The sequence below is a fragment of the Pantoea rwandensis genome, from assembly GCF_000759475.1.
Taxonomy (GTDB): Bacteria; Pseudomonadota; Gammaproteobacteria; order Enterobacterales; family Enterobacteriaceae; genus Pantoea; species Pantoea rwandensis_B.
Genome location: NZ_CP009454.1, coordinates 3,676,123 through 3,733,793 on the forward strand (window position 1 = coordinate 3,676,123; position 57,671 = coordinate 3,733,793).

General features: G+C 53.7%; 55 protein-coding genes, 1 other RNA gene and 1 pseudogene (2 of these 57 only partly in view). 27 read left to right on the forward strand and 30 right to left on the reverse strand.

Translation table 11 applies throughout. The features are described from left to right. The 3 genes from LH22_RS16920 to ykgO all read left to right on the forward strand — a co-directional run. Positions 1-2,812: the 3' portion of a multidrug efflux RND transporter permease subunit AcrB gene (locus tag LH22_RS16920; RefSeq protein ID WP_038648518.1), read on the forward strand. The gene continues 338 nt to the left of window position 1, outside the view; 2,812 of the gene's 3,150 nt are visible here — the last part of the coding sequence; its start codon lies beyond the left edge, outside the window; it ends in the stop codon at positions 2,810-2,812. A 159-nt stretch (positions 2,813-2,971) separates the two neighbouring features. Beyond that, on the forward strand, positions 2,972-3,229 hold the full coding sequence (locus LH22_RS16925) for a type B 50S ribosomal protein L31 (RefSeq protein ID WP_038648520.1): 258 nt from the start codon (positions 2,972-2,974) through the stop codon (positions 3,227-3,229). Between the two features lie 14 nt (positions 3,230-3,243). Continuing rightward, complete coding sequence (ykgO, locus tag LH22_RS20355) at positions 3,244-3,384, forward strand: type B 50S ribosomal protein L36 (protein WP_008103894.1); 141 nt, start codon at positions 3,244-3,246, stop codon at positions 3,382-3,384. 44 nt (positions 3,385-3,428) lie between these two features. On the opposite strand, the gene LH22_RS16930 is transcribed toward ykgO, so the two are convergent. The 3 genes from LH22_RS16930 to LH22_RS16940 are packed head-to-tail and all read right to left on the reverse strand — an operon-like array spanning position 3,429 to position 5,821. Continuing rightward, entirely contained in the window at positions 3,429-4,307 is an 879-nt protein-coding gene (locus LH22_RS16930) for a metal ABC transporter substrate-binding protein (RefSeq protein ID WP_038648522.1), read from the reverse strand. Positions 4,308-4,328: 21 nt separating this feature from the next. Next, positions 4,329-5,168 (reverse strand): metal ABC transporter permease, encoded by an 840-nt coding sequence (locus tag LH22_RS16935; RefSeq protein ID WP_038648524.1) that lies wholly within the window; start codon positions 5,166-5,168, stop codon positions 4,329-4,331. Continuing rightward, entirely contained in the window at positions 5,165-5,821 is a 657-nt protein-coding gene (locus tag LH22_RS16940) for a metal ABC transporter ATP-binding protein (RefSeq protein ID WP_034828143.1), read from the reverse strand. The genes LH22_RS16935 and LH22_RS16940 overlap by 4 nt, the downstream gene beginning before the upstream one ends. A gap of 342 nt (positions 5,822-6,163) precedes the next feature. On the opposite strand from LH22_RS16940, the gene LH22_RS16945 reads away from it, so the two are divergent. The 3 genes from LH22_RS16945 to LH22_RS16955 all read left to right on the forward strand — a co-directional run bounded on the left by LH22_RS16945 (position 6,164) and on the right by LH22_RS16955 (position 7,284). Then, positions 6,164-6,517, forward strand: coding sequence for a hypothetical protein (locus LH22_RS16945; RefSeq protein ID WP_034828141.1), 354 nt, complete (start codon positions 6,164-6,166; stop codon positions 6,515-6,517). 146 nt (positions 6,518-6,663) lie between these two features. Further along, a complete protein-coding gene (gene tomB / locus LH22_RS16950) occupies positions 6,664-7,041 on the forward strand; it encodes an Hha toxicity modulator TomB (protein ID WP_034828139.1) in 378 nt (125 codons plus the stop codon). A gap of 24 nt (positions 7,042-7,065) precedes the next feature. Continuing rightward, positions 7,066-7,284, forward strand: a complete 219-nt coding sequence (locus LH22_RS16955; protein ID WP_034828137.1) for an HHA domain-containing protein — start codon at positions 7,066-7,068, stop codon at positions 7,282-7,284. 127 nt (positions 7,285-7,411) lie between these two features. On the opposite strand, the gene ffs is transcribed toward LH22_RS16955, so the two are convergent. Next, positions 7,412-7,508: signal recognition particle sRNA small type (gene ffs, locus LH22_RS20360), an RNA gene on the reverse strand. A 176-nt stretch (positions 7,509-7,684) separates the two neighbouring features. On the opposite strand from ffs, the gene LH22_RS16965 reads away from it, so the two are divergent. Continuing rightward, complete coding sequence (locus LH22_RS16965) at positions 7,685-7,996, forward strand: MGMT family protein (RefSeq protein WP_038648530.1); 312 nt, start codon at positions 7,685-7,687, stop codon at positions 7,994-7,996. A 386-nt stretch (positions 7,997-8,382) separates the two neighbouring features. On the opposite strand, the gene LH22_RS16970 is transcribed toward LH22_RS16965, so the two are convergent. Next, the gene (locus tag LH22_RS16970; RefSeq protein WP_038648532.1) at positions 8,383-8,940 is read right to left on the reverse strand and encodes a YbaY family lipoprotein; all 558 of its coding nucleotides are present in this window, start codon (positions 8,938-8,940) and stop codon (positions 8,383-8,385) included. 204 nt (positions 8,941-9,144) lie between these two features. Here LH22_RS16970 and tesB point away from each other — a divergent pair, with 204 nt between their 5' ends. After that, a complete protein-coding gene (tesB, locus tag LH22_RS16975; RefSeq protein WP_038648534.1) occupies positions 9,145-10,008 on the forward strand; it encodes an acyl-CoA thioesterase II in 864 nt (287 codons plus the stop codon). Positions 10,009-10,079: 71 nt separating this feature from the next. Here tesB and amtB read toward each other — a convergent pair whose 3' ends face one another. The 5 genes from amtB to LH22_RS17000 all read right to left on the reverse strand — a co-directional run bounded on the left by amtB (position 10,080) and on the right by LH22_RS17000 (position 16,024). After that, positions 10,080-11,369: an ammonium transporter AmtB gene (gene amtB, locus LH22_RS16980; RefSeq protein WP_038648536.1), complete on the reverse strand. Its 1,290-nt coding sequence runs from the start codon at positions 11,367-11,369 to the stop codon at positions 10,080-10,082. A 33-nt stretch (positions 11,370-11,402) separates the two neighbouring features. After that, positions 11,403-11,741, reverse strand: a complete 339-nt coding sequence (gene glnK / locus LH22_RS16985) for a P-II family nitrogen regulator (protein ID WP_007886947.1) — start codon at positions 11,739-11,741, stop codon at positions 11,403-11,405. Positions 11,742-12,000: 259 nt separating this feature from the next. After that, positions 12,001-13,776, reverse strand: a complete 1,776-nt coding sequence (locus LH22_RS16990) for a SmdB family multidrug efflux ABC transporter permease/ATP-binding protein (protein ID WP_038648539.1) — start codon at positions 13,774-13,776, stop codon at positions 12,001-12,003. Next, positions 13,769-15,538 carry a SmdA family multidrug ABC transporter permease/ATP-binding protein gene (locus LH22_RS16995; RefSeq protein WP_038648541.1) on the reverse strand — a complete coding sequence of 590 codons (1,770 nt, stop codon included), beginning with the start codon at positions 15,536-15,538 and terminating at the stop codon, positions 13,769-13,771. The genes LH22_RS16990 and LH22_RS16995 overlap by 8 nt, the downstream gene beginning before the upstream one ends. 24 nt (positions 15,539-15,562) lie before the next feature. Next, a complete protein-coding gene (locus tag LH22_RS17000; RefSeq protein WP_034828126.1) occupies positions 15,563-16,024 on the reverse strand; it encodes an Lrp/AsnC family transcriptional regulator in 462 nt (153 codons plus the stop codon). Positions 16,025-16,139: 115 nt separating this feature from the next. Here LH22_RS17000 and LH22_RS17005 point away from each other — a divergent pair, with 115 nt between their 5' ends. Beyond that, the gene (locus LH22_RS17005; RefSeq protein WP_038648543.1) at positions 16,140-17,174 is read left to right on the forward strand and encodes a PLP-dependent cysteine synthase family protein; all 1,035 of its coding nucleotides are present in this window, start codon (positions 16,140-16,142) and stop codon (positions 17,172-17,174) included. 34 nt (positions 17,175-17,208) lie between these two features. On the opposite strand, the gene cof is transcribed toward LH22_RS17005, so the two are convergent. Continuing rightward, entirely contained in the window at positions 17,209-18,030 is an 822-nt protein-coding gene (gene cof, locus LH22_RS17010) for an HMP-PP phosphatase (protein WP_038648545.1), read from the reverse strand. 93 nt (positions 18,031-18,123) lie between these two features. Between cof and LH22_RS17015 the strand changes: the two genes are divergently transcribed. Then, on the forward strand, positions 18,124-19,839 hold the full coding sequence (locus tag LH22_RS17015; protein ID WP_038648547.1) for an SgrR family transcriptional regulator: 1,716 nt from the start codon (positions 18,124-18,126) through the stop codon (positions 19,837-19,839). 26 nt (positions 19,840-19,865) lie between these two features. Then, the gene (queC, locus tag LH22_RS17020; RefSeq protein ID WP_038648549.1) at positions 19,866-20,561 is read left to right on the forward strand and encodes a 7-cyano-7-deazaguanine synthase QueC; all 696 of its coding nucleotides are present in this window, start codon (positions 19,866-19,868) and stop codon (positions 20,559-20,561) included. Between the two features lie 287 nt (positions 20,562-20,848). On the opposite strand, the gene LH22_RS17025 is transcribed toward queC, so the two are convergent. The 9 genes from LH22_RS17025 to bolA form a co-directional block, all read right to left on the reverse strand. Continuing rightward, positions 20,849-21,256 (reverse strand): acyl-CoA thioesterase, encoded by a 408-nt coding sequence (locus tag LH22_RS17025; RefSeq protein WP_038648551.1) that lies wholly within the window; start codon positions 21,254-21,256, stop codon positions 20,849-20,851. Positions 21,257-21,357: 101 nt separating this feature from the next. Continuing rightward, complete coding sequence (locus LH22_RS17030) at positions 21,358-21,681, reverse strand: ComEA family DNA-binding protein (protein WP_038648552.1); 324 nt, start codon at positions 21,679-21,681, stop codon at positions 21,358-21,360. Between the two features lie 140 nt (positions 21,682-21,821). Beyond that, positions 21,822-23,690: a peptidylprolyl isomerase gene (ppiD, locus tag LH22_RS17035; RefSeq protein WP_038650252.1), complete on the reverse strand. Its 1,869-nt coding sequence runs from the start codon at positions 23,688-23,690 to the stop codon at positions 21,822-21,824. A 237-nt stretch (positions 23,691-23,927) separates the two neighbouring features. Then, the gene (hupB, locus tag LH22_RS17040; protein WP_034828113.1) at positions 23,928-24,200 is read right to left on the reverse strand and encodes a nucleoid-associated protein HU-beta; all 273 of its coding nucleotides are present in this window, start codon (positions 24,198-24,200) and stop codon (positions 23,928-23,930) included. 213 nt (positions 24,201-24,413) lie between these two features. Further along, entirely contained in the window at positions 24,414-26,768 is a 2,355-nt protein-coding gene (gene lon, locus LH22_RS17045) for an endopeptidase La (protein ID WP_034828111.1), read from the reverse strand. 186 nt (positions 26,769-26,954) lie between these two features. Next, positions 26,955-28,226, reverse strand: coding sequence for an ATP-dependent protease ATP-binding subunit ClpX (clpX, locus tag LH22_RS17050; RefSeq protein ID WP_034828109.1), 1,272 nt, complete (start codon positions 28,224-28,226; stop codon positions 26,955-26,957). A 127-nt stretch (positions 28,227-28,353) separates the two neighbouring features. Beyond that, positions 28,354-28,977, reverse strand: coding sequence for an ATP-dependent Clp endopeptidase proteolytic subunit ClpP (clpP, locus tag LH22_RS17055; RefSeq protein ID WP_008103933.1), 624 nt, complete (start codon positions 28,975-28,977; stop codon positions 28,354-28,356). Between the two features lie 336 nt (positions 28,978-29,313). Next, positions 29,314-30,618 carry a trigger factor gene (gene tig / locus LH22_RS17060; protein WP_038648556.1) on the reverse strand — a complete coding sequence of 435 codons (1,305 nt, stop codon included), beginning with the start codon at positions 30,616-30,618 and terminating at the stop codon, positions 29,314-29,316. A gap of 301 nt (positions 30,619-30,919) precedes the next feature. Then, positions 30,920-31,234: a transcriptional regulator BolA gene (gene bolA, locus LH22_RS17065; RefSeq protein WP_034828103.1), complete on the reverse strand. Its 315-nt coding sequence runs from the start codon at positions 31,232-31,234 to the stop codon at positions 30,920-30,922. A 267-nt stretch (positions 31,235-31,501) separates the two neighbouring features. Between bolA and LH22_RS17070 the strand changes: the two genes are divergently transcribed. The 8 genes from LH22_RS17070 (at position 31,502) to LH22_RS17105 (ending at position 40,316) form a co-directional block, all read left to right on the forward strand. Next, positions 31,502-32,080, forward strand: a complete 579-nt coding sequence (locus LH22_RS17070) for a lipoprotein (RefSeq protein WP_038648559.1) — start codon at positions 31,502-31,504, stop codon at positions 32,078-32,080. Positions 32,081-32,134: 54 nt separating this feature from the next. Then, the gene (gene ampG, locus LH22_RS17075) at positions 32,135-33,622 is read left to right on the forward strand and encodes a muropeptide MFS transporter AmpG (protein WP_038648561.1); all 1,488 of its coding nucleotides are present in this window, start codon (positions 32,135-32,137) and stop codon (positions 33,620-33,622) included. A gap of 440 nt (positions 33,623-34,062) precedes the next feature. Then, positions 34,063-34,989, forward strand: a complete 927-nt coding sequence (gene cyoA / locus LH22_RS17080) for a cytochrome o ubiquinol oxidase subunit II (RefSeq protein ID WP_034828097.1) — start codon at positions 34,063-34,065, stop codon at positions 34,987-34,989. A 4-nt stretch (positions 34,990-34,993) separates the two neighbouring features. Beyond that, positions 34,994-36,976: a cytochrome o ubiquinol oxidase subunit I gene (gene cyoB, locus LH22_RS17085; protein ID WP_034828096.1), complete on the forward strand. Its 1,983-nt coding sequence runs from the start codon at positions 34,994-34,996 to the stop codon at positions 36,974-36,976. After that, positions 36,976-37,590, forward strand: coding sequence for a cytochrome o ubiquinol oxidase subunit III (locus LH22_RS17090; RefSeq protein WP_038648564.1), 615 nt, complete (start codon positions 36,976-36,978; stop codon positions 37,588-37,590). Before cyoB ends, LH22_RS17090 begins: the two co-directional genes overlap by 1 nt. Then, a complete protein-coding gene (locus tag LH22_RS17095; protein WP_034828092.1) occupies positions 37,590-37,919 on the forward strand; it encodes a cytochrome o ubiquinol oxidase subunit IV in 330 nt (109 codons plus the stop codon). The genes LH22_RS17090 and LH22_RS17095 overlap by 1 nt, the downstream gene beginning before the upstream one ends. A 13-nt stretch (positions 37,920-37,932) precedes the next feature. Further along, on the forward strand, positions 37,933-38,820 hold the full coding sequence (cyoE, locus tag LH22_RS17100; RefSeq protein WP_034828090.1) for a heme o synthase: 888 nt from the start codon (positions 37,933-37,935) through the stop codon (positions 38,818-38,820). Between the two features lie 131 nt (positions 38,821-38,951). Next, positions 38,952-40,316 carry an MFS transporter gene (locus LH22_RS17105; RefSeq protein ID WP_038648566.1) on the forward strand — a complete coding sequence of 455 codons (1,365 nt, stop codon included), beginning with the start codon at positions 38,952-38,954 and terminating at the stop codon, positions 40,314-40,316. Positions 40,317-40,377: 61 nt separating this feature from the next. On the opposite strand, the gene adhP is transcribed toward LH22_RS17105, so the two are convergent. Then, positions 40,378-41,418, reverse strand: coding sequence for an alcohol dehydrogenase AdhP (adhP, locus tag LH22_RS17110; protein WP_034831060.1), 1,041 nt, complete (start codon positions 41,416-41,418; stop codon positions 40,378-40,380). Between the two features lie 30 nt (positions 41,419-41,448). Beyond that, positions 41,449-42,969 (reverse strand): acetaldehyde dehydrogenase ExaC, encoded by a 1,521-nt coding sequence (exaC, locus tag LH22_RS17115; RefSeq protein WP_038648573.1) that lies wholly within the window; start codon positions 42,967-42,969, stop codon positions 41,449-41,451. Between the two features lie 290 nt (positions 42,970-43,259). Here exaC and LH22_RS17120 point away from each other — a divergent pair. Next, positions 43,260-45,033: pseudogene (locus LH22_RS17120) on the forward strand (sigma-54-dependent Fis family transcriptional regulator). On the opposite strand, the gene LH22_RS17125 reads toward LH22_RS17120, so the two are convergent. Continuing rightward, positions 45,030-45,521, reverse strand: a complete 492-nt coding sequence (locus LH22_RS17125) for a YajQ family cyclic di-GMP-binding protein (protein ID WP_034831052.1) — start codon at positions 45,519-45,521, stop codon at positions 45,030-45,032. The pseudogene LH22_RS17120 and the gene LH22_RS17125 overlap by 4 nt on opposite strands. 125 nt (positions 45,522-45,646) lie before the next feature. Between LH22_RS17125 and panE the strand changes: the two genes are divergently transcribed. Continuing rightward, positions 45,647-46,567: a 2-dehydropantoate 2-reductase gene (gene panE, locus LH22_RS17130; RefSeq protein ID WP_038648581.1), complete on the forward strand. Its 921-nt coding sequence runs from the start codon at positions 45,647-45,649 to the stop codon at positions 46,565-46,567. Continuing rightward, positions 46,521-47,132: a protein deglycase YajL gene (gene yajL / locus LH22_RS17135; protein ID WP_038648584.1), complete on the forward strand. Its 612-nt coding sequence runs from the start codon at positions 46,521-46,523 to the stop codon at positions 47,130-47,132. The genes panE and yajL overlap by 47 nt, the downstream gene beginning before the upstream one ends. A gap of 234 nt (positions 47,133-47,366) precedes the next feature. Here yajL and thiI read toward each other — a convergent pair whose 3' ends face one another. Continuing rightward, complete coding sequence (gene thiI / locus LH22_RS17140; protein WP_038648586.1) at positions 47,367-48,815, reverse strand: tRNA uracil 4-sulfurtransferase ThiI; 1,449 nt, start codon at positions 48,813-48,815, stop codon at positions 47,367-47,369. Between the two features lie 233 nt (positions 48,816-49,048). On the opposite strand from thiI, the gene xseB reads away from it, so the two are divergent. From xseB to LH22_RS17160, 4 genes are all read left to right on the forward strand, one after another. Further along, positions 49,049-49,291, forward strand: a complete 243-nt coding sequence (xseB, locus tag LH22_RS17145; protein WP_034831045.1) for an exodeoxyribonuclease VII small subunit — start codon at positions 49,049-49,051, stop codon at positions 49,289-49,291. Beyond that, positions 49,291-50,190: a (2E,6E)-farnesyl diphosphate synthase gene (gene ispA, locus LH22_RS17150; protein ID WP_038648588.1), complete on the forward strand. Its 900-nt coding sequence runs from the start codon at positions 49,291-49,293 to the stop codon at positions 50,188-50,190. The genes xseB and ispA overlap by 1 nt, the downstream gene beginning before the upstream one ends. Before the next feature lie 19 nt (positions 50,191-50,209). Further along, positions 50,210-52,075: a 1-deoxy-D-xylulose-5-phosphate synthase gene (gene dxs / locus LH22_RS17155; RefSeq protein ID WP_038648591.1), complete on the forward strand. Its 1,866-nt coding sequence runs from the start codon at positions 50,210-50,212 to the stop codon at positions 52,073-52,075. Positions 52,076-52,137: 62 nt separating this feature from the next. Further along, positions 52,138-53,112: an aldo/keto reductase gene (locus LH22_RS17160; protein WP_038648593.1), complete on the forward strand. Its 975-nt coding sequence runs from the start codon at positions 52,138-52,140 to the stop codon at positions 53,110-53,112. A gap of 94 nt (positions 53,113-53,206) precedes the next feature. Here LH22_RS17160 and pgpA read toward each other — a convergent pair whose 3' ends face one another. The 6 genes from pgpA to nrdR form a co-directional block, all read right to left on the reverse strand. Continuing rightward, a complete protein-coding gene (pgpA, locus tag LH22_RS17165; RefSeq protein ID WP_038648594.1) occupies positions 53,207-53,695 on the reverse strand; it encodes a phosphatidylglycerophosphatase A in 489 nt (162 codons plus the stop codon). After that, the gene (gene thiL / locus LH22_RS17170; protein ID WP_034831036.1) at positions 53,685-54,662 is read right to left on the reverse strand and encodes a thiamine-phosphate kinase; all 978 of its coding nucleotides are present in this window, start codon (positions 54,660-54,662) and stop codon (positions 53,685-53,687) included. The genes pgpA and thiL overlap by 11 nt, the downstream gene beginning before the upstream one ends. 47 nt (positions 54,663-54,709) lie before the next feature. Beyond that, positions 54,710-55,129, reverse strand: a complete 420-nt coding sequence (gene nusB, locus LH22_RS17175) for a transcription antitermination factor NusB (RefSeq protein ID WP_038648596.1) — start codon at positions 55,127-55,129, stop codon at positions 54,710-54,712. A 19-nt stretch (positions 55,130-55,148) separates the two neighbouring features. Then, the gene (gene ribH / locus LH22_RS17180; protein ID WP_038648599.1) at positions 55,149-55,619 is read right to left on the reverse strand and encodes a 6,7-dimethyl-8-ribityllumazine synthase; all 471 of its coding nucleotides are present in this window, start codon (positions 55,617-55,619) and stop codon (positions 55,149-55,151) included. A gap of 93 nt (positions 55,620-55,712) precedes the next feature. After that, complete coding sequence (ribD, locus tag LH22_RS17185; protein ID WP_038648601.1) at positions 55,713-56,816, reverse strand: bifunctional diaminohydroxyphosphoribosylaminopyrimidine deaminase/5-amino-6-(5-phosphoribosylamino)uracil reductase RibD; 1,104 nt, start codon at positions 56,814-56,816, stop codon at positions 55,713-55,715. Positions 56,817-56,819: 3 nt separating this feature from the next. Continuing rightward, complete coding sequence (nrdR, locus tag LH22_RS17190) at positions 56,820-57,269, reverse strand: transcriptional regulator NrdR (protein WP_034831027.1); 450 nt, start codon at positions 57,267-57,269, stop codon at positions 56,820-56,822. A gap of 172 nt (positions 57,270-57,441) precedes the next feature. On the opposite strand from nrdR, the gene lysM reads away from it, so the two are divergent. Next, on the forward strand, positions 57,442-57,671 hold the 5' portion of the coding sequence (lysM, locus tag LH22_RS17195; protein WP_038648604.1) for a peptidoglycan-binding protein LysM. Its footprint extends 208 nt past the window's final position; 230 of the gene's 438 nt are visible here — the first part of the coding sequence; its start codon is at positions 57,442-57,444; the stop codon falls past the right edge of the window.

Consider the following 57,671-nt stretch of genomic DNA (forward strand, 5'->3'; position numbering starts at 1 on the left):
GGCGATGCCACTGCTGCCGCAGGAAGTTCAGCAACAAGGTATTCAGGTTAAAAAATCCTCCAGCAGCTTCCTGATGGTAGCGGGCTTTGTCAGTGATGACGGCAGCATGACGCAGAATGACATCTCTGACTATGTTGCTTCCAACATCAAAGACCCGATCAGCCGTACGCCTGGCGTCGGTGATACTCAGGTGTTTGGTGCGCAGTACGCGATGCGCATCTGGCTGGACCCACACAAACTGAACAACTACCAGCTGACGCCGGTGGATGTGATCAGTGCGTTGGGCACCCAGAACACCCAGGTCGCCGCCGGTCAGTTGGGTGGCACACCGCCCGTACCTGGGCAGCAGCTGAACGCCTCGATCATTGCGCAGACCCGTCTGACCAATACCGAAGAGTTCGGCAATATCATGCTGAAAGTGAACCAGGACGGCTCACAGGTGCGCTTGCGCGACGTGGCGAAGATTGAACTCGGTGGTGAAAACTACGAGATCATCGCCCGCTACAACGGCAAACCGGCTTCGGGTATCGGTGTGAAACTGGCAACCGGTGCGAATGCGCTGGATACCGCCAAAGCGGTGAAAGATGAGCTGGCCAAACTGCAGCCGTTCTTCCCGTCAGGCATGAAAACCGTTTACCCGTACGACACCACGCCGTTCGTTAAGATCTCGATCTTCGAAGTGGTGAAAACGCTGTTTGAAGCGATCGTGCTGGTGTTCCTGGTGATGTATCTGTTCCTGCAGAACTTCCGCGCGACCTTGATTCCAACCATCGCTGTTCCGGTAGTGCTGTTGGGTACCTTTGCCATCATCAGTGCATTCGGTTACTCGATAAACACGTTAACGATGTTCGGGATGGTGCTCGCCATCGGCCTGCTAGTGGATGACGCCATCGTGGTGGTGGAGAACGTTGAGCGTGTTATGGCGGAAGAAGGTTTACCGCCAAAAGAAGCGACGAAACGTTCGATGGAGCAGATTCAGGGCGCGCTGGTCGGTATTGCCTTGGTGCTGTCTGCGGTATTTATTCCAATGGCCTTCTTCGGCGGCTCTACCGGGGTTATCTATCGTCAGTTCTCGATCACCATCGTTTCCGCGATGGCGCTGTCAGTGTTAGTTGCGTTGATTCTGACCCCAGCACTCTGTGCCACCATGCTGAAACCGATCAAGAAAGGCGAGCACGGTAAAACCACCGGCTTCTTTGGCTGGTTCAACCGTCTGTTCGACAAGAGCACCAACCACTACGTCGATAGCGTTGGTCACATCGTGCGTAGCACCGGTCGTTATCTGGTGATCTACCTGGTGATCGTGGTCGGTATGGCGTATCTGTTCCTGAAACTGCCCACCTCCTTCCTGCCGGAAGAGGATCAGGGTCTGTTACTGGCGCAGGCGCAGTTGCCAGCCGGTGCAACCCAGGAACGTACGCAGAAAGTGCTGGACCAGGTGACGGATTACTTCCTGAACAAAGAAAAAGACAGCGTTAACTCCGTATTTACTGTTAACGGCTTTGGCTTTGCGGGACGTGGTCAGAACACCGGTATTGCCTTCGTCAGCCTGAAACCGTGGGATGAGCGTGGCGATGCCAGCCTGAAAGTGCCGGCGATTGCCGGACGCGCCATGCAGGCGTTGGGTCAGATCAAAGATGCAATGGTCTTCCCGTTCAACCTGCCAGCGATTATTGAACTGGGTAACGCCACCGGCTTCGACTTCATGCTGACTGACCAGGGTAACCTGGGGCACGAGAAGTTGACCGCTGCGCGTAACCAGCTGTTTGGCATGATTGCTCAACATCCCGATACCTTGGTGGGTGTGCGTCCGAACGGTATGGAAGATACACCGCAGTACAAACTGATCATCGATCAGGAGAAAGCGCAGGCACTGGGTGTGTCGTTGTCTGACATCAACACCACGCTGGGCGCTGGCTGGGGTGGCTCTTACGTCAATGACTTCATCGACCGTGGTCGTGTGAAGAAGGTATACGTGATGGGCCAGGCTGACTCACGTATGTTGCCAGATGACATCAGTAAATGGTTCGTGCGTAACAGCTCAGGCACCATGGTTCCGTTCTCGGCCTTCTCTTCGGCGAAATGGCAGTATGGTTCACCGCGTCTGGAACGTTACAACGGCTTACCTTCAATGGAGATTCTGGGGCAGGCTGCTCCAGGTAAGAGCTCCGGTGATGCCATGAACCTGATGGAAGAGCTGGCGGGCAAACTGCCTGCGGGTATTGGCTACGACTGGACGGGTATGTCCTATCAGGAACGTCTGTCCGGTAACCAGGCCCCTGCCCTGTACGCCATCTCGCTGATTGTGGTGTTCCTGTGTCTGGCCGCGTTGTACGAGAGCTGGTCGATTCCGTTCTCCGTTATGCTGGTCGTTCCGTTGGGTGTGGTGGGTGCATTGATCTTTACCACCCTGCGCGGGCTCAGTAATGACGTCTACTTCGTGGTGGGGCTGCTGACAACCATTGGCTTGTCGGCGAAGAACGCCATCCTGATCGTTGAATTCGCCAAGGATTTGATGGAGAAGGAAGGGAAAGGTTTGGTGGAATCAACACTGGAAGCGGCACGTATGCGTCTGCGTCCAATTCTGATGACCTCACTGGCCTTTATCCTGGGTGTTCTACCGCTGGCCATCAGTACCGGTGCCGGTTCCGGCGCACAGAACGCCGTAGGTACCGGCGTAATGGGCGGCATGGTCACTGCAACCGCGTTGGCGATCTTCTTCGTGCCTGTGTTCTTTGTGGTGGTACGTCGCCGCTTTGGTAAGAACAAAGCGGAGATTGAGCAAGGCCATCCGGTCGAGCACAAACACTAAGTTGTCACCTGTTGAAAAGGCCGCGCAAGCGGCCTTTTTTATTGCCTGAACGCCGCCCTTCACCCGACCGTTCAATACCCTTACTGCGATCGCGGTTGCAATCAATTCGCTGCAGGTTCATACTATTGTTATATTATAACATTACATGAGAGTGCAGTTATGAAAGCCAATATCCATCCTCAATACCGTCCCGTGGTGTTCCATGACACTTCTGTCGATGAGTATTTCAAAATCGGTTCCACCATTAAAACCGAACGCACCATTGAGTTTGAAGGTGAAGTGCTGCCTTACGTGACGCTGGATGTCTCGTCTAAATCCCACGTCCACTACACCGGCAAGCAAAAAGATCTCACCAAAGAAGGCAGCGCCGCACGCTTCAACAAGCGTTTCGGCAGCTTCCTGACGCGCGGCAATTAATCAGGAGTTCACGCATGCAGGTTTTAAGTTCATTACGGTCTGCCAAGACCCGTCACAAGGATTGCAAAGTCGTGCGTCGTAAAGGTCGCATTTACGTGATCTGCAAAACGAATCCGCGCTTTAAGGCGGTTCAGGGAAGAAAAAAGAAAAGGTAGGAAAGTGTCGTGATAATTGGCCGGGATGCTCCCCGGCCTTTTTTTTACTTCATGCTCTGCAACATAATATCGACATTGTGCTTGAAGGCAGCAACATAAGTCGCAGCAGGACCGTTCGCCTCGGACAACGCTTCTGGATAGAGTTCACCACCTGGCTGTGCGCCGGTTTCGCTGGCAATCTGTTTCACCAGACGCGGATCGGTCTGATTCTCCATGAAGTAAGTCTTGATGTGCTCGGCTTTCAACTGCTTGATAATCGATGCCACATCGCTGGCACTGGCTTCGGCTTCAGTAGAGAAACCGACTGGCGCCAGGAAACTCACACCATAACGCTGGCCAAAGTAACCAAAGGCATCATGGCTGGTCAGCACTTTACGCTTGCTCTTTGGCACTGCAGCAAACTCCGTTTTCGCCCAGCTATCCAGTTTTTCCAGCTGCTGAATATAGCTTTCACCGCTCTTGCGGATATCCGCCGCATCTTCTGGATCGGCTTTAATCAGCGCATTCATCACGTTGGTGGCATAAATCACGCCGTTGTGCATGCTGTTCCACGCGTGTGGGTCCGTCACGGTTTTACCGTCTTCTTCCATTTTGCGCGTGTTGACGCCGTTGGAGGCGACCACAATCGTGCCTTTATAACCGGAGGCGCTGATCAGGCGATCCATCCACCCTTCCATCCCCAAACCACTCACAAATACCACATTGGCTTTAGCCAACGCCTGGCTATCCTGTGGCGTGGGTTCGAAGGTGTGGGGATCACCGTTAGGCTGCACCAGCGATTTCACGTTAACGTGATCGCCTCCGACTTGCTTAACGATATCGGCCAGCACGGTGAAACTCGCCACGACATCCACCTTTTTTGCCATAGTCAGTGGGCTAATAAACATGGCGCCAATCGCCAGGCTCAGCGGTAACTTCTTCATTCGTATCCCCTAATTGTATAGTTATCGACGGCGCAGCAGGCCGCCACACGGTCCTGTTAAAACAGAAAGCAAAAACAGTACGGCAGCACTCAGCACCACCGCCGGACCAGCGGGCAGTGAGAAGTGCCAGGAAAGAATTAACCCCACCAGCGCGGCGATCATCGCCAGCAGCATGGCGATGCCGAGCATGCAGGCAAGATGGCGACTCCAGAAACGCGCGCTGGTCGCCGGTAACATCATCAATCCCACCGACATCAACGTGCCGAGCACCTGAAAACCCGCCACCAGATTCAGCACGACCAACATCAGGAAGATGCCGTGGACGATCGGCGCGCTCCACTTGCCTTGAGCACGCAGGAAATCCGGATCGAACGCATCGATCACCAGCGGGCGGAAAATCACTGCCAGCATCAGCAAATTGAAAGCCGCGATGCCGCCCACTAGCAGGATGGCCGCGTTATCGACGGCCAGAAGTGAACCGAACAGAACGTGCAGCAGATCGACGCTCGATCCGCGCAATGACACCAGCGTCACGCCCAGCGCCAGCGAGCCGAGATAAAAGCCTGAGAAACTGGCGTCCTCTTTTAAGGGGGTGTAGCGACTGACGGCACCAGAAAGCAGCGCAACGGCTAATCCCGCAATCAGCCCGCCGATGCCCATCGCCACCAGCGATAAACCGGAAACCAGATAGCCAATCGCCGCGCCAGGCAGCACCGCGTGGGAGAGCGCATCACCCACCAGACTCATACGACGCAGTGAAAGGAAAACACCCAGCGGCGTGGCGCTCAGCGCTAATGCCACACAAGCCACTAACGCGCGGCGCATAAAACCAAATTCGATAAACGGTTGAATCAATGTCACGAGGCCACCCTGCGCAGCAGTGGGGTTTGAGCGGAGTCAGCATCGTCGAGCGACAACACATCTTTGAAGTAACGCGCAACCAGTGGGCGATCGTGCAACACCACTAATAAGGTGGTGCCCGCCTGCTGCTGCTGCTCGAGGATTGACATCAACAGCGTGACGGTTTGCGTATCGATGCCATTAAAGGGTTCATCCAGCAGCCAGACTTTACTTTGCTGCAGCATCAGGCGCGCAAACAGCACACGTTGCAACTGGCCGCCGGAAAGCATAGAAGGCTGCGCATCGGCGAAATCACGCATCTGCACGGCATCCAGTGCGGCATCGATCTCCTGTCGCATCGCACGATTGATGCCACCAAACCAGCCGCAGCGCGGCCAGCATCCCATAGCAACCAGTTCATAAACGGTAAGCGGGAAACGAGTTTCTAACTCACTACGCTGCGGTAACCAGCCAAGCGCCTTAGGCGAAATCTTTAATTCGCAAGTCCCTGCAATAGGTGGCAACAGACCGGCGATGGTTTTCAGTAGCGTGGATTTTCCGGTGCCGTTCGCGCCGATTAATGCCGTCATGCTGCCTGCCGCCAGCTCTCCGGTCACTATCGGCGTCACCGCTTGTCCCTGATAGCCGCCCTGCAAGCGATTGAAATGCATCATTTCTACATTCCCCAATAGATAGCCAGCGCCAGGAACGCGATAAGCAACAGCGCGACCATTAAGCGACCGCTGAGTGAGAGGAGTAAACCACTGTGATTCATGGCGGGAGACCAAATACGTTATAACATAACAATTATACTACCCGATCTCCCTGACGCGACGCCCGGGAGAAAGTGTTTCAAAAGTTAACCATTCGGCGCTTCCTCTGTGGCTATCACTGGATCTGAATCGATTGAGTGATAAATCCCATCGCAACGATTACGTATTCTGCACAGAGTTAACTTGCAATATTTGGCGAGAACCCTAATGATAGATTCATCCTCCTTTTTTACCGGAAGCGAAATGCAGTCTATTATTCATTGTGATATTGCTGTGGATGAGGACGATTGCGAGAAGTTGCAGGCTATTATCCAGGGGAATATTCTCAAAATAGCCGAAGCCCTGGCAGGTGATTTACAGTGGTATTCTCAAAACGCGCAATTAGTTCCCGACAGTTTTAAGATTATTTCCATTCAACCGCACGACAACAATCGATTTAAAATGCTTTACGATTTTAAGTGGGATTTATTTAATCCTTGCCTGGATTTAAATGAAACATCTACCCAGCATGAAGAAGTTTTGTTCCAGATAGTACCGGGCGCACTGGTGTTTTCAGTGATAGACAATACCCGCCCCTCGCCAGCCGACGAATTGTAATATTTGGTAATCGAGTTGAGCAAAGCTAATGAATGTGGATTATATTTAAGGAGTCGCTGAATTCTTAATATTCGTGATCGCTTCCTGATAGCTTTTCCAAATCTCGCCGCGCTGCGGTCACTGTGCAAGCTCTGGAGGGGAAAAAGATGGACGAATACTCACCAAAACGGCATGATATTGCCCAGCTTAAATTCCTGTGTGAGAACCTGTTTGACGAAAGTATGGCGACACTGACTGACAGCCATCACGGCTGGGTGAATGACCCTACTGCGGAAAGCAATTTACAGCTCAACGATTTGATTGAGCATATCGCGTCTTTCACGATGAATTACAAAATTAAGCACGTTGAAGATGAAGCGCTGATTACGCAAATCGATGAATATCTTGACGATACCTTTATGCTGTTTAGCAGTTATGGAATCAATACTCAGGATCTTCAACGGTGGCAACGTTCAGCAAGACGCTTATTTAATCTGTTTGCCGAAGAGTGCGCTTTTCTCCAACAACCCAGCCATTCCTTTTAGCATCAGAGTGAGACCAGTTTATTTATGAGCAACCAAGCCTTAACCAAAACAGACTATTTGATGCGACTGCGTCGTTGTCGCTCAATTGACACCCTTGAACGGGTGATTGAAAAGAACAAGTACGAATTATCTGACAACGAGCTCGCGGTATTTTATTCTGCTGCCGATCATCGCCTTGCAGAACTGACGATGAATAAGCTTTACGATAAAGTACCGGTTTCTGTCTGGAAGTTCGTCCGCTAACTATTTTTATCCGCTGATCGTTACGCCCTCTTTTCACTTCAGGGAATTATTCACAGGCAAAGGAGTGCCAGCGTTTCGCTGTGTACTGATTTCTTGAGGATTTTTTCGGGAGTAGAAATGGTGGAGGCCCTGCCAGCTACATCCCGGCACACGCGTCGCCTGCTGCGGCTGCTTCCTTCCGGACCTGACCGAGTTCACAAGTTAGCGTTGCGGGAGAACCAACAGGGCCCCCATTGACGAGCTCTCTTTCGAGAGCGCAGGCATTATCAAGTAACCCCCTGGCAATTGCAAGCGCAGGCAGGGTGACCGTTGTTTTCTTGAACAGCTCTCCAGTAAAACCCTGATTCTCGCCCTCCCGGCATGCTAAAGTCGGCATTTACTCGCTGAATCAGGTGCGTGCATGAACGACACAAGCAACTTTTCCGAGCGCGTCTGGCAAATCATTGCCGCGATCCCCAGAGGCAAAGTCACCACCTACGGCGATATCGCCCTGCTTGCCGGCTCACCGCGTGCCGCAAGACAAGTCGGCGGCGTATTACGTCGCTTACCCGAGGGCAGCAAACTGCCATGGTTTCGCGTCATCAATCGCCATGGCCGTATTTCTCTGCAAGGCGATGATCTCTTCCGCCAGCGTGATGCGCTGGAAGCCGAAGGCATCGAAGTCAGTGATGCCGGTGAAATTGAATTAGAGAAGTATCGCTGGAAGTACTAAGCGCACCCATGCTGAGGTGCGTGCAGGCAAACTGTGAAGTCAGGCGTCAAGCCAAAGATAAAAGTGACGAGCACTCTGGGACAATCCGCCGATGTCACTCACAAACTCGCACCCATGCTGAGGTGCGGGCAGGCAACGCTGTGGAGTAAAGCGTCAAGCCAAAGATAAAAGTGACGAGCAATCTGTGACAATCAGCCGATGTCACTCCACAAATTCGCACCCATGCTGAGGTGCGGGCAGGCAACACTGTGGAGTAAAGCGTCACACGCCAGGGATGGCGTGTGCCGAGCGATCAGGGACGAGACAGCGGCTTTACGCAACAGTGTTGCCTGCCCGCACACTCCCCCGCCCTGTTTTTAGGCGTAAAATCCACGCCCCTGCTTATACTACATACTCGTCGGCGCAGGCACCGAAGCGGAAGGCACCACCTGCGTTGGCGACGTTGACGGCACCGTGGTCGCTGCGCCTGGCGTGGTTTGCATTACCATATTGGTCACTGGCACCAGCAACAGCTCCGCTTTCGTACCGCCCTGATTGATTACCGGCTTCACGGTATCGGTAATAAACGCCAGTTTGCCATCAATAGCGATAGCGGCACTTAACAGAATCCGCGCATTCGGCTGAATATCGGCCGGGTTAAACGGCAGCACAAACTGGAACGGCGCCTGTTTCCCTTCAGTACGCACCACATGCTGCGCCAGAACTTTCGATGGTGCATCGGCCAGTGAAGCGTCGGACAGCGTCACGGTTAACACTGCATCCGGCGGCAACGCAATACGCTGACGAATGTACACCGAACCACTAACATTAGGCTGCGTAATCGCGGCCTGCTGCCCCGCAACGGCCGAGCCCAGCGTTGGGGTGGCTACCGGCTTACTGTGATCGGCACAGCCAGCCAATGCTGCCGCCAGCGTCACACCGCTAATAACATGCCAGAGTTTCATCGATGTCGTCTCCTTATGAACACTATGATTGTCGGCGGACAATTTATTGGGTAGCTTTTCAACCGCCGAATGCCATTAATTCTGGCACAAAAAACCGGATTGCGCCCAAAAGCACTGCCAGCTCGCTGAAATCACGGCAAAATCATTGACGGAAACTGGTCGGATCTTTCACACTGACGCGATTGCCCCCCTGAGGAATCTGCTATGAGCCAGGCACTGCAAAACCTGCTTAATTTACTCGATCTCGAAAAACTCGAAGAAGGCCTGTTTCGCGGCCAAAGTGAAGATCTCGGCCTGCGCCAGGTATTTGGCGGCCAGGTCGTCGGTCAGGCGTTATACGCAGCAAAACAAACCGTGCCGGAAGAGCGCATCATCCACTCTTTTCACAGCTACTTCCTGCGCCCTGGTGATAGCGAAAAAGCCATCATCTATGATGTCGAAACTCTGCGCGACGGCAAAAGTTTTAGCGCGCGTCGCGTCAGCGCGGTGCAAAACGGACAGCCGATCTTCTATATGACCGCCTCGTTCCAGGCGCCGGAAAGCGGATTTGAGCACCAGAACAGCATGCCGCCGGTGCCAGGCCCGGACAATCTCCCCTCAGAGCAGGATCTGGCGCAAAAACTGGCGGCCCATTTACCGCTCAAACTCAAAGAAAAGTTTCTCGCTGAACGTCCGCTGGATATCCGGCCGGTGCAAATCCATAACCCGCTCAAGGGCCGTGTCGATGAGCCGATGCGCCAGGTGTGGATTCGTGCCAACGGCAAACTGCCGGACGATCGCCGTATCCACCAATACCTGCTGGGTTACGCCTCGGATCTCAACTTCCTGCCTGTGGCGCTACAGCCGCACGGGAAAGGCTTTTTGGAGCCTGACATGCAGGTGGCGACGATTGACCACTCCATGTGGTTCCACCGCCCGTTCGACCTCTCAGAGTGGTTGCTGTACAGCGTGGTGAGCACCTCAGCTTCAGGCGCACGTGGGTTTGTACGTGGGGAGTTCTACACGCAGGATGGGACACTGGTCGCGACCACGGTTCAGGAAGGCGTCATGCGCCAGCGCGACGCATAAAAAAAGGGGCGATATTATCGCCCCCTCGTCTTTTTATAATTTTAGCGCACTGCTCTTCTACCGCTCATTTCTTACTGGTTGTAAGCGTTCTCGCCGTGGCTGTTCACATCCAGACCTTCACGTTCCTGATCTTCTGGAACACGCAGGCCAACGATCATATCCGCCAGTTTGAAGCCGATGAAGGCGACAACACCTGACCAGACGATGGTCACGCCGCAGCTGAACAGCTGAACCCAAACCTGATGGCCCATGGTCACGCCTTCTGCGTAGCCCACGCCGCCCAGTGAAGAGGAGGCGAACACACCTGTCAGAATACAACCCAGGATACCGCACACGCCGTGCACACCGAACACATCACATGGGTCATCCACGCGCAGCCATTTCTTCAGGGTGGTCACACCCCAGATGCCTGCCAGGCCACCGGCCAGACCGATAATCAGCGCGCCGCCGACACCGACATAACCACAAGCCGGGGTGATAGCAACCAGACCGGCGATAAAGCCAGAACACGCACCCAGCAGAGAAGGTTTGCCACGCATCGCCCACTCACCGAACACCCATGACAGCACCGCACCTGCAGTCGCCACAACAGTATTCAGGAAGGCCAGGGCTGCGATTTCATTTGCAGAAGAAGCAGAACCGGCGTTGAAGCCAAACCAGCCCACATACAGAATCGCAGTACCGGTGAAGACCATTGGCAGGTTGTGCGGTTTGAACGCTTCTTTACCGAAGCCAGCACGTTTGCCCACCAGATAAGCACCCACCAGACCCGCAACTGCGGCGTTGATGTGAACAACAGTACCACCCGCGAAGTCCAGCGCGCCGTCTTGCGCCAGCAGACCGCCAGCCCACACCATATGTGCGATTGGCAGATAAGAGAGCGTCAGCCAGACCACCACAAAAATCAGTACTGCTGAGAAGCGAATACGTTCAGCAATCGCGCCCACAATCAGGCCCACGGTGATACAGGCGAAGGAAGCCTGGAACGCGACGTGGATATACTGATAGAAGCTGCCCATCACCGCTTTCAGCTCGATATTTTTCAGCATCGCCCACTGGAAGTTACCGAAGAAGGCGTTGCCCTCGCTGAAGGCCAGCGAATAACCGTAAATCACCCACAGCACGCAGACTAATGCGAAGGTCACGGCAACCTGGGTCAGCATCGACAGGACGTTTTTACCGCGAATCAAACCGCCGTAAAACAGTGCGATGCCCGGAATCGTCATAAACAGTACCAGAGCAGTACAGATCATCATAAAGGCGTTATCCGCTTTGTCCGCAACGGCAGGTGCTGCCGCCATGGCCAGAGACGGTAACAGTGCCAGGCTGGTGAGGCCCAACTTAGTCATCATTTTATTCATTTCTTTCCATCCCATCACAATTCAGAGCCCCAGTTACAGTGCTGCTTCGTCGGTCTCGCCGGTACGAATACGAATAACGCGCTGCAGTTCTGCGACGAAGATTTTGCCGTCGCCAATTTTGCCGGTGTAAGCGGCTTTGCTGATGACATCCACCACTTCATCGAGTTGATCGTCCGCAATCGCGATATCAATTTTAACTTTTGGCAGGAAGTTCACGCTGTACTCGGCACCGCGGTAAAGCTCTGCGTGACCTTTCTGGCGACCAAACCCCTTCACTTCGGTAACAGTCAGTCCCTGAATGCCAATGGAGGATAAAGCTTCACGCACGTCCTCCAGCTTAAATGGTTTGATTACCACGGTAACCAGCTTCATACGTTCCCCTCCAGATAATAAATTGAGTGAGTCTCGCGGACACGAGGAGATATAAGCAAACGCTGTGCCATAAATGAAAAAAGGGGAGCAGTCAGTGGTCTGGACGCGCTATATCGCGCTTCGTTATGTGATGAGTGGCTCAGTTTGGGAATAGGGCAAAAGAAAGGTGTTGCAATATTGCACTCCTTTGGTGCTTTCAGCCTCAAAGGAGTGCATCAATACAGAACAATCCGATAAATCTGCGCAAAAAAGGTGCAATTCACCCTTCTGATTGAGCGGGTATGCTCGCCGCGAGTTCATCACCCGCCTGCTGTAGCTGATACATCTGCCAGTAACGCCCCTGTTGAGCCAGCAACTGTGCATGCGTGCCCCGCTCGGCAACCTGACCACGGTGCAATACCAAAATCTGATCCGCTTCAGTGATAGTAGAAAGACGGTGCGCAATCACCACCAGCGTGCTGTGCTGGCGTAGTGCACGCAGCGCATGCTGAATCGCCTGTTCGGTACCGGAATCGATATTGGCAGTCGCTTCATCAAGGATCAAAATTTGTGGCAGCGAAACCAGCACTCGCGCCAGCGCCAGCAACTGTTTTTGCCCGACCGACAAATTGTTGCCTTGTTCACCCAGCCGCGTGTGAATGCCCTCTGACATCGATCGTGCCAGCGAGGCAAGCTGCACTTTTTCCAGTGCCTGCCACACTTGCTCTTCCGGGATATCGCGTCCCAGCCGCACGTTGGCTAACAAGGTATCAGCCAGCACCACCGGATCCTGCTGCACCATAGCGACGCTTTGGCGTAGCGCCTCATGCGTCAGCTGCGATAAGGGGCGACCATCCAGCTCGATGCTGCCGCGTGTCACCGGATAATATCCCATCAGTAAATTCGCCAGCGTACTTTTGCCACTGCCTGTATGCCCCACCAGCGCCACAAAACCGCGCGCCGGCACCTCGAGGCTGATATGGCTCAGTACATCCCGATTATCGCGGTAGGCAAAACTGACATCGTGCAAGGTAATACGCCCTGAGGCCAACGGCAGGTTATCCGTGCCGTATCCCTGTTGAGTGGCATCCATCAGTTCGAAGATACGCTCGCCGGAAACCACCGCCTGTTGCAGCATCGATTGTTGCGTGGTGAGCTCAATCAAGGGTTCGTTCAGCCGTCCCAGATAGGTAATAAAGGCGTAAAGCACGCCGACCTCAAACACCCCGGGCGTGGCAAAGCTGAACAGCATCAGCAGCCCACAGAGTATCATCGCCGAAAACAGACTCAGCAGTGGACGCAACAAGAAACCGTCCAGTCGCAGGGTTTCCATGCGCGCCAGATAGTGTGAGCGGCTGGCCTCGCCCATGCGTTCACCAAAGCGCGCCTGCTGGCGAAACTGCTGGATCACGCTCATGCCGTTGATCACTTCATTGAAACCATTATTGATATCCGCCAGATAGCTACGTACACGACGCGCAATCGGCGTGCTGTAACGCTGATAAATCAGCATCACCGTGAGTACCAGCGGGAAGATGACAATCGCCACCAGCGCCATGCGCCAGTCGAGCGAGAACATCGCCACCAGCATTGCGCCAATCAGTGCGGCACTGCGCAGCACGGTAGCCACCACCGTGACGTAGAGATCTTTGATCACTTCGGTATCGTTGGTAACGCGCGAGATAATCTGCCCCACCGGCTGGGTATCAAAGGCGCTAAGCGGCTGACGCAGTGCCGCGTTCATCACGTCCATGCGTAACTGCTGCACCACACCAATCGCCGCGCGATTAAACAGCAGCGCCTGGAAATAGTGCAAACCAGCAGCCAGCAGTTGCAGCAAAATAAAGCACACCAGCAGCCCAATGGCGATGTCCCAGGGCATTTGGTGTTTTGCCACCAGATTATCAATGAAGTAGCTCACCAGCACCGGGCCGGTGACTTCTGCCGCCGCCGCAATCCACAGCATGCCGACCGCCAGCCACAGCGATTTTCGCCAGGGTTTGCCGTATGACAGCAGGCGTTTCAGGGTTGGCCACAAACGTTGCGATTTAGCCATGATTCGCCTCCTCTGCGGTTTCATCTTCATCCAGCGCCGCTTCGAGTTGCTGATAGCGGTACATATCGCGATACCATCCCTCTTTCGCTAGCAGGCTGTCGTGATCGCCGCGCTGAGTCACCGCACCTTGTTGCAGCACCAGAATTTCACTGGCTTCAGTCAACGCCGATAAACGATGCGCGCTGATGATCAACGTGCGGCCTTTGCCCCACTGCCGCAGGTTGTGCAGGATTTCATGCTCTGTGCGACCGTCCACCGCGGATAGTGCATCGTCGAGGATCAGGATTTCCGCATTCAGCAACAGCGCGCGGGCAATGGCAATACGCTGTTTTTGACCGCCGGAAAGCATCACACCGCGCTCACCCACTTCGGTGTCATAGCCCTGCGGCAGACGCAGAATGTCATCGTGTACACAGGCCATGCGCGCCACGCGCTCAATTTCTTCCTGAGACGCATTCGGACGGCCCAGCGCCAGGTTATTAGCCACGGTATCGGAGAACAAAAACGGCGTCTGGCTCACCACCGCCAGCCGACTGCGCCAGCTATCGAGTCGCAGCTGCGTTAGCGGCAGGTTATGGTAGCGAATGTCACCCTGGTCGATGTCGAAATGACGTTGAATCAGACTCAGCAGCGTGCTTTTACCACAGCCGGTTGGACCGCACAGCCCCAACATCTGCCCCGGTTTCAGTTGAAAATTAACATGGCTCAGCGCCGCGCCTGCGTTAGCGGGATAATGGAATTCACGAATGGCGACCTGTAAATCGCCAGCGTCGTCGGGCAGGACTTTCTGCCCATCCTCCACCGCCGGAGCTTCCGCCAATAGCGCGCGAATGCGGCTCCATGCCGCGCTCCCACGTTCAACGATGTTGATCATCCACGCCAGCGCCAGCATCGGCCAAATCATCAGTCCCAGATACATCACGAAGCTGGTGAGCTGACCCAACGTCAAACTACCGTGCCACACCATCCAGCCACCGCCCGCAATCGCCAGCAGGTTAGAGAAACCCACGGCGATGTAAATGATGGGATCAAATCGTGCATCAACACGCGCCACATGCAGGTTTTTCTTGCCGGTGTCGCGCGCAATGTCAGCAAACTGTTGCGATTGATGATCTTCCAGGCCAAAGGCTTTGATCATCCGGATGCTGGTAAGGCTCTCCTGTGTTTGATCGTTCAGGCTGGAGAAGGCCGCCTGGGCCACTTTAAAGCGCTGATGCAGGCGCGAACCATCTTTCTGAATGGCAATCGCCATCAGCGGCATCGGGATCAGCGCCAGCAGCGTCAGTTCCCAGCTGATTTGCACGCTCATCACCACCAGCACCACTAAGCCCATGACCAGCGAATCCACCAGCGTCAGGACGCCCTCACCGGCGGCAAATACCACGCGATCCACGTCATTGGTGGCGCGCGCAATCAAATCGCCCGTGCGATGGCGTAAATAGAACGCAGGATGCTGGCGACTCAATTGGCGATAGAAATCTTCCCGTAATTCAACTGCGAGCTGGTAAGACGCGCCAAACAGCAGCACACGCCAGACATAACGCAGCAGATAGACGATCACCGCTGTTACCAGCATCACGCCAATCCACATAAAAAGTTTGCCGCTGCTTAAGGTGTGTTGCGTTACGCCATCAACAATCACGCCGACCACATGCGGCGGCAGCAGTTGCAATAACGCAATCACAATCAGCAAGCTGACGGCACCCAGATATCGCCGCCACTCGCGCAGGAAATACCAACTTAATTGGCTGAATAATCGCACAAGACGCTCTCTTTCTGTGCCCGTTCAGGGCGCTACCGGCAACGCGGTGGTGTATTTAATCTCTTCCATGGCGAAACTGGAGGTCACATCAATCAGGCCTGGCACGCCATTCACCAGACGTTTATAAAATGCGTCGTAACTTTTCATATCGGCCACCTGGATGCGCAGCAGATAATCGTACTCACCGGCCATGCGATAGAATGCCATCACTTCAGGCATCTGCTGCACCACGGCAACAAATTGCTGAAACCAGTCGCTGCTGTGCTGTTGTGTTTTGACAAACATGAAAGCGGTGAGAGAAAGACCCATCTTCTCCCCATCCAGCAACGCCACGCGCGCACGAATAATGCCATCATCTTCCAGCTTTTTCAGGCGTTTCCAGCACGGCGTGGTGGTGAGATTCACCGCATCCGCCAGGGCTTGCAGCGATAATGTGCAATCCTGTTGCAGTATCGCCAACAAAGTGCGGTCAGTTTTATCTAGCATTCGGCGCTCCGGGAGAAAAATTTTCTCTTATTCGGGCATTATACCCGGATTAAAGCAATCTTATTTTCCTGCCAGTGCCTTACACTGTGCACAATAATGAATACGGATTCGTCACATGCAAACGCCCTGGGTTCGCCACGCCATCAATGAAATTAACGCCGATTTTCAACGCTCTGCGGATACGCATCTTATTCGCTTTGCGCTGGAGGATTTTCCTGGCATTCGCTTCTATCTCAAAGATGAAAGCACCCATCCGAGTGGTAGCCTGAAGCATCGCCTGGCGCGGTCGCTGTTCCTGTATGGTTTGGCCAATGGCTGGATCCGCGAGAATACGCCGATTATTGAAGCGTCATCCGGTAGCACGGCAGTGTCAGAAGCCTATTTCGCACGTTTGCTGGGTCTGCCTTTCATTGCGGTGATGCCCGCCAGCACCGCGAAACGCAAGATCGAAATGATCCGTTTTTATGGCGGCGAGTGCCATTTTGTCGCTGACCCTTGTCAGCTTTACAGCGAATCAGAGCGGCTGGCGCGTGAGCTCAACGGTCATTTTATGGATCAGTTCACCTATGCCGAGCGCGCCACCGACTGGCGCGGCAACAACAATATCGCTGAAAGTATTTTCCGTCAGATGGCGCATGAGCCTTTCCCGGTGCCGCACACCTTAATTATGAGTGCCGGCACCGGCGGAACCTCCGCCACACTGGGTCGCTATATCCGTTATCAGGGACACGATACGCGTTTGTTGGTGGTGGATCCGCAACACTCCGTGTTCTTTGATTTTTGGCATAGCCGCGACAGTGCGCTGCGCAACGATCGTGGCAGCATGATTGAGGGTATTGGACGCCCGCGCGTAGAGCCGTCATTTTTACCCGATGTGATCGACGAAATGATCAAAGTGCCGGATGGCGCAACGGTGGCTGCGATGCTGTATCTGGAGAAGATACTGGGCCGTCGCCCCGGCGCTTCAACCGGCACCAATTTCTGGGGCATGTTACAGGTGGCGAAACGCATGCGGGAACATGGCGAACAAGGTTCGCTGGTGACGCTGTTGTGCGACAGCGGTGAGCGTTATCCGGATACCTATTACAACCCTGAGTGGGTCGCGCAGAATATCGGGGATATTCAGCCGTGGCTGCGTGAGCTGCAATAAAAAACCGGACATCCTGTCCGGTTCACTGTAAGCCTCAGCATTCGGGGGAATAATCGAGGTGTGGTGTGGTCATCCAGTGATTTAAGTAATGAGACACCGCCTGTGTCTCGCAATGTCCAATAATCGGTAAATGCGGCAGCGACGATTTCAATTGATGCATGGCATTGCCCATGATGAACCCGCTGCCAACGCGCTCCAGCATTTCGCGGTCATTCATCGCATCACCAAACGCCATACAATCCGCCATTGATAGCGACAGATGCTGGCACAGATACGCCAGCGCCGCGCCTTTGTGGCAGTCCAGCGGCAGAACTTCCAGACAATCCCACGCTGAAAAGCAGATATTGGCGCGCTCGCCCAGGGCTTGTTGCAACTCTACTTTTAACGCCTGCAGCATCTCATGCGGCGCAATAAAACAAATTTTGGTCACCTCATGCGCTGACATCTGACGCAAATCGCGCAGCTGATAATGGAAGCCACTCATCACGTGCGCTTCTAATGCACCCAACAACGGTTTATCGGTGAACCAGCCCTCATCGTTGAAGATATGGATCGATGCCGGCGTTTGCCAATGCGTGTGGATCACCTCTTCGGCTACAGAAGAGGACAGATCACAGCCAAACAGCTGCTGACCTTCCAGATCGTGAATGCGTGTGCCATTGCCGGTGATCAACCAGGCCGGCAGAGTGAGCTGTTCACGTACCACCTGCACATCCATCAGATGGCGACCCGTGGCAAAGGCAAGGGTGATATCGCGCTGATGCAAGGCATGCAGGGTGTCGATGGTTTCATTCCCTAACCGGTGCGTCGGCAGTAACAACGTGCCATCCATATCAAATGCCGCGAGGCGAGCCATGCAATGTCCTCTGTCTGAGTGAGAAATCTACTATCACCTGGTAATTACGGAACTAATAGTGAATACTTTCAGGAAACTGTTCCGGGTTTAGCCATGCGCCAACTTCATCGGGTTAATCAATTTCAGCGACTGTGGCAGCTCAGCCAGGGCGATCCTCTGCGTTTGAGCGTTGCCGCCATGGCACAGCACTGTTTTTGCAGTGAGCGCCATGTACGTACCTTATTACGCCAGTGGCAGGATGCTGACTGGCTGCACTGGCGCGGCGAATCCGGCCGGGGAAAGCAAGGCGAACTGACGTTTCTGATTTCCCCTGAACAACTCCGCCAACAGCTATTAACCCAACAGCTGGAAGCGGGCGAAGCGATACAGGCGTTGCAGGTACTGGATCTTCATCCTGAGCGGCTGGTGAAAATGCTGCGGCCGCTGATGGGGGGCCAATGGCAGAACCAGGCGCCGGTGCTGCGTATTCCCTATTATCGCGCGATGGAGCCGCTGCGGCCGCTGCGTCTTACCGGGAGGGCTGAGCAGCACCTGGTACGGCAGATTTTCTCTGGCCTGACGCGCTTTAATGGCGACGATGTAGAAGGCGATCTTGCGCATCACTGGCAACATGATGGCAGCGGCTGTGACTGGTATTTCTGGTTACGACCGCAGCTCAGCTGGCACAACGATGAGCCAATTCATGCGGCGCAGCTGGTTGCTCAGTTACAGCAGATTATGCAAACCGTGCGCGGCAGTCGACTGCTGGCCTCTATCGAACATATCGAGGCGCCACATCCGCTGGCACTGCGTATTCAATTGCGTCAGAGCGACTACTGGCTGCCGCAGCGTCTGGCACACCAATACTGCCTGCTGCCACATCCTGATGCGATGGATATAGGCAGCGGTCCCTGGAAGTTGACCCATTTCACTGATGAGTTGGTTCGCCTGGAAAGTCATGCCCGCTGGCATCTGCAACGACCGCTGATTCAGGTAGTGGAATACTGGATTACACCACAGTTGTTTGCACATGGTCTCGGCACCAGCTGTCGTCATCCGGTGCAAATCGCCATTGGCGATCCTGACGAGCTGGACGCATTGCGCCCGGTCGATCACAGTATCAGCCTCGGCTTCTGTTATCTGGCACCGCGCATCTCCGCCGACTTTACTGCCGCACAGGTCACAACACTGATTGCATTAATACAACACAGTGGAGTGATTCAGCAGTTACCGTTGGATGAAGGCTTGATTACCGCGAGCAAGGAGTTGCTGCCCGGTTGGCCCGTTCCCTCTGCCGGGATGACCACCGCCAGGCTGCCTGCGAGACTGACACTGCACTACCATCTCCCTATCGAACTGCATGTGATGGCGCAGGCGCTGGTGCCTTTGCTGGCCCAACAGGGCTGCGAATTAACCTGTGTTTTTCATGATGTGAAAAACTGGCGTGACGATATCGACCTGAGCGATGCCGATGTGGTGATGGGTGACCGTCTAATTGGCGATGCGCCGCTGTTTACCCTGGCGAACTGGCTGGAGAACGATCCGGTATGGGCTCCCATACGCGCCCCGGTGCTAACCGCGCCGCTTAACGCTATCGCCCATCAGCCCAGTCCAGAGCAACGCGCGACATTGACGCGCCAGCTGTTCCAGCAGTTGATGCGTGATGGACATTTGTTGCCGCTGTTTAACTATCGCTATCAGGTGTTTGCCCCGCCCGGTGTTGAAGGCATCCAGCTCAATACACTGGGCTGGTTCGATTTCACCCGCGCCTGGATTCCACCGCCCGCGACCGCAGGGACTGTTCAGCCCGCGCCTGAGCCAGTACCATAGATGCACTGATTTTTGGGGAAATTGAGATGAAACGAGCCGTTGTCGTATTCAGTGGCGGACAAGATTCCACCACCTGTCTGATTCAGGCACTGCAACAATATGATGAAGTGCACTGTGTCACCTTCGATTATGGTCAACGCCATCGCGAAGAGATTGAAGTCGCGGCTGAACTCGCGCACAAACTGGGTGCCCGTGCGCATAAAGTGCTGGATGTGACGCTGCTCAATGAACTGGCGGTCAGCAGCCTGACGCGCGATAACATTCCAGTGCCCACTTACGATCCTGACGCCAGCGGTTTGCCGAGTACTTTTGTACCAGGCCGCAATATTCTGTTCCTGACCTTAGCCTCCATTTATGCTTATCAGGTAGAAGCCGAGGCGGTGATTACCGGTGTCTGCGAAACAGACTTCTCTGGCTATCCTGATTGCCGCGATGAGTTTGTTAAAGCGCTCAACAATGCCGTTAGCCTCGGCATGGCGCGCAACGTTCGCTTTGAAACGCCACTGATGTGGTTGAATAAAGCCGAAACCTGGGCGCTGGCAGATTACTGGCAGCAACTGCCGCTGGTGCGGGCGGAAACCCTGACGTGCTATAACGGTGTCAAAGGCGACGGTTGCGGTGAGTGCGCCGCCTGCCATCTGCGTGCGCGGGGGTTGGCGGATTACCAGGCCAATGCTGCAGCCGTCATGGCAGCAATGAAACAAAAAAGCGGTTTTAACTGATTGAGTTGAATCGCGGTTGGGACGCATTGAGCGGCTTCGCTGGGTTGAACCTTTTAAGCTGCTTTGCTGGATTGCGCTTGTTGGGCGGCTTCGCTGGATTGAAATCATTGAACGGCTTCGCTAGCCGGAACTTATCAAGCTGCTTCGCCGGATTGAGGTCATCGAACGGCTTCGCTAGTTGGAACTTATCAAGCGGCTTCGCTGGATTGAGGTCATCGAACGGCTTCGCTCACAAGAGCTCATTGAGCAGCTTAGGCTGGCGTTTCTGACGCCAGCTCGCTCTGCTCTTAATCGCTTTCCACCATCAACGCTGACAGACGATCACGCAACTCCCCTTCCATCGGAACCGCTTTTTGCGTGCGCAAATCGATGCAGACGAAGGTTAACGCTGCGTCCGCAACCACCGTGTTATCGCTTGCCAGCAGCACGCGCTGCGAAATAATGCCGCTTTTGCCATTCAACTGAGACACTTCGCTCTCAATATGTAACACGTCGCCCAGCACCGCCGGACGACGATAGTTAATGTTGATATTGACCACCACAAACGCCAGCTTCTGATCCATCAGCCAGTGAAAAGCATCGACATCCTCCAGCCACTGCCAGCGCGCCTCTTCCAGAAACTCGAGATAACGTGCGTTGTTCACATGCTGATAAACGTCCAGATGATAGCCGCGTACTTTGATGGTGGTTTGCATTATTGCTCCTGTTCAGACTGTGAATGACAACTGGTATGACCTGTTGAGCATAGCACAGCCTGATTGGGTGCTTTATCAATCCTTCAAAGTCGCGACCCGCCTCACAGTTTCAGCCGACCACTGTTACGTTCCACCAGAGCATTGCCGATGCCTGGAATCTCCTTAAGCTGATCGATGGCGGTAAACGGACCATACTGCTCGCGATAACTGACAATCGCCTGAGCTTTCTTCAGGCCGATGCCGTTCATTGCGGCTGCGAGCTGTTCAGCGCTGGCTTGATTGATGCTGACCTGTCCCTCTTGCGGCGAGGATACTTGCGTCGCCTGCGTTTCGCTGGGGCTTTCGGCCGCGGACAGTCCGGTGGTATAGAGTGCGCCACCCAGCGCCAGCGTGATACATAGAGCGCGAAAAGTTGATTTCACCATGCTGTGTTTCTCCTTGTGTTTGACAGCCACAGCAGAGTGTCACAGCGTGTTTTCAGGCTCAAAAGGGCAATTACAGAAATGGAAAAGGCCGCAGAAGCGGCCTTTGAGTTGTTGCAGCGGATTCACATTTTTTGTGAGGCTTACTGGTTTTGTGCAGCCGCGCCGTATTTGATTTTCGCGTCTTTACGCAGGTTTTCCAGCAGCGCTTCAAACGCAATCTGTGCGTTATTCTGCGTCACGCCTTTCACCATCTCATCAATCTGCGCCTGCGGCATATTACCCGGGCTGACTTTATCCAGCGCGACCAATACCACGTTACCCTGCATATCTTCGCTCACACCCCAGGACAGTTTGTTGTCCGCGGGTTGTGGCAAGTTAAAGGCAGACTGCGCAACCGGATCCTGTGCATTACGATCAAAGGATTTGCTGGCACTCAGGGTCAAGCCTGCCGCTTTCAGCGCATCTTCTTTACCGGCTTTCAGATCAACCAGCAGCTTATCGGCCTGAGCTTTAGCCTGCTGTGTGGCTTTGTCATGCTTCAGCGTGTCGGCAATCTGCGCTTTCACCTGATCCAGCGGTTTTACGGCTTCAGGCTTGTGCTCGCTGATGCGCAGCACGAATGCACGATCACCATCGACGCTGATGATGTCAGAGTTATTACCCGGCGCACCGTTTTGGCCCACCAGTCCACCGTTGAAGATCGCCTGCTTGACCTGATCGAAATCGAGTTCAGCCGGAACATTATCACGCGTGATCCAGCCGGTTTCCGTGACTTTCAGACCGGAAGCCTGTGCTGCACCCGCCAACGACTCGTTGTCATTGCTGGCCGCTTCACTGACTTTCTGCTGCAGCTTGTAGAAGGCGTCGACTGCTTTTTCCTGCTTCACCTTGTCAGCAACAGCGTCATGGATCTCAGCCAGCGGCTTAATCTGCTCGGCCTGGATATCATCCAGACGTACCACCAGGAAACCGACTGAAGATTTGATCACGCCTGACAGCTGGCCTTTCTGCGTCAGGTTGGCATTTTTCAGCTCATCCGGCGTGGTGCCCGGCTCCAGCCACCCCATATCGCCACCTTTGCGTGCTGAGATCGGGTCAATGGATTTGCTTTTTGCCAGCGTGGCGAAGTCTTCACCCTTCTTCAGCGCTTCCAGAACGGCATTGGCATCCGCTTCAGTTTTGGTCTGAATCACGCTGTAGCGATTGCGCTGCGGCTGTGAATAGTCAGCTTTGTGTTGATCGAACCAACTCTGAATGTCCGCTTCGCTCACGGTTTCCTGCATGCTGGCTGCATCCATTTTGATGTAGCTGACGCGGAACTGCTCAGGTGCCATGAAGCTGTTCTGATGCTGCTGGTAATACTGATTGATCTCATCATCACTGGCCGTTTGTTTCGCTGCCAGCGCGTTAACATCAATCACCGCCTGACGAATTTCACGCTGCTGCGAGACCAGGTCCACCAGCTTGCTGGTTTCACCTTTCAGCATGAAATCGGTATTAGCGACCGCGTTGATCAACTGCTGTGTGGCTAACTGCTTACGCAGCGCCGCCGCGTACTGATCCGGCGTAAAGCCCATCTGGTTGATTAAGCCGTTGTACTTCGCGTTATCAAACTTGCCGTTAGTCTGGAAAGCTTTTTGATTGAAGATCGCCTGCTTGATCTGATCATCGCTAATGCCAATCTTCAGATCTTTGATGTATTGATCGAGCAACGCCTGATCAATCAGCTGAGACAGCGCCTGCTGACGCATCTGCTGCATGTAACCTTCGTTGCTGGCCAGCTGCGAGAATTGATCGCCCAGCATCTGCTGCTGACGATTACGCTCGTTGTTAAAGCCCTGCTCAAGCTCTGCACGGCTAATTTCATGGCCATTAACTTTGGCGGCATAATCGCTGCCACCGCCGATCAGGTAGTTGCCCACCCCGGTCAGTACGAAAGACAGGATGATCAATCCCAGAATGATCTTGAGCACGACATGATTCGACGCCGCGCGTAAATTGTCCATCATGGTATGACAACACTCCGCTGTAGTGTGAATGTAAAGCTCTGACACGATGTCATCATCGTGCAACTGCTGTTCAGGCTGGCAGTTGGCAACCATGCGGAGACAATAGCCTGTGGCCATCGCCGCGCATCAAGAATAAAAAAGGCACATCAAAAATGATGTGCCCGTATGTTACATGAGAACGGCTTTTTCGTCCTCAATCCATAGAAGAAAATGCTTCAATGGATGTGTCAGCGGTCATTAATTGACTGAGTCTTTCAGTGCTTTACCTGCACGGAAGCCCGGAACTTTACCAGCCGGGATGGTGATCTCTTTACCGGTTTGCGGGTTACGGCCTGTACGAGCAGCACGCTCACGTACAGAGAAAGTACCGAAACCAACCAGTGCCACTTCATCACCGCCTTTCAGCGCGTCAGAAACGGAGCCCATGAATGCATCTAACACACGTCCCGCTGCTGCTTTAGAAATGTCAGCGTCTGCAGCAATTTTGTCGATCAACTGTGACTTATTCACTCTATTCATCCCCTCTTTTATTATTCACATCGCACCCGCGCTTCCCGCCCGGTGCGAACGCGCAGCCAGTTATATCAAGCCTGTGGAGCTGAAACAACGGTATTCATCTTAATCGTTGATTCAACAGCCCCCTAAATTAGCGGCACAAAAAAAAGCTGGCAAGCACCATTTGGCCTGCCAGCTTCGCTTTTTAACGGTTTTTGCCGTTAATCACTATTTTGCCGTCGCAACCTGCATGCCGTAAGGCGCATTTTCCAGTGCCAGGTTCAGCACTTCTTCAATACGCTTCACAGGATGGATGGTCAGATCGGCAATCACGTTCTGTGGAATCTCTTCCAGATCGCGCTTGTTTTCATCCGGGATCAGCACGGTTTTGATGCCACCACGATGCGCTGCCAGCAGCTTCTCTTTCAGACCACCAATCGGCAGCACCTGACCGCGCAGAGTGATCTCACCTGTCATCGCCACATCAGAGCGCACCGGGTTACCGGTCAGACAAGAAACCAGCGCCGTACACATGGCTATACCGGCACTTGGGCCATCTTTCGGCGTTGCCCCTTCCGGAACGTGCACGTGGATATCACGTTTCTCGTGGAAATCCCCGTTGATGCCGAGTTTCTCCGCACGCGCGCGAACCACTGTCAGCGCCGCCTGGATAGACTCCTGCATCACTTCACCCAGTGAGCCGGTGTAAGTCAGCTTGCCTTTACCCGGTACGCAGGCGGTTTCAATGGTCAGCAGATCGCCTCCCACTTCCGTCCATGCCAGACCGGTGACCTGGCCTACGCGGTTTTCAGTGTCCGCACGACCATAATCAAAGCGCTGCACGCCCAGGAAATCGTGAAGGTTTTCACCATTAATCTTGATGCTCTTCTTGCTTTTGTCCATCAGCAGCGTTTTCACTGCTTTACGGCACAGCTTGGAGAGTTCACGTTCCAGACTACGCACGCCCGCTTCACGGGTGTAATAACGGATAATGCCGATGATGGCGCTATCGTCAACACTGATCTCTTTTTCTTTCAGTGCATTACGCTCAATCTGCTTCGGCAGTAAGTGCTGTTTGGCGATATTCAGTTTTTCATCTTCGGTATAACCCGAGAGACGAATCACTTCCATACGATCCAGCAGCGGTGCCGGGATGTTCATGGAGTTAGAGGTCGCCACGAACATCACGTCAGAGAGATCGTAATCCACTTCCAGATAGTGATCGTTGAACGCAATGTTCTGCTCTGGATCCAGCACCTCCAGCAATGCCGAAGCGGGATCGCCGCGCATATCGGACGACATCTTATCGATCTCATCCAACAGGAACAGCGGGTTCTTCACGCCGACTTTAGCCATTTTCTGGATCAGTTTGCCCGGCATAGAACCGATGTAAGTGCGACGATGTCCGCGGATTTCCGCTTCATCGCGCACGCCGCCCAGTGCCATACGAACATATTTACGGCCGGTGGCTTTGGCAATTGACTGGCCCAGCGAGGTTTTACCCACGCCTGGCGGTCCGACGAGGCACAGAATTGGGCCTTTAATTTTGCTGACGCGACTTTGCACCGCAAGGTACTCAAGAATGCGGTCTTTCACGCGTTCCAGACCGTAATGATCGGTATCCAGCGTTTCCTGCGCCTTCAGCAGGTCTTTTTTTACCTTGCTGCGCGCAACCCATGGCACCTGAACCATCCAGTCGATGTAACCACGCACCACGGTGGCTTCTGCAGACATCGGCGACATCATTTTCAGCTTCTGCAGTTCTGCTTCGGCTTTTTCGCGCGCTTCAGTCGGCATTTTTGCCGCTTCAATTTTACGTTTCAGCGCTTCGTATTCGTCCGGCGCATCATCCATCTCGCCCAGCTCTTTCTGAATGGCTTTCATTTGCTCATTCAGATAGTACTCACGCTGGCTTTTCTCCATCTGCTTTTTCACGCGGTTGCGAATGCGCTTCTCAACCTGCAGCAGATCGATTTCGGATTCCATCATCGCCATCAGATATTCGAGACGTTCGTTGATGTCGGACATTTCCAGCACTGACTGCTTATCAGCCAGCTTCAGCGGCATATGCGCTGCTACGGTGTCGGCGAGACGCGCCGCATCGTCGATGCTGTTCAGTGAGGTCAAAACCTCAGGAGGAATTTTTTTATTCAGTTTGATGTAGCCTTCAAACTGATTAATCGCCGTACGCACCAGCACTTCCTGCTCACGCTCTTCAATTTCTGGCGAGATCAGGTATTCGGCCTGGGCAACAAAATGGTCGCCATTGTCAGCCAGTGTGGTGATGTGCGCACGCTGCAAGCCTTCAACCAGCACTTTCACCGTGCCATCGGGCAGCTTGAGCATCTGCAATACGGAAGCGACGGTCCCTACAGAGAAGAGATCGTTAATACCAGGTTCATCCGTTGAAGCCTCTTTCTGGGCAACCAGCATGATCTTCTTGTCATGATCCATTGCCGCTTCGAGGCAACGAATCGATTTTTCCCGACCAACAAACAACGGAATTACCATGTGCGGATAAACCACCACGTCGCGCAAAGGCAACACGGGGATTTCAATGCGTTCAGAACGCTCAGGATTCATAGAGCTCTCTCTTAGTTTAATGTCCGCCAGGTGATGGGTACCGCGTAAAAGAAGTTTGCAGTTCAACCCACAGGATATTGAGTATATGGGGATGCTTGGTCGACATTCAATGTCAGGGGAGAGAGAAAAACAAAAGGGGAAACATTTTCCCCTTTTTTAAGATAACAACATGGTTAGATTGTTTATTTATTCGCCAGAAGCCTGAGCTTCGTGCTTACCATAAATCAACATCGGCTCGGATTGACCGTCAATCACTGACTCATCAATCACCACTTTTTCCACGTCATCCATCGATGGCAGATCGTACATGGTTTCCAGCAGCGCACCTTCTACGATAGAACGCAGACCACGCGCACCGGTTTTGCGGGACATCGCTTTCTTAGCGATCGCCGTCAGCGCTTCATCACGGAACTCGAGCTCCACACCTTCAAGGTTAAACAGAGCCTGGTACTGTTTGGTCAACGCATTCTTCGGTTCGCGCAGGATCTGAATCAGGGCTTCTTCACTCAATTCACTCAGCGTCGCCACCACCGGCAGACGACCAATGAATTCTGGAATCAGACCAAATTTAATCAGATCTTCTGGCTCAACCTGCGACAGCAACTCGCCTTCGCTGGCTTTCTGCGATTTACCTTTCACCGTCGCGCCGAAGCCGATACCGGATCCGGTTTCCACGCGCTGGGAAATCACTTTGTCGAGGCCAGCAAAAGCACCACCACAAATGAACAGGATCTTAGACGTATCAACCTGCAGGAACTCCTGCTGTGGATGCTTACGCCCACCCTGCGGCGGAACCGCGGCAACGGTACCTTCGATCAGCTTCAGCAACGCCTGCTGTACGCCTTCACCAGAAACGTCACGCGTGATTGACGGGTTGTCTGACTTACGAGAAATCTTGTCGATTTCATCGATATAGACGATACCGCGCTGTGCTTTCTGCACATCGTAATCACACTTCTGCAGCAGTTTCTGGATGATGTTTTCCACATCCTCACCCACATAACCGGCTTCGGTCAGGGTGGTGGCATCCGCCATGGTGAACGGAACATCCAGCAAACGCGCCAGGGTTTCAGCCAGCAAGGTTTTACCGCTGCCGGTTGGACCGATCAGCAGTATGTTACTTTTGCCCAGTTCGATGCCATTACTGGTATCGCCATTGCGCAGACGTTTGTAGTGGTTATAGACCGCTACCGCCAGCACTTTTTTCGCCCTTTCCTGACCGATGACGTAATCATCTAAATGATGACGGATTTCATGCGGCGTCGGCAGTGCACTGCGCTCACGGTGCGGAGCTACTTCTTTAATCTCTTCGCGAATGATGTCGTTGCATAAATCAACACATTCGTCGCAAATATACACTGACGGCCCGGCAATCAGCTTACGGACTTCATGCTGGCTTTTGCCGCAGAAAGAGCAGTACAGCAACTTACCTGAACCGTCTTTGCGCTTATCTGTCATCAGCTAACCTCTTTTCGTTCTCAGACCCAATTTGGTGTACGGCACTGGCCGCACATCAACGGCCGATATTCATGCAACTCATCGTGCTGCCCCGTTAACTATAGCGTAAGGGGCAGCCAGATGTGTCTTATTGGCGATGCGTCAGAATAGAATCGACCAAGCCATACTCTACCGCTTCGCTGGCAGAGAGGAAACGATCGCGCTCGGTGTCGCGTTCGATCTCTTCCAGTGATTTGCCAGTGTGTTCAGCCATCAACTCATTCATACGCTGCTTCACTTTCAGAATTTCACGCGCATGGATTTCAATATCCGTCGCCTGGCCCTGGTAACCGCCCAGCGGCTGGTGAATCATGACGCGGGAATTCGGCAGGCAGAAGCGCTTACCTTTGGTACCTGCAGTCAGCAGGAACGCACCCATTGAACAAGCCTGACCCATACAAATGGTGCTGACGTCCGGCTTGATGAATTTCATGGTGTCATAAATCGACATCCCGGCAGTAATCACGCCGCCTGGCGAGTTAATGTAGAGATAAATGTCTTTTTCAGGATTCTCAGCTTCCAGAAACAGCATCTGCGCCACGATCAGGTTGGCCATATGATCTTCAACCTGGCCGGTCAGGAAGATCACACGCTCTTTGAGCAGGCGGGAGTAAATGTCGTATGAACGCTCGCCGCGCGAGGTTTGTTCGACCACCATTGGCACCAGCGCCATGTGCGGTGCAGTAAATTCACGATCGCCACTGTATGACATTACCGTCTCCTGATAAATTTCATTGGCAACATTCTGTACCGATATTACGTGAGGCGCGTCGGGAAAACTATGCGCTGCCCTCTCACTCCGACATAACAGGACGGTTAATCAGCCAGTCTCACTGTTTTCATGCATTCTCCCTGTATCTGGGGATGCTGCCCAGTTGTTTCAAGCATAACAACCTTTTGCCCATTCGCTAACACGGAAAAAGAGCTTAGCGAACAATTTGCCGATTAATTAAGCAAATAGAGGACAATTCTATGCGGTTAATGCCCTAAAACGAAAAAGCCCGCGACTTTTCAGTCGCGGGCTTCGCACTTTCGGTTAACTAACGAATCAGGCCGCTGAGGTCTGGTTCATCAGTTCCTGGAAGTTGGTTGGTTTATCGGTCACTTTGGCTTTCGCCAGTACCGCTTCAACAGCCTGCTCTTCCAGAGCAACGTTGCGCATATTGTTCATTAGCTCGTTGTTCTTGCTGTAGAACTCGATCACTTCCTGCGGATCTTCGTACGCAGAAGCCATCTCTTCGATCAGCGCTTTAACGCGGTCTTCGTCAGCTTTCAGCTCGTTGATGCGAATCACTTCGCCCAGCAGCAGACCAACAACAACGCGACGTTTAGCCTGCTCTTCGAACAGCTCACGTGGCAGCTCGAAAGCTTGCTTCTCGTTGCCACCAAAACGCTGCGCAGCCTGGCGACGCAGAACGTCGATTTCGCTGTCGATCAGTGCCACTGGCACGTCGATGTCGTTGGCTTCAACCAGACCATCAATCGCCTGAGATTTCACGCGGTTACGGATAGCGCCTTTCAGCTCACGATCCATGTTCTTACGCACTTCTGCACGCAGACCGGCAACTGAACCATCTTCAACGCCGAAGCGCTTGATGAACTCTTCAGTCAGCTCTGGCAGCTCGCGCGTTTCCACTTTCTTCAGCACGATTTCGAACTTCGCATCTTTCCCTTTCAGGGTTTCAGCGTGGTAATCGTCTGGGAATTTCACGTCGATAGTGAAGGTTTCGCCCGCTTTGTGGCCAACAACACCTTCTTCGAAGCCTGGGATCATACGACCCTGGCCCATCGCCAGTACGAAGTCAGACGCTTTGCCGCCTTCGAACTCTTCGCCGTCTACTGAACCGGAAAAGTCGATGGTTGCGCGATCTTCAGCAGTCGCTGCAGCATCGCTCTCTTTCCAGGTCGCCTGCTGCTTCTGCAGGGTTTCCAGCATGGTATCAACGTCAGCATCGGTGACTTCAACCACTGGCTTCTCGACTTCGATAGCATCCAGGCCTTTCAGCTCAACTTCTGGATACACTTCGAACTCAACCGCGTAGGTGAAATCTTCACCTTCTTTGTACTCACCTGGCACGTAGTTTGGTGCGCCAGCTGGGTTGATTTTCTCTTTGATGATGGCGTCAACGAAGTTGCGCGTCATCAGCTCGCCCAGCACGTCCTGGCGAACAGAAGCACCGTAGCGCTGAGAAATGATGTTTGCCGGCACTTTGCCTTTACGGAAACCGTCGATACGGACTTTCTTAGCCACTTCCACCAGTTCTTTCTTCACTGCGCTTTCGATGCTGTCTGCTGCAACAGTAATCGAAATGCGACGGCCCAGACCCTGAGTGGTTTCTACTGAAACTGTCATCTTGTTACCTCAAAAAATCACGTGCTCGGTCAACTTCAGACACCACACATTAAATGCGCCGTATCCAACAATCGGGACGGCCTCTGCAGGCAGAACCTAATCCCTGTCACCAGAAGCGTCCCGAAGACATTCCGGAAAAATAGACGCCGCATTATAGCGGCATCGCTGGAATGAGTCGAGGCTGCAAACTCACCACTTTTTAGCGGTTTTGCTGCTTTTTTGCGCCATGGATCGCGTTTAAGGGTAATAGATGAAAAGAAAACGGCCCGCAGGCCGTTTTGAGAGAGGATGAAGTGTGAACTCAGGCGAGGGTGCCCGCTCCCCGACAGTTAGGTGACGCCAGCACGGTATCTTGCAAGCCATCCCACTCTTTTTGCGTGTAAGTGTGTAGTGCCAGTGCGTGCACGCTCCCTGCTAACTCTTCGGTCAGTTCGCCATAAATGGCGCGATGACGCTGCAGGAATCGCTGGCCGGTAAACACATCGCTGACAATCACCACTTTGAAGTGACTTTCAGAACCAGCGGGCACGTTATGACGATAGCTTTCATCATGCACTTCGAGATGTGCAGGTTCGAACGCCTTACGCAGCTTTTCTTCTATTTGTTCGCGAATCATTGTTAACACTCCTCAACGGCGAGCGCTGTGCCCATCTGTTTAAATATTAGTAGGTTTTTTGGCCAACCCGCAGGCGCGCCGGAAATAATTCCTGATCTGCTGCGCATCTTAGCGGGCTCATTCGTCAGGTCAATGCTGTTGCATGACCGCCTGTCCGAAAAAAGCCTTTACAATCAATTTCCACTGGCACGGGGCTTTTTTCGCCGTCGCGCAATGCTATGATGGCCGCAGTTTTGCAAACCAACCCATATGCTAACGAGAATGAGTATGTTGAAAAAACTGTTATTCCCTCTGCTGGCTGCATTTATTTTGGCCGGCTGTGCCAGCAATAACACCACCCTGAACATTCAGCCTAAGATCCAGCTGCCACAGCAAGATCCTGGTCTGATGGGTGCCACCATCAGCGTTAACGGTGCCGATCAGCGTTCCGATCAGGCTCTGGCAAAAGTGAATCGTGACGGTCAGTTAGTCACCTTAACGCCATCGCGCGATCTGCGTTTCCTGTTACAGGAAGTGCTGGAGAAGCAGATGACAGCACGCGGTTACGTGATCGGACCAAACGGTGCGGTTGACCTGCAGATTGTCGTCAATGGTCTTTACGCTGATGTGACACAAGGTAACGTGCGTTACAGCATTACCACCAAGGCTGACATTTCCATCATTGCGACCGCAAAAAACGGTAACAAACAGGTTAAAAATTATCGTCAGACTTACAGCGTAGAAGGCGCTTTCACCGCCACTAACGCGAAGATCACCAACGCGGTCAACTCTACCCTGAGCGACGTGATTGCTGATATGGCGCAGGACACCAGCGTTCACGAATTTATTAAACAAAACGCCCGCTAATTCCTCAGCTATTCTGCCCGGTCACCTTTGGCCGGGCATCATTTCAGGTTGGTTATGACTTCTCACTATCTGCGCATTTTCACCCAACGTAATGCAGCCGTATTGCTGCTGCTCGGTTTTGCTTCCGGACTGCCTTTAGCTCTGACAGCCGGGACCTTACAGGCGTGGATGACCGTAGAGAATGTCGATCTGAAAACCATCGGTTTCTTCTCCCTTGTCGGCCAGGCTTACGTGTTTAAGTTCCTGTGGTCGCCGATGATGGATCGCTATACCCCGCCGTTTCTTGGCCGTCGCCGTGGCTGGTTACTGGTTACTCAACTCGCACTGATCGCCGGCATTATCGCCATGGGCTTTATGCAGCCTTCGCGCGATCTGACGCTGCTGGCTGCCCTGGCCGTGCTGGTTGCCTTCTGTTCTGCATCGCAGGATATCGTGTTTGATGCCTGGAAAACCGATGTGCTACCGCCAGAAGAACGGGGCAGCGGTGCCGCGATTACGGTGTTGGGTTATCGCCTGGCGATGCTGATTTCAGGCGGACTGGCGCTGTGGCTTGCCGACCGATATCTGGGATGGCAGGCAACCTACTGGTTAATGGCGCTGCTGATGTTGCCAGGTTTGATTGCGACATTGCTGGCCAAAGAGCCCACAGCACCCGCGCGTGAGCCGCACACCCTGCGTCAGGCCGTTTCGTTCCCGCTCAAAGACTTCTTCCTGCGTAACAATGCCTGGCTGCTGATCACCTTAATCATCCTTTATAAGCTGGGTGATGCTTTTGCTGCGTCGCTCACCACCACTTTCCTGATTCGCGGCGTAGGTTTCAGCGCCGGCGATGTCGGACTGGTGAATAAAACGCTGGGATTGCTGGCAACCATCATTGGTGCGCTTTACGGCGGTGTGCTGATGCAACGCCTGAGCCTGTTCCGTGCCCTGATGATTTTCGGCATTCTTCAGGCGGTTTCCAACTTCGCTTATTGGCTATTGGCCGTGACGCCGCCTCATTTATGGAGCATGGCCAGCGCGGTGTTCATTGAGAATCTTTGCGGAGGGATGGGCACCGCCGCGTTTGTGGCGCTGCTGATGACATTGTGCAATAAGTCATTTTCCGCAACGCAGTTCGCGCTGCTCTCTGCCCTTTCCGCCGTCGGGCGCGTTTACGTCGGACCCGCTGCAGGATGGCTGGTCGAGCTGTGGGGCTGGCCGACCTTCTATGCTTTCACCGTGTTTGCAGGCGTGCCTGGCTTAATGCTGCTGTGGATTAGCCGCAGCACCCTGCAAGCCATTCAGCAGAGCGGGGAGTTTGTGATGCGAACCCGCTGGCCGCATGGCTATCGCTGGACAGTGCGTCTGTTCAGCTTCGGTTGTGGCCTGCTGGCACTCTGGTTGGTGATGCTAGCCCTGAATGCCGCTGGCATCTGGCATGTCAACGCGCTGCTGACACCGCTTTTTGAGATGGGTATGGCACTGGCGCTGGTGGCCGTGGCATTGGGTGTGATGCTGGATTGTCTGGCGTTAAGAAAAATGCCGGGGAAAAATCTGACTTAAGTAATGATAATTTGTCAGCCGCTAAATATTTGGCTAAAAAAATAACAATGAACTCATTTTAACGAATAGCATTTTTTTCATCGCGAAAAAGAAACATTAAATTAACAACCCAGAATTATATTTAAATCCGGTGCGCAATTACTTTGTAGAAAACTCATCACCCAAATGCTACACAATTGTTAAATAAATGGGCATTAATAGTACGGTTTATGCTTTCCCTGATTTTTCTGCGGTTTCTATCATTGTTTTTTGTTATATTGACGCCAACTGCTTGTCGCAATTAATAATTTGTCACCCTGCGCAACATCTGTGACACCCTTAGCAAAAGGTGTCAACAGCCTTCTGACACATCCTTAAGCTGGTTTACACTGCATAAACCTTCCCGTAAAATGCGCGCACACTTAAACGACAATAGAGCCCTTTGTCATTGAGGTCGTTAAATGAGACTCAGGAAATACAATAAAAGTTTGGGGATTTTGTCATTAATTGCAGGCGCTGTATTACTCAGTGGCTGCGATAGTGCGTTGTTAAATCCCAAAGGACAGATTGCACTGGAGCAACGTTCGCTGATTCTGACAGCTTTTGGCTTGATGATGATCGTGGTTATCCCGGCAGTCTTCATGGCAGTATTCTTTGCCTGGAAATATCGGGCAACCAATACTAATGCGACTTATAGCCCTAACTGGTCACACTCTAACAAAGTGGAAGCCGTGGTCTGGACGATTCCAATCCTGATCATTATCTTCCTCGGCGTGCTGACCTGGAAATCGACCCACGCACTGGAACCGAGCAAACCGCTGGTTTCTGACGTGAAGCCGGTTGAGATCGATGTGGTTGCGCTGGACTGGAAATGGCTGTTTATCTACCCTGAACAGGGTATTGCAACCGTGAACCAGATTGCCTTCCCGGCAAATACTCCGGTGAACTTCAAGATCACCTCCAACTCCGTAATGAACTCCTTCTTTATTCCTACGCTCGGTAGCCAGATCTACGCCATGGCGGGCATGCAGACTAAACTGCACCTGATCGCCAATGAGCCAGGAACATTCGACGGTATCTCTGCGAACTTCAGTGGTCGCGGTTTCTCTGGCATGAAGTTCAAAGCCATTGCAACCAAAGACGATGCGGAATTCCAGCAGTGGGTGGCTAAAGTTAAAGCAGCACCTAACGCGCTGACCACCATGGATGATTTCGAGAAACTGGCTGCGCCAAGCGAAAATCACCCGGTGGAATATTTCTCAACTGCGAATCCAGAACTGTTCAAGCAGGTTATTGATAAGTTCATGATGAGCCACGGGAAGATGGACATGCCAGAGCACAAAGGCATGGACATGAATCACGCCGCTGCTGCGGGAGCCGAGGAATAATACGATGTTCGGAAAATTAACACTGGATGCAGTGCCATACCACGAACCCATTATCGTGGTTACGGTAGCCGCAATCATCTTAGGTGGTCTGGCACTGGTTGCCGCGATTACTTATTTTGGTAAGTGGCAATACCTGTGGTCAGAATGGTTCACCTCCATTGACCACAAAAAACTGGGTATCATGTACATCATCATGGCTTTCGTCATGCTGCTGCGCGGCTTTGCCGATGCGGTAATGATGCGTACCCAACAAGTGATGGCTTCCGCAGGCGAAGCCGGCATATTACCACCGCACCACTACGACCAGATCTTCACCGCGCACGGCGTGATCATGATCTTCTTCGTGGCGATGCCTTTCGTGGTAGGTCTGATGAACATCGCGGTACCGCTGCAAATCGGTGCACGTGACGTTGCCTTCCCGTTCCTGAACAACCTGAGCTTCTGGTTTACTGCGATCGGTGTGATCCTGGTGAACATCTCTCTGGGTGTGGGCGAGTTCGCACAGACTGGCTGGTTGGCTTATCCACCGCTTTCGGGCGCGGAATACAGTCCTGGCGTCGGGGTCGATTATTGGATCTGGAGTCTCCAGCTTTCCGGTATCGGTACGACACTGACCGGTATCAACTTCTTCGTGACCATTCTGAAGATGCGTGCACCGGGCATGGACCTGTTCAAAATGCCTGTCTTCACCTGGGCATCACTGTGTACTAACGTCCTAATCATCGCTGCGTTCCCGGTTCTGACCGTGACGCTGGCACTGTTGACGCTTGACCGTTACCTCGGCTTCCATTTCTTCACCAATGAAATGGGCGGTAACATGATGATGTACGTCAACCTGATTTGGGTCTGGGGTCACCCGGAAGTATACATCCTCGTTCTGCCGGTATTCGGTGTGTTCGCGGAAGTCACTGCGACCTTCTCCAAAAAGCGTCTGTTCGGTTACACCTCTCTGGTGTGGGCGACCATCGCGATTACCGTTCTGTCGTTCATCGTTTGGCTGCACCACTTCTTCACCATGGGTGCCGGTGCCAACGTTAACGCCTTCTTCGGTATTATGACGATGATCATCGCGATTCCGACCGGCGTGAAAATCTTCAACTGGCTGTTCACCATGTATCAGGGTCGCGTTGAGTTCCACTCAGCGATGCTGTGGACGATTGGCTTCCTGGTCACCTTCTCTATTGGTGGTATGACCGGTGTTCTGCTGGCCGTTCCAGGTGCGGACTTCATTCTGCACAACAGCTTGTTCCTGATTGCTCACTTCCATAACGTGATTATCGGTGGTGTGGTGTTCGGTTGTATGGCTGGCGTGACCTACTGGTTCCCGAAAGCATTCGGCTTCACCCTGAACGAAAAATGGGGTATCCGTGCATTCTGGTTCTGGATCATTGGTTTCTTCGTCGCCTTTATGCCGCTGTACGCATTGGGCTTCATGGGTATGACCCGTCGTATCAGCCAGGACATCGATCCTCAGTTCCACTCACTGCTGGTTGTTGCAGCAGGCGGTGCGGCACTGATTGCATGCGGTATCTTGTGCCAGCTGACTCAGTTCTACGTTTCTGTGCGTGACCGCGACCAGAACCGCGATCTGACCGGTGACCCGTGGGGTGGTCGTACGCTGGAGTGGGCAACCTCTTCACCGCCTCCGTTCTATAACTTTGCTGTTATCCCTGAAATCCACGAGCGCGATGCGTTCTGGGAAATGAAAGAGAAAGGCGAAGCCTATAAGCAACCAGAAAAATATGAAGAAATTCATATGCCGAAAAACAGCGGCGCAGCCCTGATTATCGCAGCCTTCATGACCGTGTTTGGTTTCGCGATGATCTGGCACATCTGGTGGCTGGCTGGCCTTACCTTCCTGGCCACAATTGTGACCTGGATTGTGAAGAGCTTCGACGAAGACGTGGATTACTACGTTCCGGTTGCTGAAGTCGAGCAGATCGAGAAGAAGCACTTTGACGAAATCAGCAAAGCAGGTCTGAAATAATGTCAACTGAAACTGCAAAACACCACCACGACGCCCATGCGGAGCATGGGCATCACGATGCAGGAGCCAATAAAGTCTTTGGCTTCTGGATCTACCTGATGAGTGACTGCATTATCTTCGCAACCCTGTTTGCGACCTATGCAGTTATGGTCAATAACACTGCCGGTGGTCCGGCAGGTAAAGACATCTTTGAACTGCCGTTTGTGCTGGTTGAAACCGCGCTGCTGCTGCTCAGCTCCATTACTTATGGAATGGCAGTGATTGCGATGAACAACCAGAACAAGGGTTCAGTCATCAGCTGGTTGGCTCTGACCTTCCTGTTTGGTGCTGGATTCATCGGCATGGAAATCTATGAATTCCATCACCTGATCCTGGAAGGCTTTGGTCCTGACCGCAGTGGTTTCCTGTCCGCGTTCTTTACGCTGGTCGGTACCCACGGTCTGCACGTGACCTCAGGCCTGATCTGGATGGCAGTGATGATGTTCCAGATTTCTAAACGTGGTCTGACTGCAACTAACCGCACCCGTATCATGTGCCTGAGCTTGTTCTGGCACTTCCTGGATGTGGTTTGGATCTGCGTATTCACCGTTGTCTATCTGATGGGAGCCATGTAATGAGTCATTCAGTTAACGAACATGGCGCTTCTCACGGTAGCGTGAAGTCTTACATGATCGGCTTCATCCTTTCTATCATCCTGACCGGTATTCCGTTCTGGATGGTAATGGATGGCGGCGCATCACACGGCACGATTCTGGGTGTGGTTCTGGTGTGTGCGGTGGTTCAGGTGTTAGTACACCTGGTCTACTTCCTGCACCTGGACAGCAAGTCAGAGGGCGGCTGGAACATGGTGGCGATTGTCTTCTCAGCACTCATTATTTTGATTGTTGTCGTCGGATCACTGTGGATCATGTGGAACCTCAACTACAACATGATGGCCGACTAAAGAGTCACACGTAATGATTAAGCAATACCTGCAAGTAACAAAACCAGGAATTATTTTCGGCAACTTAATTTCTGTGATCGGTGGATTCTTGCTGGCTTCGAAAGGCAGCATTGATTACCCCCTGTTTCTCTATTCACTGGTGGGCGTTTCGCTGGTTGTCGCATCAGGTTGTGTATTCAACAACGTGATTGACCGCGATATCGACATCAAAATGGAGAGAACGCGGAACCGTGTTCTGGTCAAAGGCCTGATCTCGGCGAAAGTAAGCCTGGTTTATGCAACCGCATTGGGTATTGCTGGCTTTGCGTTGCTGTATTTCGGCGCTAACCCGCTGGCCATGTGGCTGGCGGTAATGGGCTTCGTTGTCTATGTGGGCATTTACAGCCTGTATATGAAACGCAACTCCGTGTATGGCACGCTGATCGGTAGCCTCTCTGGTGCAGCACCGCCAGTGATTGGCTACTGCGCAGTGACCAATCAGTTTGATGCTGGCGCTTTGATCTTGTTGGCTATTTTTAGCCTGTGGCAGATGCCGCACTCGTACGCGATTGCGATTTTCCGCTTCAAAGATTATCAGGCGGCTAACATCCCGGTTCTGCCTGTCGTGAAAGGTATCTCGGTAGCCAAAAATCATATTACGCTTTACATCCTGGCGTTCATGATTGCTACGCTGATGCTGACACTTGGCGGTTACGCGGGCTACAAGTATCTGGTGGTCGCCGCGGCGGTGAGTGTGTGGTGGTTGGGCATGGCGCTTTCAGGTTACAAAACCTCAAACGATAAAGTTTGGGCGCGTAAACTGTTTGTGTTCTCGATTGTCGCTATCACAGCATTGAGCGTGATGATGTCGGTTGATTTTATGACGCCGGCCTCTAAAGACCTGCTGACTTACGTCTGGTAATACAGCTCCGCAACACCAGAAAGGGCGCGAATTTCGCGCCCTTTCTTTTTGTTACCACTGCTTAACAACAATTGTTTTACCCGCCCTGCCCTGCTCCTTAAAATGAGTGCAGCAAAATTACAGAGGTTGGAATGAACGATAATAAAATGACGCCAGTAGAGCTTCGGGCTACATGGGGTTTAGGCACAGTTTTTTCCCTGCGCATGCTGGGAATGTTTATGGTCCTGCCGGTACTCACCACGTACGGTATGGCGTTGCAGGGAGCCAGTGAAACCTTAATTGGTCTGGCAATTGGCATCTATGGTCTGGCACAAGCCGTATTCCAGATTCCGTTTGGTCTGCTGTCCGATCGCGTCGGTCGCAAACCGCTCATTGTTGGCGGGCTGTTAGTGTTCGTGCTGGGCAGTATTATCGCAGCGATGACCACCTCAATCTGGGGCGTGATCCTGGGTCGTGCTTTGCAGGGCTCTGGCGCAATTGCCGCTGCCGTCATGGCATTACTCTCAGATCTCACTCGCGAACAAAACCGTACTAAAGCGATGGCGTTTATTGGCATCAGTTTCGGTGTGACCTTTGCAATTGCGATGGTGGTAGGCCCAATTGTCACCCATGCTCTGGGGTTGCATGCACTTTTCTGGATGATCGCTATTCTGGCCTCGCTGGGCATTGTTATCACGCTATTGGTGGTGCCGAGCGCACCCAATCACATGCTTAACCGTGAGTCCGGCATGGTAAAAGCCAGCATTCGTGAAGTGTTAGCCAATCCTAAACTCCTCAAATTAAACATCGGTATTCTTTGCCTGCATATCCTGCTGATGTCGAGTTTTGTGGCTTTGCCGGGCCAGTTTGAACAAGCAGGCTTCCCGGCATCTGAACACTGGAAAGTCTATTTGGTCACCATGCTGGTCGCTTTCGTTCTGGTGGTGCCTTTCATCATCTATGCCGAAGTGAAACGCCGCATGAAGCGCGTTTTTGTTACCTGCGTGGCACTGATCATTATCGCGGAAATCGTACTATGGGGGGCGGCTGGTCATTTCTGGACGCTGGTGATTGGCGTGCAGCTGTTCTTCCTCGCCTTCAACCTGATGGAAGCCATTCTGCCTTCGCTGATCAGTAAAGAATCACCGCCGGGCTACAAAGGCACAGCGATGGGCATTTACTCCACCAGCCAGTTCATTGGCGTGGCGATTGGCGGCAGCATGGGCGGTTGGATCTTCGGTCACTTTGATGCGCAGACGGTGTTTCTGGTGGGTGCGATTGTGGCGGCAGCCTGGTTGTTTGTGGCGATGTCGATGCAGGAGCCGCCATACGTCAGCAGCCTGCGCATGGTGCTCAGTGATGCCGTATTAGCGGTGCCTAACCTTGAAAAGCGTTTAAAAGCGCAGCCGGGTGTCTCTTCAGTCTTTATCGTGCCGGAAGAGAAAAGTGCTTACATCAAGATCGACAGTAAAGTGACGAGCCGCGTCGAAATTGAAGCGCTGCTCGCCAGCTGTTAGTTAGTCGTCACACACTCTGTGGCGGCGCGATTAACCGCACCGCCACAAACCATCACGCTAATTAAAGCGACATATCAACCACGATGCGCCCTTCAATTTTTCCCGCATGCATACGCGCAAAGATGTCGTTAATGTTGGTCAGCGGTTCAACCGCCACGTTGGCTTTCACTTTATGACGCCCAGCGAAATCCAACGCTTCCTGCAGATCTTTACGCGTACCGACAATTGAACCGCGCACGGTAATACCGTCCAGCACCATATCAAAGATAGACAGGTCGAATTTGCCCGGTGGCAGACCGTTCAGCACCATAGTACCGCCACGACGCATAGTACCGATCGCCTGCTCAAACGCCTTCGGTGAAACAGCCGTCACCAGCACACCGTGCGCACCGCCGAAGCTTTCCTGGAACACTTTAGCCGGATCGACGTTCTTCGCATTCGCCACCACACTGGCACCAAGACGTTTAGCAAACGCCAGCTTCTCATCATCGATATCCACCGCAGCGACATTCAGTCCCATCGCCACCGCATATTGCACTGCCATATGGCCCAGACCACCAATACCGGACACCACCACCCAATCACCCGGCTTGGTGTCGGTCATCTTCAGGCCTTTGTACACCGTCACACCCGCACACAGAATCGGTGCTATTTCGTTGTAATCGATGTTTTCCGGAATGATGCCGACATAGTTCGCATCCGCAAGGCAATATTCTGCAAAACTGCCGTTCACCGAATAACCGGCATTCTGCTGTGACAGACACAGGGTTTCCCAGCTATCCAGACAGTGCTCACAGTGGCCGCATGCGGAATAGAGCCAGGGCACGCCCACACGATCGCCCAATTTCAAATGCTTCACACCTTCACCTAGCGCCACTACCTGTCCTACGCCTTCATGGCCGGGAATAAACGGGGGATTGGGTTTAATCGGCCAGTCGCCTTCGGCGGCATGTAAGTCGGTATGGCACACGCCAGTCGCCGCGATTTTCACCAGAATCTGGCCCGGTCCCACTTGCGGTACTGGCACCTGCTCAATCACTAATGGTTCGCCAAAGGCTTTGACAACTGCGGCTTTCATGGTGGTTTTGATTTGCATATTCATCTTTCACTCTCCATTTGATCGGATGCGGACTCAGAACAGGCCCAAAGGCGCGGTGCCATAGCTGACCAGCAGATTTTTGGTTTGTTGGTAGGCGCTGAGCGCCATTTTGTGCGTCTCGCGCCCCACTCCCGACTGCTTATAGCCACCGAAAGCTGCGTGCGCAGGATAGATGTGATAGCAGTTGGTCCAGACGCGACCGGCTTTGATACCACGCCCCATGCGGTACGCCAGATTGGTATCACGCGTCCATACACCCGCGCCGAGGCCAAATTGCGTTTCATTGGCAATCGACAAAGCTTCCGCTTCATCTTTAAAAGTGGTGATGCCAATAACAGGCCCAAAAATCTCTTCCTGGAAACACCGCATCTGGTTGGTGCCTTTGATCAGGGTTGGCTGGATATAGAATCCGTTATCCAGTTCCGCTGCGACGCTGGCACGATCGCCTCCGGTCAGAATTTGCCCTCCTTCGTCGCGCGCGATGTTGATGTAAGACAGGATTTTGTCGAATTGCTGACGGGAAGCCTGAGCACCGATCATGGTGTCGGTATCCAGCGGATCGCCTCGGCGGATATTCGCCACTTTATCCATCACCCGCGCCATAAACGGCTCATAGATGGATTCATGGATCAACGCACGCGACGGACAAGTACAGACTTCGCCCTGATTGAAGAAACCGAGTACCAGCCCTTCCACCGCTTTTTCGATAAAGTCCGATTCACCGTCCATCACATCGGCAAAGTAGATGTTAGGCGACTTGCCGCCCAGCTCGACGGTACAGGGAATGATGTTTTCAGCCGCGCACGCCATGATATGGCGCCCGACCGGTGTTGAGCCGGTGAACGCGATTTTGGCGATACGTTTGCTGGTGGCCAGCGCTTCACCGGCTTCCCGGCCAAAGCCCTGCACCACGTTAAGCACGCCGGCCGGGAAAAGATCGCCGATCAGCTCCATCAACAGCGTGATGGCCAGTGGCGTTTGCTCAGCCGGTTTCAGCACCACGCAGTTACCGGCTGCCAGCGCCGGAGCCAGTTTCCATGCCGCCATTAACAGCGGGAAGTTCCATGGGATGATTTGCCCAACCACACCTAGCGGCTCATGGAAGTGATAAGCCACCGTGGTTTCATCAATTTCGGCGGTGCTGCCTTCCTGTGCACGCAGACAACCGGCGAAGTAGCGGAAATGATCCACCGCCAGCGGCAGGTCGGCATTGAGCGTTTCGCGGATCGGTTTGCCGTTGTCCCAGCTCTCCGCCACAGACAACATTTCAATATTTTGTTCAATGCAGTCGGCCACCTGCAGCAGCAGATTGGCCCGATGTTGCACGCTGGTTTTTCCCCAGGCGTCAGCGGCCTGATGAGCAGCGTCCAGTGCTAAATCGATATCCCGCGCGTCAGAACGCGGAAACTGCGCAATATCGCTGCCATCAACAGGCGAGGTGTTCGTAAAATACTGGCCGCTGAGCGGCTCTGTGAATTTGCCCGCAATAAAATTGCCGTAGGTCGCTTTAAAAGTGACCAAAGCGCCGGGCGTGCCGGGATGTGCATAACGCATCGCAAACTCCTTCGTGTAGGGTCGTTTATTGTTAGCTGGCAGCGGCAACCTGTGGGTCAACTGATTGAACAGCCCGCTGCCTAATAAGCTATTGCAGCGGGCGTGCCAGTTTTTTTCAGCTTGCGAATTTTCGAAAAATCGTTTTATCTATCATTGATTTATAAAACTAATAGCCCTTTTAAACGCGCGGGTTCTGCCACCAAAATCCTCATCTGTGTTGCGTATCGCAACACCGCAGAAACCAAGTCGCTACAATGCTGCAACACTTTCGCTTAGGCATGAGGTTACCAATGCAGGGAAATTCAGCCGCGTCTGCCGTGAATACCAACCCGCTGTTAAGCGACTCCTGGTTTCGTAGCCAGCTGTATGGTCTCGACCGCACCGCCGATGATTTTCCTCGCGTCCGCCAGGGTGAGCTGGCTGATGTGCTGGCCAGTAATGCCGGGCTACAACAGTTCGCCCAGCCGGTGATCAAACAGCTGGCGCAGAAACTGGCGGAAAAAACAATCTGTGGTGATTCTTTCGGATGCCACCGGTTTGGTGCTGAACACCTTTGGCGACATGCAATCGATGGAGAAAGCGCAGCGATTTGCACTCGCCCCCGGCAATTTGTGGAGCGAATGCGGGCGCGGTACCAATGCAATTGGCACTGCACTGGCGATTGACGATGGCTGTGAAATTGAAGGCCAGCAGCATTTTCTCACCTTGAATCAGGGGCTGTACTGCGCCGCCATGCCGTTGCAGATGCCCAACGGTCAGATTGCGGGCGTGCTGGATATCTCTGGCCCAGCGCACTTCCCGCATCCGCAAACGTTTCAGTGGGTCAAAGCCGCCGCTAAACAGATTGAGTATTTGTGGGTTAAGCAAAGCCTGCATCCCCAACAATGGTTGATGAGCCTGCACGTTGAGCCGCACGGCATAGATACCAGTGACGAGCTGCTGCTGGTGTTCTCCGATAATGTGCTCACCGCCGCAAACCGCCTGGCGATGCGTGAACTTAATCTCACCACCGAGCAGTTGGGCACCCTGACATTCCAGCAGCTGTTTGATCAACTGGAACAGCAGGCCAACACCATTCCTCTCCCGATTCATTTTGCCCAGCAGCGTTACTACTTCCGCCTGCGGGCACCGCACCGCACGCATTTCGCCACACCGAGCGAACCCGCCGCCGATCTCCCGTTCTCGCTGGGTAGTGATGGCGAGAAAATGGTGCGACTGATGAATGCCGGTGTGTCGTTGTGCATTCACGGTGAAACCGGCAGCGGTAAAGAGTATGTCAGCCGTGCCCTGCATCAGCAGAGCCGCTGGCGCGAGGGCAAATTCGTCGCCATCAATTGCGCTGCCATTCCGGAAGCGTTGATTGAATCAGAGCTATTTGGTTATCAGCCTGGCGCCTTTACCGGAGCCAGCAAAAATGGCTACATCGGTAAAATCCGCGAGGCGGATGGTGGCGTGCTGTTTCTGGATGAAATTGGAGATATGCCGCTGGCGCTACAAACCCGTTTGCTGCGCGTGCTGCAAGAAAAAGAGGTCGCGCCGCTCGGTTCCAGTCGCAGCTGGCCGGTGAATTTTGCTGTGATCTGCGCAACGCACCGTGATTTGGCGCAGCGTGTGGCCGAGGGCGAGTTCCGCGAGGATCTTCTCTATCGCTTGCAGGAATTTTCCATGACCATCCCGCCGTTGCGTGCCTGGCCAGATATCGAAGACTTTATTGGTCGGTTATGGATTGAGTTGGGCGGCGCAGATCGCGATATCCAGCTTTCTCCCGCCTTGCTGGCATCGCTGGCACAATTGCCATGGCCCGGCAACGTGCGGCAGTTACGCAGTTTATTGCGGGTACTGTTAGCGCTCGCCGATGAAGGCGAAGAAGTCACTGATGTGCATTTGCCAGCCGAATATCGCCGAGTAGCGGCGGTGCCAGTGGAAGATAAGCAGAGCCATGATGAGCGGCTGATTAGCGAAACGCTCCAACGCTTCAATGGCAATATCAGTAAAGCGGCGGAGGCATTAGGTGTCGCGCGCAGCACGCTCTATCGTCGTGCCGCACGCGACAAACGCGATTAGTCGCGGAAGTTCTTGAACTGGAAGGGCTGACCCAGGTTGCCACCGCGCACCAGCGCCATCGCACCCTGCAAATCGTCACGTGATTTACCGGTCACGCGCAGCTCTTCACCCTGAATCTGCGTTTGCACTTTCAGCTTGCTGTCTTTAATCAGCTTCACCAGCTTTTTAGCGATATCGCTTTCGATACCCTTTTTCAGCTTGGCTTCTACGCTCCAGCTTTTACCGCTGTGAATGATCTCTTCTGGCACTTCAATCGCTGCGCCTTCAATGCCGCGTTTCAGCAGCTTTTCACGCAAAATATCCACCAGCTGTTTAACCTGGAAATCAGATTCGCTGGTGATTTTGATGGTCTCATTCTTTTCGTTGAGCTCAATGCTGGCGCTCACGTTGCGGAAATCGAAACGGGTTGAGATCTCACGGCTGGCATTCTCCACCGCATTACGCACTTCCGGCAGTTCGACTTCGGAAACGATATCGAAAGATGGCATCTTTTCTTCTCCTGATACTAAAGTGACATGCATAATACGCGTCTTATGGCGCTAATTAAACACGATATGCGGAAAGCTATACTTAACCATGTCGTGAAATTGAGAACCCGTCAGCGGGAGGCAAAATGAAAATTACCGTGTTGGGTTGTGGCGCCCTGGGTCAAATTTGGCTCGCCGCGCTCGCACGTCAGGGACATGAGGTTCAGGGCTGGTTGCGCGTGCCGCAGCCCTATTGCTCGGTGAACGTGATTGATCCGCAAGGACAGGTCAGCAATCACACGTTTATCGCCAACGATCCGCTGTTTCTTGCCGAAAGCCAGCTGTTGCTGGTGACACTGAAAGCGCCACAGGTTTCCCCGGCAGTCAAAAACCTGCAAAGCATCCTGCCTGCTCATGCTGCCATTTTGTTATTGCACAATGGCATGGGCACGCTGGAAGAGCTGAAGGAGTTGCAGCAACCGCTGCTGCGCGGCATTACAACCCACGCGGCGATGCGCGATGGCACGGTGATCAAACACGTTGCGCAGGGCATCACACATATCGGTCCCACCGGACGTGAAAGTGCCGCGATGAGCGATATCGCCGATATCCTGCACCAGGCTTTGCCGGACGTGGCCTGGCATGACAACATTGCTTCTGCCAGCTGGCGCAAACTGGCAGTGAACTGCGTGATTAATCCGCTTACCGTTGAACATGATTGCCAGAACTGTGCCCTGCGCGCCTGGCCGCAGCAAATTGCCACGCTGTGTGAAGAGATTGCCTGGGTGATGGAGCGTGAAGGCCAGCACATTGCGGTCGATAACCTGCGCGACATCATCTATGACGTCATCGACAGCACCGCAGCGAATACCTCCTCTATGTTGCAGGATGTGCGCGCACAGCGCCTGACAGAAATTGATTACATCACCGGCTACCTGCTGCGCCGCGCTCGCGCGCAGGGCATTGCGCTGCCGGAGAACACCCGTTTGTACGATCTGATTAAACGCAAGGAGTCCCAATATGAGCGCGACCGCATCGGTTCTGGTTTGCCTGGCACATGGCAGTGAAGAGATTGAAGCTGTCACCACTATCGACCTGCTGGTCCGCGCGGGCTTAAGCGTCACCACCGCCAGTGTTGAAAGCGATGGCACGCGCGAAATTATCTGCTCGCGCGGCGTGCGCCTGCTGGCCGATGCGCCACTGGTTGAAGTGGCGGATAACGACTACGACGCCGTGGTACTGCCTGGTGGCCTGAAAGGTGCGGAGACGTTCCGTGACAGCCCATTGCTGGTGGAAACCGTGCGCCAGTTTCACCTCGCAGGAAAAATCGTTGCCGCGATTTGTGCTGCCCCCGGCACGGTGCTGATCCCGCACGATCTGTTCCCTGTGGGCAATATGACGGGCTTTCCTGGCTTACGTGACACCATTCCCGATAAGCACTGGATGGATCGCCGCGTAGTGTGGGATCCGCGCGTCAATCTGTTATCCAGCCAGGGGCCTGGCACTTCGATTGATTTTACGCTGAAGCTGATTGATCTGCTGGTGGATAAGGAGAAAGCGCGTGAAGTTGCGTCACAGCTGGTATTAGCGGCGGGGATTTATAACTATCAGGAATTTGAAGAGCGCGAATAACCGTGTTGTGATGGGGTAAAACGCCTATAACGTTAGCAGCGTTTTTCAACAGGCATTGCGATTTAACGGACCCCGCGATTCAACAGCCCCGATGATATAGCTGATCTCGTAGCGGCGCGATTCATCACGCAATTTAAGCAGCACAACTGCTAACAAACGCGCGATGAATTGCGCCGCTACGAGGTTCATCGACGTTATAGGCGATGAATCGCGTCGTTACCAGATTTATCACCGTTACGGGCGATAAACCTTCACGTTTTTAAAGCCTTGCTCATGCAGATACAGCGCCTGTAAACGGCTCATTACGCCGCGATCGCAATACAGCAACCAGGTTTTGTTCTGATCCAGATCGCCAAACTGAGTGCTCAGTTTGTAGAACGGCAGGGATTTGACCTCAACGCCTTCCAGCGCCAGCGGTGATGCTTCTTGCTCATCCACAGAGCGGATATCCAGCACCACATCATCTGCGGTGAACGAGACCACCGTCTCCACTTCCACCACCTCTTCCTGTGCCTTCTCCGCAATCTCGCGGATATCGACGTTGCTGGCTTCCTGCACCATGCGATTGAGGATCTCGAAATCGAAGTTTTGCTCTTCCGCTTCGATCTTCGCTTTCACCGCTTTTACCGTTGGGCTTTTCGAAATCACACCGCAGTATTCCGGCATGGTTTTGGCAAAGTCTTCGGTGCCGATGTGGCGTGCCAAATCAATGATGTGCTCTTTGTCATGCGAGATAAGCGGACGCAGGATAAGGGTATCCGAAGCGTTATCAATCAAACGCAGGTTGGTCAGCGTCTGGCTCGAGACCTGCCCCAGCGCTTCACCCGTCACCAGGGCCTGAACGCCGTAGCGCTCAGCAACCATGGACGCCGCACGCACCATCATGCGTTTCAGCACCACGCCCATCTGACCATCATCGACTTTCTCAAGAATTTCACCGACAACCGGCTCGAAGTTGATCGCCACAAAGCGTACGCGATGCGAACGACCAAAACGTTGCCACAGGTAATGCGCGACCTGACGGACGCCGATTTCATGCGCGGCACCGCCGAGGTTGAAGAAGCAGTAGTGCACGCGGCAACCACGACGCATCAGCATATAGCTGGAGACGCCGGAGTCGAAGCCACCAGAAATCAGCGACAGCACATCTTCTTGTGTCCCGATGGGGAAACCACCCAGCCCTTCATATCGGCCGGTGATCAGCAGCAGACGATCGTCTTCAATCTCGAGATTGACCGTCACATCAGGATTTTTCAATTGCACACGTGCGGACTCAATGTGCTGATTGAGCCCGCCACCCACGTAACGCTCGACCTCAATCGAGCTGAAGCTGTGTTTGCCACGACGCTTTACACGCACGCAGAAACTTTTCCCTTCCAGGCGCTCACGATTCAGAGCCAGCGTCTGCTCAAAGATATCGTGCATATCGGTATAAGGCTGATCCTCAACCTCCAGTACATGGTGAATACCGGGAATACGCGTGAGCTCATCAATAACGACGGTACGCAGCGCTTCTTTTTTAGCGCGTACTTCAATATGGTCCCAGTGACGCACCACGGCGATTTCGTCGTCGACAGTACGCAGGGTATTGCGGATGTTGCCGGTCAGGATCTTGATAAAGCGCAGACGCACCGACTGACTTTTGATGGTGATTTCAGGGAAGAGCTTAATGATAAACTTCATGGCGACACAGCTTCGTTGGGCAAATAAGTGCTAAAACCATCGGCACTTAACTGGTAAAATCATATAATTACGGGTAACGCAGAGGCGCCCGCATCCGAGGCGCAAAAGTATACCACCTTTGTCAGATGACCGCTTCTGCAACCGCAATCACATTCATTATTTTGCTAATTAATCCTCGTCGGCTACCATGACCGATTGCAAGATGATTCCTAACCTGTGAGTCGACACTGATTATGCCGAAAAAAGCCGAAGCGCCAGCCAGTTTTGAAAGCGCATTGCAGCAGCTGGAACAAATCGTTAGCCGTCTGGAAAGTGGAGAACTGCCACTGGAAGAAGCATTGAACGAATTTGAACGCGGCGTACAGCTGGCACGCACCGGTCAGCAAACTCTGCAGCAGGCTGAACAGCGCGTGCAGATCCTGCTCAGCGACGATAAAGATGCCGCGCTTGCCCCGTTCACGCCGGAAAATGACTGATGGATTTCGCCAAATTACTTAACGCGTATCACGAACGCGTCAACCTGGCGTTGATACGCTTAATAGATCCACTTCCTTTTCAGAGTTCTCCTCTGGTGCAATCCATGCAACATGGGGCACTATTAGGCGGTAAGCGTCTGCGTCCGTTTTTGGTTTACGCCACGGGCGAGATGTTAAAGGCCGATACGGCCAGCCTGGATGCGCCGGCCGCTGCCGTAGAGTGCATTCATGCTTACTCTCTGATTCATGATGATCTGCCCGCAATGGATGACGATGCATTACGCCGCGGACAGCCAACCTGCCATATAAAATATGGTGAAGACACAGCGATTCTCGCTGGTGATGCGTTGCAAACCCTGGCGTTTTCGATTCTGGCCGATGAGCCTATGCCCGGCGTCAGCCCGCAAGCGCGCATTGCGATGATTTCAGAACTGGCCCAGGCCAGCGGTGTGGCAGGCATGTGCGGAGGCCAGGCACTGGATTTGGCCGCCGAAGGCAAGCAAATCGACCTCGCTCAGCTGGAGCAGATTCATCGTCATAAAACCGGCGCATTGATTCGTGCTGCGGTGCGTCTTGGCGCACTGACCGCAGGTGAACGTGGCCGTGCGGCACTTCCGGTTCTGGATACCTACGCCAACGCCATCGGACTGGCGTTCCAGGTGCAGGATGACATTCTTGATGTGGTGGGCGATACCGCGGTGCTGGGCAAAACCCAGGGCGCGGATCAGGCATTAGGTAAGAGCACTTACCCGGCCTTGATGGGGCTGGAAAATGCCCGTCGTAAAGCATGGGATCTTTATCAGGAAGCACTGGGTGCGTTAGAGATTCTGGCGGCGCAGTCTTATGACACCACCGCATTACAAGCACTGGCAAGCTTCATAATTGAACGCGATAAATAACTTTCATAATGAGTCTCTGATGAGTTTTGATATTGCAAAATACCCGACACTGGCGTTAGCAAGCACGGTTCAGGAATTACGTTTATTACCGAAAGAAAAACTTCCGGTACTGTGTGACGAACTGCGTCAGTATCTGCTGGATAGCGTGAGCCGGTCTTCCGGCCACTTTGCTTCGGGTCTGGGCGTCGTCGAGCTAACAGTCGCGCTGCATTATGTTTATAACACCCCGTTTGACCATCTGGTGTGGGACGTTGGCCATCAGGCCTATCCGCATAAGATTCTGACCGGGCGCCGCGATCGAATCGGCACCATCCGCCAGAAAAATGGCCTGCATCCGTTCCCGTGGCGCGGCGAGAGTGAATATGACGTGCTGAGCGTCGGTCACTCCTCGACCTCAATCAGCGCTGGTCTGGGGATGGCGGTTGCCGCCGAACGCGAAGGTAAAGGCCGTCGTACTGCCTGCATCATCGGCGATGGCGCGATCACCGCAGGCATGGCGTTCGAAGCCATGAACCACGCGGGTGACATCAAACCGGATATGCTGGTGATCCTCAACGACAACGAGATGTCGATTTCGGAAAACGTTGGCGCCCTCAACAATCGTCTGGCACAGATTCTTTCGGGCAAAACCTACTCACGTCTACGCGAAGGTGGCAAGCGCGTGCTGGGTGGCCTGCCGCCGATCAAAGAGCTGGTGAAGCGCACCGAAGAACACCTGAAAGGTATGGTGGTGCCAGGTACGCTGTTTGAAGAGCTGGGCTTCAACTACATCGGTCCGGTAGATGGACACGATGTCCTGACGCTGGTGAGTACGCTGAAGAACATGCGCGACCTGAAAGGCCCGCAGTTCCTGCACATCATGACCAAAAAGGGCAAAGGCTACGCGCCTGCCGAGCAGGATCCCATCGCCTGGCATGCGGTACCGAAGTTCGATCCGGCCAGCGGTTCTCTGCCAAAAAGCGCGCCAGGCCTGCCGAGCTACTCGAAAATTTTCGGTAGCTGGCTGAGCGAAATGGCTGCTGACGATCCGCGTTTAATGGCGGTGACGCCGGCGATGCGCGAAGGTTCTGGCATGGTCAGCTACTCTCGTGACTATCCGCAACAGTACTTTGACGTGGCGATTGCTGAACAGCATGCGGTGACCTTTGCTGCAGGTATGGCGATTGGCGGCTACAAGCCGGTGGTGGCGATTTACTCCACCTTCTTGCAGCGTGCTTACGATCAGCTGATCCACGATGTGGCGATCCAGAAACTGCCGGTGCTGTTCGCTATCGATCGCGGCGGCATTGTGGGCGCCGATGGGCAAACACATCAGGGCGCATTTGATATCGCCTTCCTGCGCTGTGTGCCCGAAATGGTGATCATGACGCCAAGCGACGAAAACGAATGCCGCCAGATGCTCTACACCGGCTATCATTATCAGGCTGGTCCGAGTGCGGTGCGCTATCCGCGCGGCACGGGCACCGGCGCCACGCTGGAGCCGCTCGCCAGCCTGCCGCTGGGCAAAGGTATTGTGAAGCGCCGTGGTGAAAAGCTGGCGATCCTTAACTTCGGTACGCTGTTGCCTGAAGCGCAGGCCGCAGCTGAAGCGCTTAACGCCACGCTGGTGGATATGCGTTTCGTGAAGCCACTGGATGAAGCCTTGATTGCCGAACTGGCCACCAGCCATGATTCACTGGTGACGCTGGAAGAAGGTGCCATCAAAGGCGGAGCCGGCAGCGGCGTCAATGAATACGTGATGGCGAAACGCCTGCGTGTTCATGTGCTGAACCTGGGTCTGCCAGACGAGTTTATTCCGCAGGGCACGCAGGAAGAGGTTCGTCAGGATTATCAGCTGGATGCCGCTGGTATTCAGCAACAAATCACTGACTGGCTGGCGCAGTAATCCCCTCCCCGCTCCTGCTGCTATGCTTAGGGCATTCCTAACGCATAAGAGCAGGAGCTCCCATGAAAACCATTCGTTTAGGCCAGACCGACTTACAGGTTTCGCGTCTCTGTTTAGGCTGCATGACTTACGGCGATCCGATGCGCGGCAATCACGCATGGACCCTGCCCGAAGAGAGCAGTCGACCGCTGATCAAGCAAGCGCTGGACGCGGGCATCAACTTTTTCGACACCGCCAACAGCTACTCCGATGGCAGCAGTGAAGAGATCGTCGGGCGTGCGCTGAAAGATTTCGCCCAACGCGATCAGGTCGTGGTGGCCACCAAAGTCTATTTCCCGCTCAGCAACCTTTCTCAGGGGCTGTCACGCAACAACATCCTGCAGTCCATCGACGACAGCCTGACGCGTCTCGGCATGGAGTATGTCGACCTGCTGCAGATTCACCGCTGGGATTACGACACACCGATTGAAGAGACGCTTGAGGCGCTGAATGAGGTGGTGAAATCGGGTAAAGCGCGCTACATCGGCGCTTCTTCGATGCATGCTGCACAGTTTGCTCAGGCGCTGGATCTGCAAAAACAGAATGGCTGGGCACGTTTTGTCAGTATGCAGGATCAGTACAACCTGATTCAGCGTGAAGAAGAGAACGAGATGCACCCGCTGTGTGAACGTGAAGGTATCGCGGTGCTGCCGTGGAGCCCGCTGGCGCGCGGTAAACTGACGCGTCCATGGGGTGAAACCACCGCACGCTCGGTATCGGATAACGTCATGGAAAAACTTTATACCGGTACCGAAGAGAATGATGCGGCGATTGCAGAGCGTCTGGCGACCATTTCCGCCGATAAAGGCGTGACGCGTGCACAAGTGGCGCTGGCGTGGCTGCTGCATAAACCCGTGGTCACAGCACCGATTATCGGTGCATCACGCGAGCAGCAGTTTGCAGAGTTGGTGAAAGCGGTGGATGTGGAGTTGAGTTCAACGGATATCGCTGAACTGGAAACGGTGTATCAACCGCATCCGGTGGTGGGATTCGAGTAATTATTGAACCGGGTCGCCATAAACGGCGACCCTACCATGTTGAGTGCGCACATTGGGTAATCCGTAGAGAGCGCATTGATGCGCACCTGCCGAATTACAGCACCAGCCCCAATCCATACAAAATCACGGCGGAAATCACGCCCGCGATAATGTCATCGACCATAATACCCATGCCGCCATGCACGTTCTGATCGAACCAGCGAATCGGCCAGGGTTTCCACATATCAAAGATGCGGAAGATGACAAACCCGGCCAGCACCCATTGCCAGCTCATCGCCGGAATCGCCATCAGCGTAATCCACATGCCGATAAACTCATCCCAAACAATGCTGCCATGATCGTGCACGCCCATGTCTTTGGCGGTGCGATGGCAGAGATAAACGCCCACGCTAATGCCAATCAGCACCAGCAAAGAGTAAATCTGCAACGGCAGAAAGGTCATCAACCACCAAAAGGGAATCGCGGCAATCGAACCGGCGGTGCCTGGCATGATCGGGCTCAGGCCACTGCCAAAACCGGTTGCCAACAGATGCCAGGGATTGCTCAGGCGCAGGCGGCTTTTCGCTACATCTTTACTTCGCATTAAAGTGATCAAATCCTTTGTGATTAAAACGACGTGGCTTGCCATTTTCCAGCAGCGTCAACCCGTCAGCTTCAGGCGCAATCTGCCCGATGCAGGTATAAGGCACACCAAGATGACCCAGCGCCACGTCCAGCGCACCACGATTGACTTCCGGCACGGTAAAGCACAGCTCATAATCTTCGCCGCCGCTTAATGCCCAGGTCAGCACCTGTTCCGGCTCAAAATGATCGCGCAAGGCTGCGGACAGCGGTAACGCTTCCAGATTGAGACGCGCACCAACGCGGCTCGCCGTGAGAATATGGCCAAGATCGGCAATCAAACCATCGGAGATATCGATCGCCGATGTCGCCAGATTGCGCAGCGCCTGGCCCTGCAACACACGTGGCATCGGGCGCAGATGGCGCTTGATTAACACTTCATGGACAGCCGGATCGTTCAGACGATGACGATGTTGTAGCAGCGACAGGCCAGCCGCGCTGTCACCCAGCGTACCGGTGACAAAGATCCAGTCACCGGGTTTGGCCCCCGAACGCTTCAATGCGCGTCCAGTCGGCACCAGACCGTGAATACCCAGCGTCAGGCTCAGTGGTCCGCGCGTGGTATCACCACCAATCAGCTGCATATCGTAATAATCCAGCAGCTCAAATAAGCTATCGCTGAATGCGGCCAGCCAGCTTTCATTCACTTCAGGCAAGGTAATCGCCAGCGTCAACCACGCCGGATCGGCACCCATTGCCGCCAAATCACTGAGATTCACGGCCAGCGCTTTGTAACCCAGATCGGCAGGATGGATATCACGCAGGAAGTGCACGCCCGCCACCAACGTATCGGTGCTAATGGCCAGCGTCTGTTTTTCGGGCACGTTCAGTAACGCACAGTCGTCACCAATTCCCTTCTCCACATCGCGGCGGGAGCTGGTAACGCGGTTAAAATAACGTGCGATCAGTTCGAATTCACCACAGGACATAAGTCAGGTCTCAATGAGAAAAAGGCCGGTAAACCGGCCTTTCGCATTTATTTTTTGTTGGGTCGAATTTGTGGGGCTGCTTTATCCAGCACGCCGTTGACAAACTTGTGGCTGTCTTCGGCGCCAAACACTTTGGCCAGTTCGATGCCTTCGTTGATGGCCACTTTATAAGGCACATCAGAACGTTTGCTCAGCTCATACAGCGAAAGACGCAGAATGGCTTTCTCAACCTGTCCCAGCTCTTCCAGCTGACGTGACAGGTAAGGCTTCATCAGACCGTCCAGGTACGCGCTGTTAGTCGCCACACCGGCCAGCAATTCGCGGAAATAGCTAATATCGACGTCTTTGACGTCTTGTTCCGCCAGAAACTGGTATTCCACATCGGCAATGTCGTTGTTCGACAGCTGCCAGGAGTAAAGCGCCTGGACAGCGCACTCACGGGCGCGACGACGAGCAGCAGGTTTCACAAAATTCCCCTTCCAAAAATCAGGCTTTGATGGCTTTCAATACGTTAATCATTTCGAGTGCAGTCAGGGCCGCTTCGGCGCCTTTATTACCTGCTTTGGTGCCGGCGCGTTCAATCGCCTGCTCGATGTTTTCGGTTGTTAACACGCCGAAAGTCACCGGAATTTCGCTGGTCATCGCCACGTTGGCAATGCCAGAGCTGGCTTCACCTGCCACATATTCGAAGTGGGCGGTGCCGCCACGGATCACGGTTCCCAGTGCCACGATTGCGTCGTGCTTACCGGCTTTTGCCAGTGCGCGCGCTGCCAGAGGCAGTTCGTAAGCGCCTGGAACCCAGACCACAGTGATGTTTTCTGCTTTAACCTGGCCAATACGCTTCAGCGCATCGACCGCGCCATCCAGCAGGCTGTCATTAATGAAGTTGTTAAAACGCGCAATGACGATGGCAATGTTAGCATCAGGCGCGGCAACAGGAGCTTCGATAACTTTCATACATATCCTTTGGGTGTTTGATTTATGGCCCCGCAGAAGGGGGCGGATTCTATCATACTCTTCGACAACGCGCTCAGGCTTTTCAGTCGGTGCTTAAGCGGGCGTCAGGGTCAGTCGCAGGTCTGCGCCAACCTTGCGTACGTCACTAAACTTCAGCGCTGGCGCATCGGACAATTGTTCCAGTCCAGGCAGTTCACACAGGCCGCGCGCCGCATTGCCCAGCAGCTTTGGCGCCACATAGACAATCAGCTCATCGACCAGTCCAGCCTGTAACAGCGCTCCCGCCAGACTGGCGCCGGCTTCGACCCACACCGTGTTAATCTGACGCTGGCCGAGTAACATCATCATCGCCACCAGATCCAGTTGTTCTCCGCGCAGCGGCACCGCAATTTGGCTGACGCTGTCTGACCAGGCTTGCTGATCGGCTTCAGTACGCATCAGCCAGGTTTCGCCAGGTTGTGCGATCAGACGGTGTTGCGGCGTGACGCGCTGCTGACTGTCGATCACTACCCGCACCGGTTGGCGCAGCGTGGCTTCATCGAGTTGCTGACGCACATCCGCGTTAAGCTCATTCCAGCGTACGGTCAGTGAGGGATCATCCGCCAGCACAGTGGCACTGGAGGTAAGAATAGCCGAACTCTGGGCACGTAATTGTTGCACATCGCGCCTTGCCGCCGCCGAGGTTATCCACTGACTTTCGCCACTGGCCATCGCGGTGCGCCCATCAAGGGATGCGCCGAGTTTGAGCTGAATCCACGGGAAGCCGGTACGCATACGTTTCAGAAAACCACGATTCAATGCTTCCGCTTCGCTCATCATTAAACCGTGGCTGACTTCAATGCCGGCCTGCTGTAAACGATACAACCCTCGCCCCGCCACTTGCGGGTTTGGGTCCTGCATTGCCGCCACCACGCGGCTAACACCCGCGGCAATCAACGCGTCGCAGCATGGCGGTGTCCGGCCATGATGGCTGCAGGGTTCCAGCGTGACGAATGCCGTCGCGCCTTTGGCTTTTGCTCCGGCCATGCGCAGCGCGTGCACTTCAGCATGCGGCTCACCGGCGCGGTGATGCCAGCCTTCGCCGACAATCTCGCCGTCGCGCACAATCACGCAGCCAACGTTAGGATTTGGTGTGGTGGTAAAACGTCCGCGACGCGCCAGTTCCAGCGCGCGCGCCATGTAGCGTTCGTCAGTCATGGCTTAGTCCTGTAAGCGGGCGATCTCTTCGCCAAAATCACGGATATCTTCGAAGCTGCGATACACCGAAGCAAAGCGGATGTAGGCAACTTTATCGAGCTTCTTCAACTCTTCCATCACCAGATTGCCGACCAGCTTGCTGGGGATTTCGCGCTCACCCGTAGCACGTAGCTGGGTTTTAATGTGGTTCACCGCGTTATCAACGGCGTCCGCGCTCACAGGACGTTTCTCCAGCGCCTTCATCATGCCGCTGGCAAGCTTATCTTCGTTAAAGGGTTCACGCACATCGTTGCTTTTCACCACGCGCGGCATGACTAATTCAGCCACTTCAAAGGTGGTAAAACGCTCATGACACACCAGACACTGGCGGCGGCGACGCACCGAAGAACCTTCACTGACCAGACGTGAGTCGATGACTTTGGTGTCCACAGCGGAGCAGAAGGGGCAATGCATGACGTTTCCTGTCGCGAGATAAATAGGCCACACAGTGTAGCGCGATCTCGGGAGCAACTGAATACACGAGACCGAATCACCGCCCGGCTCACAGACGCAGTACGCGCTCCGCTGTAAACCTTAAAAGCCACTAAGCTTAAACAGCCAATCCGGCATATTTGCAGGAGGTCACATGGGTCTGTTCAATTTCGTGAAAGAAGCAGGTGAAAAGTTATGGGATGCCGTCACCGGCGCTGACGATCCCAGCAAAAAATTACAGGATCACATTAACCAACTCGGCTTACCTGATAGCGACAAAGTTAAAGTCGATGTGCAAGGCGATACCGTTACTGTGAGCGGTGATGGCATCTCGCAGGAGTTGAAAGAGAAAATCCTGGTTGCCGCCGGTAACGTGGCAGGGAT

Bases quoted from the DNA above. Each gene is read 5' to 3' on its own strand.
- clpP (WP_008103933.1), bottom strand. From the start codon at position 28,977: ATGTCATACAGTGGCGATCGTGAATTTACTGCACCGCACATGGCGCTG.
- dxs (WP_038648591.1), top strand. From the start codon at position 50,210: ATGAGTTTTGATATTGCAAAATACCCGACACTGGCGTTAGCAAGCACG.
- xseB (WP_034831045.1), top strand. From the start codon at position 49,049: ATGCCGAAAAAAGCCGAAGCGCCAGCCAGTTTTGAAAGCGCATTGCAG.
- bolA (WP_034828103.1), bottom strand. From the start codon at position 31,234: ATGATTCGCGAACAAATAGAAGAAAAGCTGCGTAAGGCGTTCGAACCT.
- thiL (WP_034831036.1), bottom strand. From the start codon at position 54,662: ATGTCCTGTGGTGAATTCGAACTGATCGCACGTTATTTTAACCGCGTT.
- ppiD (WP_038650252.1), bottom strand. From the start codon at position 23,690: ATGATGGACAATTTACGCGCGGCGTCGAATCATGTCGTGCTCAAGATC.
- cyoA (WP_034828097.1), top strand. From the start codon at position 34,063: ATGAGACTCAGGAAATACAATAAAAGTTTGGGGATTTTGTCATTAATT.
- LH22_RS17105 (WP_038648566.1), top strand. From the start codon at position 38,952: ATGAACGATAATAAAATGACGCCAGTAGAGCTTCGGGCTACATGGGGT.
- LH22_RS17005 (WP_038648543.1), top strand. From the start codon at position 16,140: ATGCAAACGCCCTGGGTTCGCCACGCCATCAATGAAATTAACGCCGAT.
- tomB (WP_034828139.1), top strand. From the start codon at position 6,664: ATGGACGAATACTCACCAAAACGGCATGATATTGCCCAGCTTAAATTC.
- LH22_RS17000 (WP_034828126.1), bottom strand. From the start codon at position 16,024: ATGCTAGATAAAACTGACCGCACTTTGTTGGCGATACTGCAACAGGAT.
- LH22_RS17015 (WP_038648547.1), top strand. From the start codon at position 18,124: ATGCGCCAACTTCATCGGGTTAATCAATTTCAGCGACTGTGGCAGCTC.
- tesB (WP_038648534.1), top strand. From the start codon at position 9,145: ATGAGCCAGGCACTGCAAAACCTGCTTAATTTACTCGATCTCGAAAAA.
- ribH (WP_038648599.1), bottom strand. From the start codon at position 55,619: ATGAAAGTTATCGAAGCTCCTGTTGCCGCGCCTGATGCTAACATTGCC.
- yajL (WP_038648584.1), top strand. From the start codon at position 46,521: ATGAGCGCGACCGCATCGGTTCTGGTTTGCCTGGCACATGGCAGTGAA.
- LH22_RS16970 (WP_038648532.1), bottom strand. From the start codon at position 8,940: ATGAAACTCTGGCATGTTATTAGCGGTGTGACGCTGGCGGCAGCATTG.
- glnK (WP_007886947.1), bottom strand. From the start codon at position 11,741: ATGAAGCTGGTTACCGTGGTAATCAAACCATTTAAGCTGGAGGACGTG.
- LH22_RS17095 (WP_034828092.1), top strand. From the start codon at position 37,590: ATGAGTCATTCAGTTAACGAACATGGCGCTTCTCACGGTAGCGTGAAG.
- exaC (WP_038648573.1), bottom strand. From the start codon at position 42,969: ATGCGTTATGCACATCCCGGCACGCCCGGCGCTTTGGTCACTTTTAAA.
- lon (WP_034828111.1), bottom strand. From the start codon at position 26,768: ATGAATCCTGAGCGTTCTGAACGCATTGAAATCCCCGTGTTGCCTTTG.
- ykgO (WP_008103894.1), top strand. From the start codon at position 3,244: ATGCAGGTTTTAAGTTCATTACGGTCTGCCAAGACCCGTCACAAGGAT.
- LH22_RS16940 (WP_034828143.1), bottom strand. From the start codon at position 5,821: ATGATGCATTTCAATCGCTTGCAGGGCGGCTATCAGGGACAAGCGGTG.
- LH22_RS16955 (WP_034828137.1), top strand. From the start codon at position 7,066: ATGAGCAACCAAGCCTTAACCAAAACAGACTATTTGATGCGACTGCGT.
- LH22_RS16965 (WP_038648530.1), top strand. From the start codon at position 7,685: ATGAACGACACAAGCAACTTTTCCGAGCGCGTCTGGCAAATCATTGCC.
- LH22_RS17125 (WP_034831052.1), bottom strand. From the start codon at position 45,521: ATGCCATCTTTCGATATCGTTTCCGAAGTCGAACTGCCGGAAGTGCGT.
- ribD (WP_038648601.1), bottom strand. From the start codon at position 56,816: ATGACTGACGAACGCTACATGGCGCGCGCGCTGGAACTGGCGCGTCGC.
- LH22_RS16925 (WP_038648520.1), top strand. From the start codon at position 2,972: ATGAAAGCCAATATCCATCCTCAATACCGTCCCGTGGTGTTCCATGAC.
- queC (WP_038648549.1), top strand. From the start codon at position 19,866: ATGAAACGAGCCGTTGTCGTATTCAGTGGCGGACAAGATTCCACCACC.
- LH22_RS16990 (WP_038648539.1), bottom strand. From the start codon at position 13,776: ATGGCTAAATCGCAACGTTTGTGGCCAACCCTGAAACGCCTGCTGTCA.
- ampG (WP_038648561.1), top strand. From the start codon at position 32,135: ATGACTTCTCACTATCTGCGCATTTTCACCCAACGTAATGCAGCCGTA.
- LH22_RS17030 (WP_038648552.1), bottom strand. From the start codon at position 21,681: ATGGTGAAATCAACTTTTCGCGCTCTATGTATCACGCTGGCGCTGGGT.
- panE (WP_038648581.1), top strand. From the start codon at position 45,647: ATGAAAATTACCGTGTTGGGTTGTGGCGCCCTGGGTCAAATTTGGCTC.
- ispA (WP_038648588.1), top strand. From the start codon at position 49,291: ATGGATTTCGCCAAATTACTTAACGCGTATCACGAACGCGTCAACCTG.
- nrdR (WP_034831027.1), bottom strand. From the start codon at position 57,269: ATGCATTGCCCCTTCTGCTCCGCTGTGGACACCAAAGTCATCGACTCA.
- tig (WP_038648556.1), bottom strand. From the start codon at position 30,618: ATGACAGTTTCAGTAGAAACCACTCAGGGTCTGGGCCGTCGCATTTCG.
- cyoE (WP_034828090.1), top strand. From the start codon at position 37,933: ATGATTAAGCAATACCTGCAAGTAACAAAACCAGGAATTATTTTCGGC.
- thiI (WP_038648586.1), bottom strand. From the start codon at position 48,815: ATGAAGTTTATCATTAAGCTCTTCCCTGAAATCACCATCAAAAGTCAG.
- pgpA (WP_038648594.1), bottom strand. From the start codon at position 53,695: ATGCGAAGTAAAGATGTAGCGAAAAGCCGCCTGCGCCTGAGCAATCCC.
- LH22_RS17070 (WP_038648559.1), top strand. From the start codon at position 31,502: ATGTTGAAAAAACTGTTATTCCCTCTGCTGGCTGCATTTATTTTGGCC.
- LH22_RS17025 (WP_038648551.1), bottom strand. From the start codon at position 21,256: ATGCAAACCACCATCAAAGTACGCGGCTATCATCTGGACGTTTATCAG.
- amtB (WP_038648536.1), bottom strand. From the start codon at position 11,369: ATGAATAAAATGATGACTAAGTTGGGCCTCACCAGCCTGGCACTGTTA.
- cyoB (WP_034828096.1), top strand. From the start codon at position 34,994: ATGTTCGGAAAATTAACACTGGATGCAGTGCCATACCACGAACCCATT.
- adhP (WP_034831060.1), bottom strand. From the start codon at position 41,418: ATGAATATGCAAATCAAAACCACCATGAAAGCCGCAGTTGTCAAAGCC.
- LH22_RS17160 (WP_038648593.1), top strand. From the start codon at position 52,138: ATGAAAACCATTCGTTTAGGCCAGACCGACTTACAGGTTTCGCGTCTC.
- cof (WP_038648545.1), bottom strand. From the start codon at position 18,030: ATGGCTCGCCTCGCGGCATTTGATATGGATGGCACGTTGTTACTGCCG.
- clpX (WP_034828109.1), bottom strand. From the start codon at position 28,226: ATGACAGATAAGCGCAAAGACGGTTCAGGTAAGTTGCTGTACTGCTCT.
- LH22_RS17090 (WP_038648564.1), top strand. From the start codon at position 36,976: ATGTCAACTGAAACTGCAAAACACCACCACGACGCCCATGCGGAGCAT.
- LH22_RS16930 (WP_038648522.1), bottom strand. From the start codon at position 4,307: ATGAAGAAGTTACCGCTGAGCCTGGCGATTGGCGCCATGTTTATTAGC.
- LH22_RS16945 (WP_034828141.1), top strand. From the start codon at position 6,164: ATGCAGTCTATTATTCATTGTGATATTGCTGTGGATGAGGACGATTGC.